The organism is Ruegeria sp. BF10 (genome assembly GCF_056538725.1).
Genome location: NZ_JBQFTR010000005.1, coordinates 1 through 53,857, shown reverse-complemented (window position 1 = coordinate 53,857; position 53,857 = coordinate 1). Strand labels below are relative to the sequence as shown.

The following is a 53,857-nucleotide window of genomic DNA, read 5'->3' as shown; positions in this document are numbered from 1 at the left end:
CGATCTGGCGACGGACCCCGATAACAGGAACAGGTTTGTCTTTTTCTGGACTGGGTCAGGCCGGCGGCTTGCGCCTTCTTGCACTGGCTTTGGTAAACAGCCTTCCGGTTGCCATCACTTCAACCCTGTTTCTTTTTTTTGTGGAAGACCGGCTGCAACTGCCGGGCAAGGCGGGTCCCTTGTTGATCCTGTTCTTCCTGAGTGCAGGCGCGAGCGTCCCGCTCTGGGCAAAGCTCAGCAACAGGATTGGCCCGAAACAGACCCTGATAATCGCCATGCCGCTCTCGATCGCTGGCTTTATCGGCGCGGCCACACTGAGTGCAGGAAACCTTACCGGGTTCGCCGTCATCTGTCTCGCCTCGGGCGCGGCCCTTGGCGCGGATATGGTCGTGTTGCCCGCCATGTTCTCGGTCGTGCTGACCCGGGCCGGGCTGAACGCATCAGCCGCGTTTGGCATCTGGTCCTTCGCTGGCAAACTGGGCCTCGCCCTGGCTGCCTTTTTCACTCTGCCACTGCTGGAACGCAGCGGTTTCACCCCCGGTCAAACCAATTCCGCACAGGCACTGACCACACTCAATCTTGCCTATGCGGTGCTGCCCTGCATCCTGAAAGTCGGAGCGTTCGGGATGGTGTTGACCCTGCCTACCGAGGTCACAAGAAAATGAACGCTTTCACCATCATCCTTCTGGTCCTTCTGACCGCTGTCTTCATCCGCACAAGGCTGCTGAGTTTTCGCGCGCAATCGCCGTCCGATTACAGCGGCACCGGGCCAGGTTTTTCGCTGAAAAAACACCTGAACGGAGAGATCTTGTCCGAGGGCCTGATCTATGGCCCCAACGGCAAAATGTCGAACAGCTTTGTCGCGCGCATGTCCGGTGAATGGCAAGGCAACGCGGGCACGCTAACCGAGTACTTCACGTATTCCAACGGAAAACAGATGACCCGCAAATGGTACCTGACGCTGGGAACCGGAGACACATTCACGGCAATGGCGGATGATATCGTGGGCGAAGGTCGGGGTGTCATCTCGGGGTCAACCGTGAAACTCACCTATCGCATCATCCTGCCCGAGGACGCTGGCGGGCATACTCTGGATGTCACCGACTGGATGTACCTGACAGAAACCGGCGTCATCATGAACCGGTCCGAGATGCGCAAATTCGGCATCAAGGTCGCGGAACTGGTCGCCACGATGCGTGCAAACCCGAAATCAAAACCGATCCACGCGATTGGTTCGAACGGGTATGACGCGACTTCGGAAGGGAAGCCGTTGCAATGATCACCTTTCGCTCTTTCATCGCCTGCGTCGCCATCACGAGTCTCGCGCTTCTGGCGGCCTGCTCCAGCAAACCCAAAGTACCAAAAACATTTCTGTCGGACCGACAGTTGAACCTCGAGGAATTCTTCGACGGTAAAACCGTGGCCTACGGTCAGTTTCAGGATGTTCTGGGAAATATCCCCCGCAGATTCACAGTTGATATCGACGGGACATGGGACGGCGAAACCCTGACCCTGATCGAAGACTTCGTCTACGATGATGGCGCGACGGAACAACGCATCTGGACATTGACCAAAACCGGAGAGGATACATGGACCGGTACGGCGCCTGGCGTACTGGGCACCGCCAGCGGGATTGAACGCGGGGATACGTTCAACTGGAAATACAAGATCGACCTGCCGATCAAGAACGGGACCATGCGTGTCAAGTTCGACGACTGGATGTGGCTGCTGGATGACGACCGTCTGCTGAACCGCGCGTATGTCTCACGCTATGGCGTCCGTCTGGGTGAAGTCATCCTGTTCTTCGAGAAGAAATAGGGCCGCCAGGCCCGGTTTCATCACAACAGTCAGTAGAAAATAAACTCGTCCACCAATGCGGTCGTCGATCCCTTGACCTCTCCGGCCGTGTTCGCCCTTGGCCCGTCCGAGGCTGCGCCCTCGGCGCGTTCGCCGCATTCGATTTTCAAACGCGCGCGTTCTATCTGCCCCCAGAGGAAAAACAGACCATCCCGTTTTCCCATGAGGCGCGCAGGAACCCTTGCCCGCAAAACACCTGTTTTCGGTTTTGGCATCTGCTCTCTTACTGCCTCCGGTGTTTTCCACCATTGTCGGAAAACGTAATGGTTTTTCCGAAAAAAGACAATTTTTTATGGACAAAATGAGGTTTTCTACCATCCGTTGACAGGATGGGCTGGCAACTCTCGCATGACGGATATTCGCCGTCTTTACCTGCCTCATGGCAAGCCAGCACCATCCCGCACGGATCAACGTCACCCAAACGGGCATTGCTGCAAACCGCTTTCCTTTGGCCTGACACTCTCTTTCCCAGCCAAGGTCAGGCGACGCGCAACGTTTCGTTTCTGATCACAGCGACCAGGCCGTCGCCGTCGCGGTTGGGGGTCAGTTTGACGGCGTGGATGTCAGACGTGGCCGCATACACCGCAAGGCCATTGGACCCGCAGAACGCCGTGCTTGCGGGCCTGCCACGCCCCTCAGCCAAGGACCGTGATCCCGGTGCTGTCCACTTTGCCGGAATGTTTCCATGTCTGTTTTGAAACCGGAAATGCCGCCAGCATTTCAGCGCCCAAGCGGGTAAAAAGTACGCTGCCATCGTGAGGTGCCGCTGTTTGATTCTCAGGCAGCGGAGAATTGGGAAGCCGGTGGAATTCCGGCACTGCCCCCGCAACGGTAAGGAAGGTCAGGTTCGACAATCAACCACTGGGACGAGGATCCCGGGAAGGTGTCGCAACCGGGTGCAAGCCCCTTTCAAGTCCGGAAACCAGCCTTGCAGATATGTCAAACCGCGGGTGGCGGTGGGGGCACGGGTTTCGGACGTGGTCCTCGCCCTTGAGGCCGTCCAGCACGATCCTGGTCTTCTCTTCGGCCGAATACTGTTTGCGTGTGGCACGGCGGATGTCATTGACAACCTTCTCGCCGTGGCTCTTGCGTGTTCCGGGTTTCTGTCTCATCTCCACTCCTTGGTGGGTACGATGTGCCAGAAACCCTCTCTTATCAAATCGACTTAAACTGTCCCATTGGCGCTGACGTCACACAAGCAGGGTGGAAAAACCGGAAAAGGACGCAGGAAACCAGTTCAAAGTCGTCGTCACTCCGGGCGAGTTCTTTGACAAGCACGGGAGCCCGATTTCGACCGAAAACGGCTGCCCCCCCAATCTAAAAGAGGACGTTCATCGTGCCATAGTGAGCGTTTCGGATTCAGAGGAAGCTGTCACTTTGCAACGGAGACAAGACGAGTCGGGCGCTGAGTTCATGCGTCGCTTCGACCAGACAGGCATCGAGATAGGTAAGAAGGTTGGCACGACCCTTTGCCTGCCCTGGGATGCCAAGTGGACTTAATTGCATGTTTGAGCTTCGAGCCAGCCGGAGTCTGAGCGTGAAATGACTGAGTAGGATCATATTGACCAGCGCTGGGCCTACCAAGACAGGTACTGCCGCTCAGGTTCTAGCCCAAGGATTACTATTCGTGACAATCTCCTCTGGCTTGTGTCTCTTCGTTGCCATGCTGATCTTCGGTTTTCCCAAGCATAATGGCGGACCACTTCATTGGGAGAGGATCAGGCCAACTCATTTTGGCGTTTCAGTCGCGGCAATCATTTTAGCGACCCAGCCCGATGACCGCACCTCCGTTGCTCAAACCCCTAATTTTGTCTGAAGAGTGCTGGCTTCAGGCATCTGGGGTCAACAGTCAAGGTTACTCTGCCGCGATCGCTTTTTCTCGCTGAGTCTTTTCGCCTTCAATCAACAGAGTGCGGGTCGGAAACGGAATATTGATATCCGCTTCGTCCAACGCCTCTTTGACTTTGCGCTTCATGTCTGCCTGGTATTGGAAGTAGTCCGAAGACTTGCACCAGACGCGGACAAGAAAATCGACGCTGCTGCTGCCAAGATTGTTCACCTGGATGAACGGTTCGGGGTCAGCCAGCGAACGGGCGTCCGACATGATCGTCTCGCGAATGACGCGCTCGGCCTCCGCCAAGTTGACGCCGTATCCAACGCCAAACGTCCACTCGGCACGACGGGTCTCGTAGACGGAATAGTTCTTGATGGTGTTTCCCCACACCTCGGCGTTGGGAACGATAACCTTGACGTTCCCCATATCCGCAATTTCGGTGTAGTTCAGGGTGATATCTTTTACAGTTCCGAGCACCCCATTCACGTCGACGAAATCGCCGATCTTGAGCGGCCGGAACAGGATGATCATCACGCCGGCTGCAACGTTGGACAATGTGCCTTGCAACGCAAGACCAATGGCCAAACCGGCGGCACCGATCAGCGCGATGATCGACGTCGTCTGCACCCCGAACGTGTTCAGAATGAACAGCCCGGTAAACGCCAGGATCGTATAGCGCGCCAGATTGCCAAGAAAGTTGAACAACGTATCGTCCAGGCGTTCCGATTTTTCACCGACGCCCCGGATCTTCCGGCTGACATATCTTGAAATCACAAGCCCAAGCACCAACAGGATCAGCGCGGCGATCGTGTTCGCGACAAGGCCAAGAAGGGCCTCGAGCGTCAGCAGGTCGCTCAGCGATTTCCCGTCATACAGCTCGGTATTCAGAACTTGCGACAGTTCGGCCCAAACGGTGTTCGTCACGTTCTCTGCGGTCTGTGCAATCTCGTTTTCCATGGTGTTCCTCGTGTTTCATCGCCTGAGTTTTTTCTTGCAGCGCGGTCCTGCCGGGTCAGACCTCGATCACGGCGCTAGAGGCAAAGAACATGGCCTGGCTGACGGCCGATTTGACCTGTTCTTCGGTGTAGGGTTTGGAAATCAGAAAGGCGGGTTCGGGGCCTTTGCCTGTCAGAAGGCGCTCGGGGAATGCGGTGATGAAAATGACGGGGCAATCGCCGTGCTGGGCAATGATGCGGTTCACCGCATCGATTCCGCTAGATTTGTCCGCCAGCTGAATGTCCGACAGGATCAGGTCGAACGGCTCGCGCTTGGCCAGGTCAATGGCGGCGGTCTCGGTGCGTGCGACCCCGATGACCTGGTGGCCCAGGTCGGCCACCATCGTCTCAAGATCCATCGCGATGATTGCTTCGTCTTCGATGATCAAAATGCGGCCAGAAGTGTGGCGAGCCATTTCCTCGTAGGCGATATCGATCAGCTTCTGAGCCTCGGCGGGTTCTATCTGCATAATTGCGGCGATATCGCTGACCGAGAACTCTTCGACCGTCCGTAGCAGCAAGGCCTCGCGCGTGTTCGGCGTCAGGCGTGCCAGCTGGGCGTGGGCGCGCGATTGGATGTCAAAACTGCCGCCATCAGCGTCAACGGGCATTCCCGACGTTGACCATATACCGTGAAAAACACGAAACAACGCGACCCGCGGCGCGAGATCGGCATCGAACTGGGCGGGATCTGCCAATATCGCCTCAAGCGATGCTGCGGCGTAGGCGTCGCCACTGTCCTGTGAACCGGTGAGGGCACGGGCATAACGGCGCAGAAACGGCAAGAGCGGGCCAATTTGATCTGCGACGGAAACTCCGGTCAGCTCGGTCATCTATGTTTTCCTCATTTTTTTCACTAAACTCGGGAACCAAACGCACACTGGGGCGTTATGGTTCCAGCAAAAGTGAAAATTTCTGATGATGCCATGACAAAACCACAGCCCAGCCGAGAACATCGGCAAGAAATAGAAAAGCGGATCGACGAAAACCTCAAGCGGGCTTTCGATGAGGTAGCCAACGAACCGGTTCCGGATCGGTTCGTCGATCTTCTCGAAAAACTGCGCAACCAGACCAGTGTTCCCAAAACGGGTGACGCGGGAGGCTCGGATGGTTGATCCCAGAGAAGAGCTTGTCGAACATATCGGCGCGATGCGTGCCTTTGCGATCAGCCTGTGCCGCAACGGTTCTGTTGCCGATGACATCGTGCAGGATGCGCTGATCAAGGCGTGGAGCAACATCGACTCGTTTCAGGAAGGCACCAACATGCGGGCGTGGTTGTTCACCATCGTCCGGAACACCTATTTTTCCCTGCGCCGCAAGCGCAAGCGCGAGGTCGAGGATGTGGATGGCGCGATGGCCGAAAGCCTGTCGCAAAAGCCCGACCATGACGGACGCTTGGCCTTGAAGGATTTTGCTGTTGCATTTGACCAACTGACGGATGAACAGCGCGAAGCCCTGGTGCTGGTCGGTGCACAAGGGTTTTCCTATGAGGAAGCAGCCGAGATGTGCGGCGTCGCTCTTGGAACGATCAAAAGCCGGGTGAACCGGGCCCGCGCGCAACTGGCCGAACTTATGGATCTGGATGACGACGAACCCATCGAATTGACCGATGCCGTCACGGCGTCAATCGTCCAGTCGCAACCGGCGGCCTGACGATTCATGGATGCGAAGCCGCGCAGCCTGACCGTTTATCTTGCCGCGCTGGTCACCTTGGCGCTTCTGCCTTCGGGGCTGATTGCGGTATTGCAGACACGCGCCGTGATTACCGAGGCCGACGAAAGATCGCGGGCCTCGGTTCTGGCGCGCACCATCGAAGCTGCCAGTCGGGAGCGGGAGCTACTGCAAAAAGCTGTTGGTGCAAGTTCGGGACTTACCGCCGCGCTTTCGACTGGAGGTATGGACAAAGCCGCTTGCTCGGGCCTTATGCGCCGGTTCGTCGAACGCCAGCCCGAGTTTGTATTTGCCGGATTTATCCAGCCAAACGGGGTCATGGCTTGCTCAACCGTCGAGAAGGACATCGATTTGTCGGACGCGCCCGGTTTCGGGCAGATCTCGGAAAATCCGCAGCTTACGTTTTCTGTCAATCGTGCCGGCGCGGCGACCGGGCAATCGGTGATCATCGTGACCCAACCGGTCCTGAACAGGACCGAGCTTGTGGGGTTCGTTTCCATCTCGATACCTCATGCGCTGGCGCGGACTCCCTTGGGTGTTGGCAATACTGGAAGTGACGTAGTCGTTGCCATTTTCGACGCGACCGGAGAAGTGCTGTCATCAAATGTAGGATTGGATGAGGTCAAACCATTCCTACCGCCCGCGAAAGAAAACCTGTTGGTTCTGTCCAGTTCCGGCAAAACATTTTCGGCTAAAACGGCCGACGGAGAGGATCGGGTTTTTGCAGTTGCCAGCATCATTCCGGGCGAAGTCGCCGTGATTGGCAGTTGGCCACGCGAGGCGGCGCTGGCCTCTGTCGGTGCAGGCAGCACTGCCCTGACCATTGCTTTTCCGATCCTGATGTGGGTGACCGGTCTGGGAGTTGCCTTGTGGGGCCTGCATCGATTGGTGATCCGGCATCTCGACAGCTTGCGTTCAGCCTTGCGTCGTTTCGCGTTGGGCGAGCGCGACCCAATTGAAAGCCTCGCAGGCGCCCCGCAGGAGTTTCAGCAGATCCAGACTGCATTCAACCGCATGGTCTTGTTGATCCGTGAGGCGGAGGCGCAACACGACCGGGACCTTGTCGAGAAAACGCTGCTGTTGCGCGAGGTGCACCATCGCGTCAAAAACAACCTGCAACTGATCGCTTCGATCATGAACATGCATTTGCGCAAGGCCGAAACCCCCGAGGCCCGGCGCTTGCTGGAACAGTTGCAGCGTCGGGTTCGCGGCTTGGCCATGGTGCACCAGACCCTGAACCAGAACTCGCAGATGACGACGATCAACACCGAGGCTCTGATCGGGCATTTGGTCGCCGAACTGGCGCATCGACCGCCAATTCTGGGTCAGGTGGTCGAGGTTGACTGCCGGATCGCGCCTGTCGAACTGGGGCAGGACCAGGCCGTCACGCTGTCGATGCTGGTGGCCGAGGCACTGACGAACGCGGTCAAATACGTAGGCGTTCCGCAGGACGGACCGCCGACAATTTCGGTGGAATTGACCCGACCCGACGAGAGCACCCTGCACCTGAAAATCTCCAACACGCGCGGGCAGTCGGACGACGGTGCGGATCTGTTCCACAGCGGCGGGATCGGTCAACGGCTGATGCAGGCCTTCCTCCGCCAATTGGACGGTTCCGAAACCATAACCGAGACGTCATCGCATTATGTGTATGAGGTGACCTTCGAAATCTCCGAAGTAGAAGGCGATAGCGAACCTCAGACCATTGCGGATGAGAGAGGCGGTGATGCCCGTGCCGCAGCAGAATGACTTTGAGGTCCTGATTACGGCCGCGCAAGCCTGGCCCGCCTTGGAAAACGCGGTTCTTGAGGCCCGGCACCAGATCAAGGCAAGTTTTCGGATATTCGATTTCATGACACGGCTGCGCAGCGACGAGGCGCGCCAGATCGGCGATACCTGGTTTGACCTGATCGAGCATGTCATCCGCAAGGGTGTCTCGTTTCAATTGGTCATCAGCGATTTCGATCCGATCTTCGCGACCGAGTTGCACGAGCTGAGCTGGCGCACGAAACGGCAGGCGGTTGCGCTGGCGGAAATCCTGGGTCCAGAGATCGCCTCGCGCTTGACCGTTCGCGTGTCCATGCACCCGGCACAGGCTGGCGCATTGCCGTGGGCCGCGCTGTTGCCGGCGGTTCTTCGGAAAAAGGCGCAGCGGATTCAGGAGCTGTCCCGCGAACGACGCGAACGGCAGGCAGTACGGCTGGGGTCGGACACGTTACCCCGGCTTCACACCGTGTCGCACCATCAGAAAGTCGCCGTGATCGACAATGAGATCTGCTACCTCGGCGGATTGGACTTGAACGAAAGGCGCTTTGACACACCGGATCACGATCGTCTGGCCAAAAACACCTGGTCAGACGTTCAATTGCTGGTCCGCGGACCCGAGGCCGCCGAGGCCGCGCGCCATATCGACCGGTTCGAACATGAAATCGCAACCGGACAAACGGCCCCACAGGCAACCCACCTGCGCCGCACCCTGTCCAGCCCGCGCCGGTTTGCATTCTGGCGGCTGTCGCCAAAGACCATCGCGCATGAGATCGAGGATGAGCACATAGCCGCCTTTCAAGCCGCGCGGCAACTTCTGCACATCGAGACCCAGTATTTCAGATCAACCCGGCTGGCCGAGGCCTTGGCTGAGGCGGGCCATTCCAAGCAGGATCTGAAACTGGTACTTGTTTTACCAGCCTTGCCCGAGGAAGTGGCCTTTGGCGGCCATGACGGATTGGACGCGCAATACGGGTTGGACCTGCAGGCCAAATGCCTGGAGATCATTCAGCAGGGGTTCCAAGACCGGGTTTCGGTGTCGACCCCGGTCCAACCGATTTCGGCCAGTGGGGCCGATGCCAGCGCTGAAGTTCTGAGCGGGTCTCCGATCATTCACGTTCACAACAAAGTTCTGGTGGTGGATGACCATCATGCTTTGGTCGGGTCCGCCAACCTGAACGGACGGTCTTTGCGGTGGGACACAGAAGTCGCCCTTCGGGTCACCGACCGGCAGCGGGTCGCGGTTCTGCGGCAGGCCCTGGTGGACCATTGGTGGTTCTCGGATGATCTGAGCAAACCGATCGAGCCCGATGCCATGTTCGCGTGGTGGGGGCGAGAGGTACAGGCCAACGGCGTGCGGCGCCCCGAAGCGCGCAGCGGCTTCCTGGTCCCGCATGACGCCGACGTTGCGCGCGACATGCGGCAACCGCTTCCGGGGGTCACTGAAAACATCGTTTAGGTGGGCGCGACCGGGCTCATGACCTTGGGGTTCATCAACACGCCGAACCACAGCAGGATCGGGAGTGCGACGATTGCGCCGACCGGCCCCCACAGCCAAAGCCCAAAGATGATGGCGATGAACACGACCAACGGGTTCACCTGCAGACGTTGGCCGACGAAGGCGGGTGTTACGAATTGTGCTTCAGAAAGATTGATCGCCAGGAAAACCAGGGGGGGCAACAGGGCCGCGGCTCCACCGAACTGGGTTAAACCGGCGATCAGAAGGCCGGTCAGGATCATCAGCGGGCCGAGATACGGCACAAAATTCAGAAGGCCGGCGGCCACCCCCCAGACCACGGCGTCATTGATGCCGATCAGCCCCAAGGCCACAGCCGTTACCGTCCCGAGGCCGATATTGACCAACGTCACGGCAGCGAAATAGCGATAGACCGCGCGGTCAGCCAGATACAGCCGCTCTTTCAGGGGACCGGCTGCGGCATAGAGCTCGGGCCGGGTCAAAACGAAAAAGAACAGCGTGCCGATGAAAATCAGGATCTTTGATCCGAAATTGGGCGCCAGCCACAAGGCATCCATCACCGACGGAAGGGCGGATTCCGTTTCCGCTGCCCCATCGGCGCCGACGGTTTCCTCGATCTCGCGTCCAAGCGTTTCGATACCCCGAATGAATTCGGACATCGCGGCGACCCAAGAGCGCAACTCGCGTTTGATGGCAGGCAACTGTTCGACCAGCGTGGACAGCAATGGTTCGAGCAGAAGGAACGCCGCGACAATGACGGTGCTGGTCACGAACAACAGTGCCGAGGCGGATATCACACGTGGGCAACCGACCTTCTCAAGCTTGTCGGCAAGCGGGGCGACCACGACCCCCAAAACCAACGCAAAGGTGATCGGAGCGACGATGGACCGGGCCAGGTACAAAGCGGTGATGATGGCGATCCCGGTCAGGATCGCCAGCATTGCACGCAAGGCCGATGGAGAGCTGAAGACAGTTGGCATGGGCGCGCTTCACTGACTGCGCAAAGCGTCAGAGGCCCGATCAGCCGCGTCATCCAGCCGTGCATTGGCCGCGGCATGCAGCTTGTCCAGTTCTTCGTTGAAAACCTTTTGGGCGTGACGCATCAGCTGATCGCGCCGATGGCCCAGCAGCTTGTCCTCCTTGCGAGTGTTGGGCAGCAGAGCGCCAGCCAGAATACCTACGCCCAGCGCCAATGCGCCGGCTGCCAGCGGCTGATCATGGACGAAGGTCTGCGAGGCCTTCGCCGCCTTCCGCGCACGCTTCTCGACCGCTTGCTGCGCACCGATTGCGGCCTTGCGCGCTTCGATCACACGGGCACGGGCCTGGGGTGAGAGCTTGTCCAGACCACGATCCAAGGCGGCGGACAGCACGCTGGCAGATTGGCTGTGTTCAGTCATTCCGGTCATCTCCTGTTTCATACGGCTGTCAGCGTTGGCGACACGCCGGTCAAACCCGTCGAAGGCCTGCTGCGGGGGTACGGCCTGGCGCGGGGATTGGGTGCTTTTTGAGCCAGACCCGGGACCCGCAACCAAAAGGGCTGCTCCTGCACCGAACAGAGCAAAGGCGGCCGGGTTTTTTCGAGCCGCGGACCAGAGTTGCGCACCGATCTGCCCGCCATAGGTTTCGAGCGTCGATTTCGCCTCGTCTGCCAGGCGCTGCGGTGCCAGCGTATCCGACAGAGCATTCAGCGAGCGTGCAAGAGCGCTGCGTTCGTATGCGATCTGCGTTTCAAGAGGTGTCAGGTCAGACATGGGTCGACTCCTTCATCGCTTCGATGTCGCGCTGCAGGTTTTTCATGGCTTGCTCGGGGACCAGCGCGGTAGCGGACAGGCGGGACCGGCCAAAAAGCGCCAGGCACCCAGCAACCAGTGCCAAGCCCGCGCCAACGAGCAACGAGGCCATACCCACCGAAAAACCATTGGCGGCGATATATGCGACCAGGGATGTCGCCATGAGGTTCAGTGCGATCATCAAAAGGATCAGAGCAATGCCAAGGCAGGCCAGCCCTAAGCCCGCTCGCGTCAGGTTTCGGGACAACTCCTCCTTGGCAAGCTTTACCTCAGCCTGAAGCAAACCCGACAGATGTTTGAGCGCGTTTGCCAAAAGCCCCGGTGCAGATCGCAGATCGTTGGGGTTATGCATCGCGGCCACCATTCATTCGCGCCAACGCGCTGGTGTGGCCCGAGGTATCGACCGAGGTCCCATGCGGCAGCGACGGATCAATATCCCAAGGATCTGCACCAAAAGATGCGGATTGGGCCGCGCCCGTATTGCGCGCGCTCAGGAAACGGGCCGCGGCAAACCCGGCCAGGGCAGCCGATCCGACGAACAACAGCGGGTTTTCGCGGGCGAAATCAGACACCTTTCGGCTCATACTGGCCAAGTCGGCAGAGCGGACTTGCCCAGCCACAGCTTCCATGTTGTCCGCAATCCTCGACAAGACCTGATGCTGCACCGATTGGTCGGGAAATGCATCGGCAGCTGCGTCGGCTGCATGAGCGGCGCTCTCAACCTCCTGCGCTGCGCTGTCCTTCAGTGATTCGGCCCGGGCCGAGGCTTCAGCGGTCACGGTGTCCTTGACCTTGCCGGCCAGATCCTGGGCATGGGCTTTTGCTTTCTCCGTGGTCTCGGTTCGACGTGGCATGGTTCGATCTCCTGTGTTGAGGTCTCGGTCCTCCAACGCATGGAAGGCGAGATTGTTCCCAAGACCAGTTCGAACGCCACTGAGGACACAGTTCGGTATCTGCCCGAACCCTCATTTTTCGGGCCAACGCAGAAATATCGCCGGTGCCCGGAACCAGTTCGAGTTTGATGCGTTTCACTGACAGCGACGAAGCAATCGAAAGGAATTTACGATGAACTGGGACCAAATTCTTGGACGCTGGACCGAATTCAAAGGCAAGCTGATCGAGCGTTTCGGCGATTTGACCGATGATGAGATCGAGCAAGCCCGCGGCGATCGCGAGCAACTGGAAGGCATCATCCAAAAAAAATACGGAGATTCGAAAGAAGACGTTCGGGAAATCGTGGATCGCCTGATCAAGGACATGTAGCCCGAAGGTGGATGCGCACATCGCGCGGGGCGGCATCAAGTCAATGGCGCCCCACAGACTCCCAAGATCGGCCCCAACAGGTAATCACGAGCGCCATGAAACTGTCTTCCCTCATCAACACGCCCGTTGTCCCAGCTGGAACCGACCACGCAATTGGTCGCATTTCCGATATCGCCATTCGCGCTGGGCAGACCGAGTTGGAGTACGTCTTGGTCAATTTGAGCGTGGCCGGAGGGAATGACCCGGTGGCTTTGACCGCCGATACGCTCGAACTTGGTGCAAGCGAGGTAGTGTGCGCGTTATCCCAACACCAAGTGAATCATCTTCGACAACGCGAAGGAGGCGAAGATCCCCTTGCAGTGGACATTGAAGGCCTGCCGCCCCTGGTCGTAGGGCCGTTCGGCAACGCGATTGCTCCGGTTGTGTTGGGGGCGGTCCTGAATGACGCTCTCCGCCAACGCCCGCAACCCACGCCACCCGGTAGCAACTTCCGATGGTTTACGAAGTTGCAGGGCAACCCAGTGTTTGACGCGACTGGTGAGTTGGGCAGATTCAAGGAGATTGAGTTCGACCCTGACACCAAGGCACTGCGGTTTCTTCTGATCGACGGGCGACCCGATATCCTAAGTGTTCCGTTCGCTGAGTTACGCAATATTCCCGACGACGAACACTACATGGTTCTATCCAGGTCTTCCGACCCGCTGCACCCGGTCTGAAGGTCTGGACACGGCTTGTAAAACCGCGCAGTTGCGCGGTTTTATTATTTCAAAACAAATATTTCTGAAATTTTTTGGGAACAAGTCGGGCCGTCATTCGTTTGTTCAACAAGACCGCGGGAAATGCGGTCAGAACAGACCAAAGGAGTGAGCTATGAAACGTTTTCTGACCACAACTTCGATCGTTCTGGTGATGTCGGCATCGGCCTACGCAGAAAGCTCGAATGTCGAAGAAGTCGGCAAGAACCTGGAAGAGGCAGCCGAGGCAGCCGGTGATGCGCTGTCGAATACCGCGCAGGACATCAAGAACGCTGCGCAGAACACGGCGGAAGACGTCGACCAGGCAGCCGAAGCAACCGGTCAGTACATCAGCGAAAAAGCCGGACAGATGGCTGATGCGGTCGATCCCACCACCATCGACATCGAAGGTTATGTCCCCGTTGCCCAAGGCACCATCCCGGCCGAAGATCTGACCGGCATGCGCGTCTATGACGTTTCGCAAGAGTGGATCGGTGAGATTGAAGAGGTCGTCGTCGACATGGACGGATCGGTCGAAGGGGCCGTGATCGGCGTCGGCGGGTTCCTCGGCCTGGGGGAAAAGGATGTTCTGATCGATTTCTCGCGCGTGTCGCTGATGCGTGAAGTCGATGGTGACACCACCCATGCATTTGTTCACGCGGACAAAGAGATGCTGAAGGATATGCCGGCCTACGAAGGGTCGTAAACCGGCTCCTCAGTCGCAAAACTCGTGATCAAGCCGCCGGCCGATTTTTCGGTCGGCGGTTCTTCAATTCCTGTCCATCCGCCGCGATTAGATCAGCGGGCGCGAAACGGCTTCGGTGATTTCGACCAAGCCAAGCTCGGCCAGACCCTCAAGGTCTTTAATCAGCAGCACATTGTTGACCCACTCGGCCAGGCCGAGATCCTTCAGTCGGCGCAGGGTCTTGTTCGTGTGAACCAGCGACAAGCCCAACGCATCCGCAAGATCCTGCTGCCGGTAAGGCAGCGGACACCGCAAGCCTTTGGCCAATCCGACAGCCTGCGACCGTATGTAGAAACGGTGCAGGCTCCACGCGATCTTCTCGATCGCACCGCGCTGGCCAACGGTTGTCAGGGCATCGCCCAGGAAATGCTCTTCGACGGCGGCCAGGAATGTCAGGTCAAAGGCCCGATCAGGCTGATTCTGATATAACTCGAATAACCGCGAGCGATTGAACACACACAGCCGCATCGCGGTTGTCGCTTCGACCGAATGCCGCATCTCGCCCATGACGCCAGCCTGCAGCCCGACCAGATCGCCAGGAAGAACAAAGCCGATGACCTGCCTGCGACCGTTTTCGAGCGTTTTGTAACGAACGCCCATCCCGCTCAGAACCGTGAACAGATGCGCGGATTTCGCGCCCTCGATGAACAGTTGTGTTCCGGGTTCGGCCTGCATCTCACCGGTTTTGAAACCCTGCATGAATCGCAGGTCGTCTTCCGAGAACGGCAGGAAGACGTCCATCTGCCTCAGCGGACAGTCCCTACATGCGATCAGAGAATTTTTTCGTTGCTGTGTCATAGTTTATTGCGGCGCTGTGGGACTGCCCTAGGGTGGCATCGAACAGATTTCAGGATGGTATTTATGGAAGCCTCTTCCCGCAGCGTAGCAGATGTTTTGATTGTTACGGAAAACTTTATCGAAGCAGCGGACATCAGTGACGCCATCCCCGCAGTTCCAACCGATCGCATTGTCCATATCCGCGAGCTGCACGCGGGCGGGCATTTCTGGCAGGATCCCAAATTCGCCCCGGCCTTGAGCGTTCTGAGCTATCGCAGAAGTGAGACGTCATTTGACGCCGTCGCGCGGCTGTTGGCCGAGCGCGGCAGTACACTGTTGCTGTTGGACCCGTCCCCCGAGGTGCAAGCGCAATTTGAATGTGCGGCACTGATACGGCCTTTTTCTGCCGCAGATCTTGCACGCAAGATCGCAGCCATTGATTTCAGTGGGAACGGCTTGAAGATCGGCGCTGATCCTGGGTGAACTGGCACAAGGCCCATTTTACCATCTATACAGTTGACTCAAAAAAGCGCGGCCGATGCCGCGCTTTTTTGTACCGACAATTTCCGCGCTGATCAGATCGCGCTGCGCGCGGCCTTCGGGCCAAAGATCAGCCAGCAGATGAATCCGATGACCGGAAGCAACAGAACGAAAAGGACCCACAGAATTTTCGCACCGGTCGTCGCAGACGAGCCGATGATCGAAATAATGGCCCAGATCGACAAAACCAGGACGATCAGACCGCCAATGCCATATACTTCCACCATACCGAAGTTCCTTTCGAATTACGTGTCGTTGTTCCTACAAGGACACAACGCGATAGGTGGCTAAAAGTTCCCGACAAAGATCTGGGCGTGATCCCAGTTCTCGCACGAGGCTTGAGGATTTTTGCGCCTGATGGAACCAAAACGACCGGCAGAACGTTGGGTTTGAAGGTCGATACAAGGGGTCAAAATGTCCGATACACACAACGCGCTGCGAGACGATCTTGTCGAGAAAGAGAGTGAGCGCGAAGCGGTCGAAGAAGCGTCCGGGCTGTCTCCGCGCCTGATATTCGAGACCATCCGCCAAAACGGTGAGGAGGAACTGGACCGCCCGACCAAAGCGTTGTTCTGGTCCGGGATTGCCGCTGGAGTGCTGATCAGCTTTTCGGTGCTGGGCGAAGCGATCTTGCGGGCACATCTGCCCGAAACCAGCGGGCGCTTTCTGATCGAGAACCTGGGTTATTCCCTCGGCTTTGTCTTAGTCATCCTGGGGCGGATGCAGCTATTCACCGAGAACACGATTACGACCGTCGTTCCAGCCATGATAAATCCGTCCGTCGCGTGCTTCACCAAAACCGCGAGGCTGTGGGCAATCGTTCTGGGTGCCAATGTGCTGGGGGCGTTTGCGATATCTGCCTTCCTGATCTATACGCCGGTGTTGTCGCCCCAACTCGTCGCGGTCATCAACGACCTGAGCCACCACGCCACCGGCATGGGCGCCTGGGTTGGCTTTCTGCGCGGGATACCGGCGGGGATCCTGATTGCGGCGATCGTTTGGATGCTGCCTTCGGCACAGAACAACGAGGTGCTGGTCATCGTAATCTTCACCTGGATGATTGCGGCCGGTGACTTTACCCACGTCGTTGCCGGATCGGTGGAAATGGCGGTTCTGATGCTTCAGGGGCAGTTGCCACCAGACGCAGCCGTTTTCAGCTTTTTCCTGCCCGTTCTGGCCGGCAACATCATCGGAGGAACCGCTGTCTTCACGATGCTGGCCTATGCCCAGATCAAACCCGAAATAGAAGAAGACCCAAAGCGCGGCTGAGGCGCTTTGGGTCTTTGGGATGGCGGGTTGGTTGGCATGGCAGTGACGAATAGCGCTGTCAACGATTCCTGATGAAGAACCAGATCAGTAGACCGGCCAAACCCAAGCCGAGCATGGCCGGCAATACGTACTCGATGCCCATATCGGTCGCAAAGTATCGCGTGTTCTAACCGCGGTCCGCTTTGCGCAACGCGAGGCCCAGCAGGACACCCGCGCCCAACGCTCCGACCATAGCCAGACCCGGGTTCTCGCGCACGAATGCGGCGCCCTTCTCGGATGTCTGTGTCAGCTGCTTTTGCGCCTCGTCGCGCGCCGTCTTCAACGTGTCACGCGTTGCGGTTACGCCATCTTCCAACGCTGATTTGGCCTCCTTGGCCACTTCGTCGATCCGCGCCGCCATCTCTGCATGCGGAGTGTCCTGAGGGGTCTTCTTCGCCGTTTTCTGTGTCATGTCAGATCTCCTTTCATCAACCCAACGCGGGCGGTCGCCAATGGTTCCACCAAAATAACCCGGAACCAATCCGGGGTTCCAAGCGTTGACCCATCAGCAATCACAGAAATGAAAGGAAATCCCATGTTGTCTTGGGCGCTGATCTTTTTCGCACTTGCTATCGTTGCTGGCATCTTCGGGTTTGGCGGCATCGCGTCGGCCTCGGCCGGTATCGCGCAGATCCTTTTCGTGATCTTTCTGGTCCTGTTCATCGGTTCGCTGATCTTGCGGCTGATCCGTGGGTAAGCCCCCGCGCATCCGCAATCCCTGAAACAGTACCCCGAGGTTCAAAGCCCCATGAAAGATGCCATACATACCCAAACCGCCGCCGAATTGCTGGTTGCCTGCCTGGAAGCCAACGGCGTGACCTGTGCATTCGGTGTTCCGGGTGAGGAAACAACCGATCTGATCGCCGCAATCGACCAGTCGAGCATCGACTTCGTCCTGTGCCGGCACGAGCAATCGGCGGCGTTCATGGCATCGGTTCACGGTCGATTGACGGGGAACCCGGCGGTATGCCTCTCGACACTTGGACCTGGTGCGACCAACCTTGTCACCGGTGTGGCTGACGCCACGCTTGACCATGTGCCGCTGATCGCCCTCACGGGACAGGGTGCGCGGTCCAGGCTGGGCCGCGAAAGCCATCAGATCATCGATATCGAAGCACTCTTCGCGCCGGTCACCAAGTCGAGCCGAACGCTGATGGTCGCGGATGAAATCCCCCAAGTCGTGGCCGAGGCCGTGCGATTGAGCAAGCTCGACAAACCCGGAGCCGTCCATCTTTCCCTGCCCGAGGATCTGGCCGAGGTCCTGATTCTGGCCGAACCTTTCGTGGCGCCGCCCCCGGCCGAGGTGCGACCGGCGGCCGATGCGGTCATCCGTTCCGCGCGCCTGCTGGCCGAGGCGAAAAAGCCTTTGATTCTTGCAGGGCACGGGGTGATCCGATCTGGCACCGCAAGCGACGTTCGGGCACTTGCAGACAGCCTTTCTGCCCCGGTCGTCACGACATTCATGGGCAAAGGCGTTTTGCCTCCGGGGCACCCGCTCTCGCTGCATTCGATCGGTCAACCGGGCAAGGAGTTGGCGTCTGAAGCCTTCGACCTGTGCGACCTGATCATTGCCATCGGGTTTGACCCGGTTGAATATCCACCCTCGAACATCTCTATGGGCGGTAAGAAGCCGGTTCTCGAGATCTCGGATGTGGCCTCGACTGTTGATGTGGACTGGCCGGTAAAGGCCGCTCTGACCGGGGACCTTCCGCACTGCATCGACGTTCTGGCGAAGGCCTCGGCCGAACGTCCCGCACAAAGCTGGTTCAAAGGTCTCCAGCGGAAGATTGACGCCTCGCTGGAAGGTGGAGCAACAGCTTCCGATGCCGCCTGCGTCGCGCCGTCGGACATTTGTCAGGCGATTTCCGAAACGCTTCGCGAAAGCGACGTTCTGTTGTCTGGCGTGGGCCTGCACAAACTTTGGGTCGCCAGCAAAGTTCAAGCACGCCGAGCGGGTCAGATCATCATTCCGAACGGCCTGGCCGGTATGGGCCTTGCGCTGCCCGGAGCGATCGAGGCGGCCCGTCTGTTGGACGAGGGTCGGGTGATCGCCGTTTGCGGTGATGGGGATTTCCTGATGAACGTTCAGGAGATGGAGACGGCGGCCCGTTTGTGCGTGCCCGTTACTGTTCTGGTCTGGGAAGACAACGGCTATAGTCTGATCGACGAAAAACAGCCTGGTGCGCGCGAGTTTTCCTTCGGCAATCCCGATTGGGAGTCGCTGGCCCGATCCTTTGGCTGGGTCTACCACGACATCGAAAGCCGCAGCAAACTTGCTCCTGCGCTGCAGGCTGCGGCCGACGTCGCCGTTCCAACCCTGCTGCGGGTTTCGGTCGACTATTCCGCTGATGGCGGGATGCCCACTGTCACCTGATTTTTTTCGTCGAAAGTGGAACAACGCCAGGCTTTGGGCGTTTCTTCCCCAGTAGAAAAAAGGAGTTGTCATGACCGACGCATTGAACGTTGTCCCGAACGAAAACCCCGTTTCCACTGGCGTGCGCGACACCGCACCCTTGGCCAAGGGTCTGGCTGATGTTCTGGCCGACACCTACCGGCTGACCTTCAAGACACATGCGTATCACTGGAACGTGGAAGGCCCGCTGTTCTATTCGATCCACAAGCTGACCGAAGAACAGTACGAAAACATGTTCGCCGCCGCTGATGAGATCGCGGAACGCATCCGCGCGCTGGGACATCTGGCGCCCTCGCGCATGTCCGACATCCTGGATTTCTCGGCCATCAAGGATCGCGAAGGGGACCTGTCCGCCGCCGACATGATCGAAGATCTGGCTGCTGATCACGAGCGGGTGGCGCACCGCCTGCACGCCCTGACCGAGCTTGCAGGAAGCCGCAAAGACGTCGTGACCGAAGATCTGGCGACCGAACGTTCGGCATTTCATGAGCAGGCAGCTTGGATGCTGCGGGCGATCTCGAAATCAAGCTGACGCAGTGACCGGGCGCGTGTGTCGTTTTGCGACCCAACTGTGCGCGTTTAAGGTCTTGGGCAGGCTTGCCGAAAAACCGGCAAGCCTGCACATTCCGATCTAGTGACTAGTCCAAAGGGCGGCAATGTCTGAAAAAAACACGAAAAGCCAAAACTTGGCCGAGGAGCGGACCGACTGGGCCGAAGACCGCACTATATTGGCAAATGAGCGTACGTTTGCTGGCTGGATGAGAACCGGAATGGCATGCGTGGCCATTGCCCTTGGCCTCAAGGCCGTATTTTCCGCCGTCGAACCCGAGTGGCTGGCGAAGGCTGCAGCCACTCTTTTTGTGTTGATCTCGCTGCTGATCTATTGGGGAGCGTGGATGAACGCCCGCCGCGTGTATTCCCGATTGGAAGCGCACAGCGCCCAACCGGCATCTCGCTTCCACTTGCAATTGGTTGTTGGAAGCCTGTCCCTCGGATCAATCGCATGTTGCCTTGTGTTGTGGCTTGTCTAAGCGGGCTTGCGCGGACATAGCCTTCGTGCCAGTCAAGACCGGACTCCTGAATCTCGTGGCGATCGCGGTCTAGGCGTCTTATAAGGCTCCGAGCTGTCGTTCCAACGACATGACGCTTGTTGACTTGTGTGTCGAGGCCTGGAACGAGGCCATCATTGCACATAACCCGCCCGCGCAAATCAATAAACACTCGCCGATGAAAGCTGGTCAGCGTTTTTGACGAAAGATGATGCAGACGCACTTCCTTTGAAGGAATGCTTAAAAAAACCTGACATCAGCTAGGCTGGCTACGGGTTTGAACTAGGGTTAGAAATCAGCGGCTTTTGTCCCCCATTCAAAGCGACTGTTCTTGCTGAGCAAGTAGCAACACAATCTCTACAGCGCATAACACATTATTCTAACTTAGAAAAAAGTGGTGAGCCGTGCAGGATTCGAACCTGCGACCCACTGATTAAAAGTCAGTTGCTCTACCAACTGAGCTAACGGCCCACTCTTTTGTTGGATCTGTTGATCCGTGGCGCTCTTTACGGCAATTCCCCAACCAGGTTCAAGCCCTTAATTTGCGCCTCGTTTCGCCGTAACAACGCGTGTTTCTGGCAACCCGATAGGCGGCCTAATTAGGCAGGTGGCGCTGGAGGGTCAACCCCTTTTTTGAGGAATTTTCGCGACAGGGTGGATTCATGTTCCGACCAACGATATATGCCCGCCATGCAACAGAGACTCGACACCGGATTGCCCTTCATCAAGATGCACGGGCTGGGCAATGACTTTGTCATCGTTGACGCACGCGCGCAGGATGCTCCGATCACACCGGCGCTGGCCAAAGGAATCGGGCATCGGCAATTTGGGGTGGGATTCGATCAGTTGGCCGTTATCGAAAATGGTGAAGCCGACGCGCATCTGGTGTTCTACAATTCCGATGGATCAACCTCTGCTGCCTGCGGCAACGCCACCCGCTGTATTGCGCGATTGCTTATGGATGAGACGGGTCGCTCTGCGCTGACGCTCACCACCGAACGCGGAACCCTTCATGCGCAGGATGCTGGCGATGGGCTTACTGCGGTCAACATGGGGCACCCGCAGCTGGACTGGCGCGAAATTCCTCTGGCAGAAGAGATGGACACGCTGGAATTGCCAATCGAAGGCACCCCAACGGCGACGGGAATGGGCAACCCGCATTGCACGTTCTTCGTTGAGAACGCCGAAGCGATCCCGTTGGCAGAGTTCGGTGCGCGTTACGAATACCACCCGCTTTATCCCGAACGCACAAATGTCCAGGTGGCCCAGGTCATTGGCCCGGATCACATCCGTATGCGCGTATGGGAGCGCGGAGTTGGCATCACTCTGGCCTCCGGGTCGTCGTCCTGTGCAACGGCCGTAGCCGCCGCGCGACGGGGGCTGACCGGGCGCAAAGTACAGATCGATCTGGATGGCGGCACGCTCTGGGTTGACTGGCGCGACGATGGTGTCTGGATGACCGGGCCGACGTGTCACGTTTTCTCTGGCACTCTGACGCCTGAATTTCTGAGGTCGCTGGGATGAACCCGCCCAAGTTCACCACATTGGGCTGCCGCCTGAACGCCTATGAAACCGAGGCGATGAAAGAGCTGTCGCAACAGGCCGGTCTGACGGACGCTGTGGTGGTGAACACATGCGCCGTGACGGCTGAGGCCGTGCGCAAGGCCCGGCAGGAGATCCGCAAGCTGCGCCGCGAAAACCCCGATGCGCGCCTGATCGTCACCGGCTGCGCGGCGCAGACCGAACCCCAGACTTTTGCCGAAATGGCCGAGGTCGATGCGGTGATCGGCAACACCGAAAAAATGCGCCCCGAGACATGGAAGGGCATGGCCGCCGATTTCATCGGCGAGACCGAGGCCGTGCAGGTCGATGACATCATGTCGGTCACCGAAACCGCAGGCCACCTGATCGACGGGTTCGGCACCCGCTCGCGCGCCTATGTGCAGGTTCAGAACGGCTGTGACCACCGCTGTACCTTCTGCATCATTCCCTATGGGCGCGGCAACTCGCGCAGCGTGCCGGCCGGTGTGGTGGTGGATCAGATCAAGCGGCTTGTCGACAAGGGCTATAACGAGGTCGTTCTGACCGGCGTCGATCTGACATCCTGGGGCGCCGACCTGCCCGCAAGCCCCAAGCTGGGCGATCTGGTGATGCGCATCCTCAAGCTGGTGCCGGATTTGCCACGCCTGCGGATCAGTTCGATCGATTCGATCGAGGTTGATGAGAATCTGATGCAGGCCATCGCGACCGAACCGCGCCTGATGCCGCACCTGCACCTGTCGCTTCAGCATGGCGACGATCTGATTCTGAAGCGCATGAAACGCCGCCATCTGCGCGACGACGCCATCCGCTTTACCGAGGACGCACGCAAGCTGCGCCCCGACATGACCTTCGGCGCGGATATCATCGCAGGCTTCCCGACCGAGACGGAAGCGCATTTCGAAAACTCGCTGAAGCTAATCACCGACTGCGACCTGACCTGGCTGCATGTCTTCCCCTATTCCAAACGAGAAGGCACCCCGGCAGCCCGCATACCGCAACAGGTGAATGGAACGGTCATCAAGGATCGCGCTGCCCGCTTGCGTGCGGCAGGCGACGCTCAGGTCTCAAAGCACCTTTCGAAGCAAGTCGGCAAGACCCATCACATCCTGATGGAAAACCCCCATATGGGCCGGACCGAGCAATTCACCGAAGTGTCTTTTTCGGCCCCCCGGACCGAGGGTGAGATCGTCACGGCGGCAATCACCGGTCACACTCAAACCCAGCTGATCGCGTGATGGCGTCGACGGCCGACGGCATTCATTGCCCGGCCACGTCAGCAAGGGCGGCCGTGTCGTAGAATTCCTGATATTCGCAGACCCGGTCGCCGCGGAATCTGCAAATGACAACGACCGGCGTTTCGACCGTCTGGCCGCTGGCTTTGTGTGTCCATGCCGTGACACCCACCCCGACGACCCGGTCGTCCTGGGCTATGGTGTCCTTCAACGTCCAGTGGACCATTTCGAAGGCATCCGTCAATTCCTTCAGATATTGATGCATCTGATCACGCCCGTTGCGGGCGCAACTGAAATCCAGCCCGTTTTTCCCGTCGCCAAGAGACCGAATGCAGAGATCCTCGGTCGTGTAGTCGTCCCACATGCTCGGATCCGAACCCTTGGATTCGTTCCATCTGGCAAAGGCCTCGCGCAGTTTCGCGGCATTCGACAAAGCGTTCATGACAATTCACTCCAAAATGACTTCTACAATGCAACCAGCGTCGTGCTGCACGGGGTTCGCGTCAAGGAACAAGTTGTCGAGCGGTTTCAAAGAAAAAGCCCCGCGCGACGCACGGGGCCTTTTGAATTTCCTTAATCCTACCCTGACGGATCAGGCGGATTTCTTGCCCTTATGCGGAGCCCACAGGCGCTTGTTGACCAGATAGAGAAGCACCGACAGAACGGTCAGGAAGATCACGCCAACAAAGCCGGCGTTCTTGCGCTCCATCATCTTCGGCTCGGCCGCCCACATCAGGAACGCCGCGACGTCCTCGGACATGTGTTCGACCGAATTCGAATGCCCGTCAGCAAACTCGACCTGTTCATCCGCCAGCGGCGGCGCCATCGAGATCCAGCCTCCGGGGAAGGCTTTGTTCTCGTAGAGGACAGTGCCTGCCTCTTCCTTCTCTTCACCGGTGTAACCGTCCAGCAGAGAGGCGATGTATTCCGCGCCACCCATGCCTTTGACCAGCTGATTGATGCCCAGACCGTAAGGTCCGTGGAAGCCCGCGCGCGCTTTGGCCATCAGGCTCAGGTCCGGTGCGCCGACACCGTTGTTGGCCGGGAAGTGGTCTGTCGGGATGGCCGGGCGGAAATCGTCCAGCTCGGGGTCGAACACTTCGAAGTTGCCCGCTGCATAAGCGATCACTTCTTCTTCCGAATAGCCCAGCGCTTCGAGATCGCGCAGGGGCACATATCTCAGGCCGTGGCAGGCCGCGCAGACCTCGGTATAGATCTGAAGGCCGCGTTGCAGCTGGTGCTTGTCCCAGGTGCCGAAGGGCCCCTCGAACGAGAACGCGAAATCTTCGATATGCTGCTCACCGCCACCTGCCGCGAAGGTCGAGGCGGGCGCAAGGGCCAGAGCAAACGCGGCGCCGATTGCAAGTTTCTTGAACATGTTTCCGGTCCCTCTTCTTACTCGGCCGGCGTGGCGTCGGCGTCAGCCTTGCCATAATGCGCGTTGAAGTCTTCTTCGATGGTCTCGGGCTGGGCCAGAGGCTTCTCGATCACACCGAGGATCGGCAGGATCACGAAGAAATAGGCGAACCAGTAGGCGGACGCGATCAGCGAGAAGGTCGCATAGGGCTCTTCCGCAGGCATCGCACCCAGCCACATCAGGGCAAAGAAGTCGATGACCAGCAAGTAGAACCACCATTTGAACATCGGACGGTACTTGCCCGAACGTACGTTCGAGGTGTCCAGCCAGGGCGCCAGCGCCATGGCCAGGATCGCACCGAACATCGCCAGAACACCGAAGAACTTGGCATCGATGATGCCGCCGGTGATGAAGCTGGCGAACTGAACGACCCAGACCTCACCGGTGAAGGCGCGCAGGATCGCGTAGAACGGCAGGAAGTACCATTCGGGAACGATGTGTGCAGGTGTCACCAGCGGGTTGGCTTCGATGTAGTTGTCCGGGTGGCCCAGATAGTTCGGCATGTAGCCGACGATGGCCCAGAACACGACCAGGATCACGGCCAGTGCAAACAGGTCCTTGATCACGAAATACGGCCAGAACGGCAGCGTGTCTTTCTCGGCCTCGGCTTTCGATCCACGGCGCACTTCAACACCTGTGGGGTTGTTGTTGCCGGTGGTGTGGAAGGCCCAGATATGAACGATGACCAGCGCCGCGATGATGAACGGCAGCAGGTAGTGCAGCGAGAAGAAGCGGTTCAGCGTGGCGTTGTCCACGGCAGGTCCGCCCAGCAACCAGGTTTGCAGCGCGTCACCGACAAACGGGATCGCACCAAACAGGCCGGTGATCACGGTCGCACCCCAGAAGGACATCTGACCCCAGGGCAGAACATAGCCCATGAAGGCGGTACCCATCATCATCAGATAGATCAGCATACCGATGATCCATGTGATTTCGCGCGGGGCTTTGTACGAGCCGTAGAACAGGCCGCGGAACATGTGGATGTAAACCGCCACAAAGAACAGCGACGCGCCGTTCATGTGCAGATAGCGGATAAAGTGACCGCCATTCACGTTGCGCATGATGTGTTCGATGCTGGCAAAGGCCAGATCGACATGCGGGGTATAGTGCATCACCAGTACGATGCCGGTGACGATTTGCAGCGCCAGGCAGAACGCCAGAACGATGCCCCAGATCCACCACCAGTTCAGGTTCTTGGGGGTCGGGATCATGAGCGTGTCGTAAAGCAGGCCGACAATCGGCAGACGGCTGTTCAGCCATTTCTCGCCGTTTGTCTTCGGCTCGTAATGATCGTGGGGAATTCCGGACATAAGTTTGGGTCTCCCTTAGCCGAGTTTGATTGTGCTGTTGTCCACCCATTCTGCGGGCGGGACAGGCAGGTTCTCAGGCGCGGGGCCTTTACGGATACGACCGGCGAGGTCGTAGTGCGAGCCGTGGCACGGGCAGAACCAGCCACCGAAGTCGCCGGCATCCCCCAGAGGCACACAGCCCAGGTGCGTACATACGCCCATCTGCACGATCCAGGCACCCGGTGCTTCGCCCTCCGGAGACGGCATGACGCGGTTTGCGTCAGTCGCGGGCGCATCGGCGCTCAGGTTGAAGTTGCGCGCCAGCGGATCTGGCAGCGCATCAACGCCTTCGGCGTCCTGTTCCTGGGCTTCCTGAATCTCGGCACCGGTACGATGACGGATGAAAACAGGTTTCCCCAGCCATTTTACCGTCAGTTGCGTGCCCGGCTCGACGCCGCTCACATCCACACGGATCGAGGACAGCGCCTGAACGTCTGCCGATGGGTTCATTTGGTTGATCAGGGGCCATACGGCTGCACCCGTTGCAACGACACCTGCGCCGCCAGCGACGTAGTACAGGAAATCTCTGCGGGTGCCTTCGTGGTCTTCTGCGTGGGACACGAGGTTATCTCCGATTATCTGGCGCCCGCGGACGGGCAAATAGCTCGCGCACCGCACGAATGCGGTGTCTTAACCGCGCTTACTATCGGGGAGAATAGTGTTCGTCCAGCGTTCATAAATGCGCAATACGCCGCATGTGTCCCTTCATGCACATGACGAGGGGCTTTTTTTGGTGAATCTTGCCCGCAACTTTGCCTGCGACTTCGAATCACCGGGGGATGATTCGAACTACGACCCCGCTTTGCAGCCGCAATCCGGCCCGATTCTGACCACCAGACCGTCAGTCATCTGAGGGCGTATTCTGGACAATCAGCATCACAAAGCAACGATTGTTTGCCGGGAAAATCATATCCGCCAAATAGATGATTTAAATTGAAAATTGAGCGCAATATCGCAGTTGCACTTTTTGCGCGAATACCGGACAGCGCAAAAAAACGCGCGAACTCCTGCAAGGAGACCACTATGTCAAAAGTCACTTCGGCCGCTGCGATGTTCACATTGGCGTTGGCCACGCAATCCTTTGCCGCAGGCGATCCGGCGAAAGGTGAAGCCATGTATAACCGCTGCTCCTCGTGTCATGCGATCATCAAGGACGGTGAAGTCCTGGTCAAAGGCGGAATCACCGGCCCGAATCTCTATGGCGTCGTCGGACGTGTCGCCGGGTCCGAAAAAGACTATCGCTATGGCAGCGCGCGCCTGCCGGTCGGCATGTTCACTGACGATATGATCCGTGCCGGCGAAGAGGGCCTGATCTGGACCGAAGAAAACATCGCCGCCTATTCCAAAGACCCCATCGGTTTCATCAAAGAGTATCTGGATGACGAAACCGCCCGCCCTAACATGAGTGTCAAACTGAAGAAGGGTGCGGAAGATATCGCCGCCTATCTGGCAACTTTCAGTTCCGAGTAATCCTGTTTCCCGGTGCTGGTTACGCCTTGTGCATCAAGGCGGCCAGCTGACCGGTTTCACTGCCAAATCCGTTGGGCACATTATCGGCAGCAGCGATTCTTGCCTCCTCCGGCTTGTTCTGGCCCAGTTTCCAGGTGCCCTGGATATCCTCTACCTGCATCCGGCATGGAACGATCATCCGCATCATTCTGGCCAAGGCGTCATCAGACATTTTCCCGGTGACCCATGGCGCTTTGGGCAGCAGTCGATCTTCAAAGAATGCAGATTGTCGGTCCAGCAAATCACGCAGCTCGTCCTGCGGGCGCAACTCAAGCCTTCCGGTCAGGTGCACGGCAACATAGTTCCATGTCGGAACCTGATCCGCGACACCGTACCAGTCGGGCGAGACATAGCCATCAGGTCCCTGCACAGCGATCCTGACCACTTTCGGCCCGCACAGCAAACGGACAATCGGGTTTGATCGCACTAGATGAAGATCGGCCACCGCACCGTCCTCTGACAGCAGAAAGGGCACGTGACTTATCAATGGTGCGCCGTCGTCGGAAATCGCCAGAACGCCAAAAGCCCGGTCACGGGCGAATTCAATATGACGCGCACGATCCTCGGCGCGGAAGGCTGGATTTGGGTGCATGGGCGACCTCCTGCCAAATCTCTTGCAGATGGGGTTGGTTCTTGGCAAGGTCTGCCTCGTTCTCAGGGCGGGGTGGAATTCCCCACCGGCGGTATGCGGGCGATGACCCGTAAGCCCGCGAGCGGCTCTGCCGTGACCACGATCCGAAAGGCAGAAGCCGGCATTCGGACAAAGCGTGGAACCACGAACGAGTGTCAGCAGATCTGGTGAGAGGCCAGAGCCGACGGTCAAAGTCCGGATGGAAGAGAACGTGCAAGTCGTGCCGGTGAACCGGCGCGCCTGCTCGTGATCGCCTTGGGTGACGTGTCATGCCGGGCTGGCAGCGAAACCGTTCGCAACCGCCAGCAGGCCACCAAACTGAAAGGAGACCACGATGACACACACCCGCTATGCTTTTGTCAAAGCCAACTGGCATTCCGACATCGTCGACCGCGCGCTTGACGGATTTCTTGAATTGATCCCGGCCGATCAGGTCGATGTTTTTGACGTACCCGGCGCGTTCGAGATGCCGCTGCTGGCCCGCGATCTGGCCCAAACCGGCCGCTACGCCGCTGTCGCCTGCGCCGCATTTGTCGTGGATGGCGGCATTTACCGGCACGACTTCGTGGCCCAGGCCGTCGTGGACGGTTTGATGCGCGCCGGCATGGATACAGGCGTGCCGGTCCTGTCCGTTTCCCTGACGCCGCACCAATACCAGGAGACGGATCACCACAACGCCATCTACCGTGCGCATTTTGTCGAGAAAGGCCGCGAAGCCGCACAAGCCGCGCTGAAAATCACAGCGACCCGAGCGGTGCTGACGCAGGCCGCCTGATCTTCATCTTTTCAAAAATACTCATTCGCGCCACCGCAAGGTGGCGCCCACCAATTCGCAAATCCGCTTGAGGCCAAGGGCCTTGCCCGCTAATCACGACGCTCAAAGGAGCACGCCCCATGTCGATGAACAGTTTTGGCCATCTATTCCGTGTCACCACCTGGGGTGAAAGCCATGGACCCGCTTTGGGCGCCACTGTTGACGGCTGCCCGCCGGGTGTCACGATCGACGAGGGCATGATTCAGCACTGGCTGGACAAGCGCAAACCGGGGCAGAACAAGTTTACCACCCAGCGGCGCGAACCCGATCAGGTGAAAATCCTGTCCGGCGTGTTCGAAGGGCAAACCACCGGAACGCCTGTGCAGCTGATGATCGAGAACACCGATCAGCGCTCGAAAGACTATGGCGATATCATCGACAAGTTCCGTCCGGGGCACGCCGATATCACCTATTGGCAGAAATACGGAATCCGGGATTATCGCGGCGGCGGGCGCAGTTCTGCACGGGAAACAGCATCACGTGTTGCAGCAGGTGGACTGGCGCGTGAAGCGATCAAGCAAATCGCGCCCAATGTCCAGATCACCGGCTACATGACCCAGATCGGGCCGCATAAGATCGACCGCGCCAACTTCGACTGGTCCCAGATCGAACAGAATCCGTTCTGGACACCCGATGCAACCGCCGCAGAAGACTGGGCCGCGTACCTGGATGATCTGCGCAAGTCCGGCAACTCGGTCGGGGCCGTGGTCGAAGTCGTTGCGCGCGGTGTCCCCGCCGGGATCGGGGCGCCGGTTTATGCTAAGTTAGACACTGATCTGGCCGCAGCGATGATGTCGATCAATGCCGTCAAAGGCGTCGAGATCGGCGAGGGCATGGCCGCGGCTGAACTGACGGGCGAGGCCAACGCCGACGAAATCTTCATGGGGCAGAACGGTCCGCAATACAGCTCGAACCATGCGGGCGGGATTCTGGGCGGTATCTCGACCGGGCAGGACATCGTCGTGCGCTTTGCGGTCAAGCCGACCTCGTCGATTCTGACCACGCGCAAAACCATCACCAAATCAGGCGAAGAGACCGAGATCATCACCAAGGGCCGTCACGACCCCTGCGTCGGGATCCGCGCTGTTCCAGTGGGTGAGGCGATGATGGCCTGCGTGATCCTCGACCACCTTCTGCTGCATCGCGGCCAGATCGGAGAGAACCGTGGACGGATCGGCTGATCTGCGCACCCGCCTGCGTGCTGTGGTCGCACATCGCATGGAAACGGATCCGGCCCATGATCTGGCCCATCTTGATCGTGTTTGGACCAACGCCCGGGCCATCGCAGATGATCAAGCCGATATGTCCGTGCTGCTGGCGGCAAGTTATCTGCACGATCTTGTAAATCTACCCAAGGACGATCCCGACCGGCATCTTGCCTCGCGCAGATCCGCAACGGAATCAGAGCCTATTCTTGAGGAAATCGGGTTTGAAGCCGATCAGATCCGCGCGATCCAGCACGCGATCGAAGCCCATAGTTTTTCGGCCAATATCCCCCCTGAAACGATCGAGGCGCGCATTCTGCGCGATGCGGACCGGCTTGACGCTTTGGGCGCCATCGGCATCGCCCGCAACTTTTCCGTTTCCGGAGCCTTGGGGCGCACTCTTTATGACCCGGCAGATCCTTTTGCCCAAGTCCGGCCACTGGACGACCTTCATTTCTCGCTCGACCATTGGAAGGTGAAGCTGCTGCGGCTGCCGGGTGACATGCTAACCGAAACCGGCCGACTGATTGCCGAGCAACGCACCGCGCGCATGATCCGCTTTCTTGAAGAATTCGCCGAAGAGATCGGCTGCTCCTTGCCGCAATCCTGGGTGAATTGCTGAACCCACCCGTTGATCTTTGCCCGGCAAAGGCGCAGGTTCGCGCCGATGACAAAACCCTTAACTTCGCATCGACCTCTGCTTGCGGTAACGCTGAAGCTGTGCGCCTTGTTCCTGTTCACGTCGATGTCCGCGCTGGTCAAAGCACTGTCGGATGAGTTCCCACCGGGCCAATTGGTGTTTTTTCGGTCCCTTTTCGCAATCCCCGTGATCATTCTTTGGCTCATCGCGCGAGGGGAGTTGTCGAAAGGCTTTGTGGTCAAGAAACCCATGGGCCATTTCTGGCGTGGCGTTCTGGGGACCAGCGCCATGGGTCTTACCTTTACCGGCCTCAGCCTGCTGCCGCTGCCCGAAGTCACCGCAATCGGCTATGCGACGCCGATCTTCACCCTGATTCTGGCCGCCGTCATGCTGGGCGAACGCATTCGGCTTATCCGTATCGGCGCTGTGGCTTTGGGTCTGCTGGGCGTCCTGATCATGATCTGGCCACGTCTTGGCACCACCGAGATGGAACTCGCCGCCACCATCGGCGCGTTATGCGTGTTGGGCGCAACCCTCGCCCGTGCCTTCGTTCAGATCCATATCCGGCAATTGGTCAAGGTCGATCACCCTGCGGCCATCGTGTTCTATTTCTCGATGACCGCGACGCTTCTGTCCGCTCTGACAGCGTTCTGGGGATGGACGATGCCCACGTGGAATCAGGCGCTGATCATGGTCATGATGGGCCTGATCGGCGGCGTTGCGCAGATTTTGGTCACATCCTCCTATCGGTTTGGCCAGGCCTCGATGCTGGCACCTTATGACTATGCAACCATGCTGTTTGCGATCGTGATCGGCTATGTCTGGTTCGACGAACTGCCAACGCTTGCAATCCTGATCGGGGCCGCACTGGTGATCGCAGGCAATGTTGTCGTCATCTGGCGCGAACACCAGTTGGGGCTGGAGCGCGGCAAGGTCCGGTCGGTTACGGACCCCAAAGCATGACTTTACCTTTTGCAATCTTCCCCTAGGTTGGGCCGAACAGTCAAAGAGGTTCCCAAATGAACGACGCGCAGGATCACAAGGAAAAGATGCAGAAGGTGCAGGCCCAGCACCGCAAGAAAGTGTCCGAGGCCGTGGATCCTGGCCGTGGTCTGGTCTTGATCAATACCGGCAAGGGCAAAGGCAAGTCCTCGGCCGCGTTCGGCGTGGTCATTCGCGCTTTGGGTTGGGGCCAGAAGGTTGGCGTGGTGCAGTTCATCAAGGGCAAGTGGAAAACCGGCGAGCGCCGTTTCTTCGAAGAGCGTGATCTGGTGACATGGCATACGATGGGCGAAGGTTTTACCTGGGACACGCAGGATCGTGAGCGCGATATTGCTGCTGCCAATGCCGCCTTCGACAAGGCATGTGCCCTGATGTCCAGTGGCGAATACGATCTGGTTGTGCTGGACGAGATCAACATCGCCTTGCGCTACGAATACCTGACGGTCGAACAGGTCATCGCGGGTTTGAACGCACGCTCGGACAAGACCAGCGTATTCCTGACCGGGCGTGATGCACCGCAAGCGCTGCGTGACTATGCCGACCTGGTCACGGAAATGACCGAGGAGAAACACCCGTTCCAGGCGGGTATCAAAGCCCAGCGCGGCGTGGATTTCTGAAGCTACGTGAGGTGTGATTCTGGCGGTGCGCAGCCGCCAGATATGACAGTCGTTCTGCTGCGTTGACCAATCCTATCGTGTCGCAGGTTCCGGAAAACGCTGGCGTGTTCGGTTGGCGAAAGCCACAAGCGACAGCATCACCGGCACTTCGACCAGGACCCCCACAACCGTCGCCAGTGCCGCGCCTGACTGAAGACCGAACAAGCTGATTGCGACGGCAACGGCCAGTTCGAAGAAGTTAGATGTCCCGATCATGGCGCAGGGCGCTGCGATGCGGTGGGGAACCTTCAGCGCAAAAGCCGCGCCATAGGCAATGGCAAAAATACCGTAGCTTTGGATCAGAATGGGAACGGCGATCAACACGATGACCGTGGGTTTCGCCAGAATGGTCTGACCTTGCAGGCCGAACAGGATAACCACGGTTGCGATCAATCCCATGACGGACCACGGTTTCACCCGCGCCGAAAAGGCTTCTATCGCCTGTTTAGAGCCTAATCTGCGGCGGGTGATCAAGCCGGCGATTAGCGGCAGCACCACATAAAGGACCGTGGCCAAAACCAAAGTCTGCCATGGCACTTCGATGTCAGTGACCCCCAGCAAAAAGGCCACGATCGGCGCAAATGCCACGACCATGATCAGATCATTGACCGAGACCTGAACCAGGGTGTAGGTCGCGTCGCCTTTGGTCAGTTGCGACCACACGAACACCATGGCGGTACAAGGGGCGGCCCCCAGCAGGATCAGACCGGCGGTGTATTGCGCAGCATCTTCGGGCGCGATCCAGGGCGCGAAGACATAGTCGAAAAACAGAACGGCCAGCAGCGCCATGGTGAAAGGCTTTATCAGCCAGTTCACCACCAGCGTCACAATCAGACCACGCGGCTGGCGGGCAACCCCGGCGACTGCACCGAAATCGACGTTGACCATCATCGGATAGACCATTGCCCAGATCAGCACCGCCACCACCAGGTTGACGCTGGCAACTTCGGCGCTTGCCACCAGTTGCACCAGCCCCGGCGCGGCCAGTCCGATCAGGACACCACCGATCATCGCAAGTGCAACCCAGATCGTGAGATACCGTTCAAAAATGCTCATGATAACGCCTCGGAAGTTTGATCCATAAGTTTGCCGGACGTCAGCGCAGCAAGGCCAACCATCACGGCCGCCGTGCCCAGCACCAGGGGCAGCCCCCCGACCTGATAGGTCAGGCCGGACAAAACGGTTCCGGCCAACCGCCCCGTCGCATTTGCCATATAGTAAAAGCCGACATCCATCGTCACACGCTCGGACCGGGTGAAGGCAAGGATCAGATAGGAATGCAGCGATGAGTTGACCGCGAAGATCGCACCAAAGACCAAAAGCCCAGCGACAAGCGTCAGGGTCAGCCAGGTCTCGGGCCCATTTGACAGCAAAACAGCCAGTGTCAGAGCCGCAGGAACACAAAACAGGATCGCCGCCCATCTGCGTGCGGCGCGGATCAGATCACCTTCGGTTCGATCTGACGCACGAAGAATCCTTGGCGCGTTGGCTTGCACGGCGCCATAGAGGATGATCCACACCGCCATGAATGTTCCGATCATGAAGAACGCGGCCCGATTGCCCTCTTCGGTGCCATCTGAAAGAACAGCATAGAAATAGATCGGGATGCCGACCACGAACCAGACGTCCCGCGCACCGAACAGGAAGACACGTGCCGCGGACAACCAGTTCACATTCGCGGATTTTGAAAAAACCTCAGAGAATTTTGCACCCTTGCGCCCCTTCGGCAGGCCCTCTGGCATGAACAGCATCACTGCGACCAGAATCACCGCCAGAACGGCGGCCATGGCAAGCACTGCCGGTAGGAAGCCCAGCGTTGCAAGCATGGCTGCACCCAACAGGAATCCCAGCCCTTTGACCGCGTTTTTCGAACCCGTCAGAACCGCAACCCACCGAAACAACGCGCCTCCTTCGGATGGAGCCAGCAATTTGACCGCCGATTTCGAAGACATCTTGGCCAGATCCTTGGCCACTCCGCTGGCCCCTTGCACGATCATCACAAAAGTGACCGAAGCGGCGACGGTCCAGTTCGGGTCAAGCTGCGTCATGGCGAGCAACGCGACAATCTGCACCCCCAGCCCCGCATAGAGGGTCGAGGTCAGCCCGAACCGCGCGGCGATCCAACCGGCAGACAGGTTGGTGACTATCCCGGCGATTTCATAGAGCACAAACAGATAGGCAAGCTGAACCGGCGAGAAACCCAGGGTGTGAAAGTGCAACAGCACCAGCATCCTGAGCGCCCCGTCGGTCAGCATGAAGGCCCAATAGGCAGCCGTGACCGCGATATAGGCCGACAGTCCTGCGGGCCGTTGCCTCACAATGATGCCCCGACCATCAATGCGACATCCACCAGCCGGTGCGCATAGCCCATCTCGTTGTCGTACCACGCATAGATTTTCACCTGCGTCCCGTTCACAACCATGGTCGAGGGCGCATCGACGATCGAAGAGCGTTCGTCATTGGTATAATCGGTGGACACCAGCGGGCGTGTCTCATATCCCAGAATGCCCTTCAGTTCACCCTCGGCAGCGGCTTTGAAGAAGGCGTTGACCTCTTCAACCGTGGTTTCACGCTCAACCTCGAACACGCAATCGGTCAGCGAGGCGTTCAGCAATGGCACCCGAACCGCGTGGCCGTTCAAACGACCTTTGAGTTCCGGATAGATCAGCGTGATGGCCGTGGCCGAGCCGGTCGTGGTCGGGATCAGAGAGTTCAGGGCCGAGCGTGCGCGCCTGAGGTCCTTGGCAGGCCGGTCCACGATTGTCTGCGTATTGGTTACGTCGTGAATCGTCGTCATCGATCCATGGCGGATGCCCAGGTTTTCGTGAATGACCTTTACGACAGGCGCAAGACAGTTTGTCGTGCACGAGGCCGCCGTCACGATCCTATGCGCCGCGGGGTCGTAAGTTTCGTCATTTACACCCATGACGATATTGGCCGTCGGCCCGTCCTTGACCGGAGCAGAGACAACAACCTTCTTTACCCCAGCGTCAAAATACGGTGCCAGCTTCGCTTCGGTCTTGAACACGCCGGTACAGTCGATCACCACGTCAACACCGTCCAGCGGCAACGCGCTCAGGTCTTTGGTGCCAATGAACGGCAGACGGGTTCCGTTGACTGTGATGCTGTCTGCGTCATGGTCGAATTCCGCGTCCCAGCGCCCATGCACGGTGTCGAATTCCAGCAGATGCGCATGCATCTCGGGATCACCGACGGCATCGTTGATCCAGGCAATCTTTGCGCCTTTTTCAAGCAAGGGCTTCAGGGCCAGTTTTCCCATACGGCCAAGGCCGTTCAGTGCGTAGGTGGTCATTTCGTTTCCTCGGTAGGAGTACGCCCGATTTCATCGACGGCGGATTGCAATGCGATCCGGTCAAGGCTTTCGACCGGCAATGATGAAAAGGCCTGAATCCGGCGCTTCAGTGCGCCATAGGCGGTTTGAAAGGCCAGGCTTTTCTCGGCGTCGGTGCCTTCGGCCCTGACCGGGTCTTCCACGCCCCAATGGCCACTTATCGGTTGGCCCTCCCAAGCCGGGCATTCCTCGTTGGCGGCCTGATTGCAGACAGTAAAGACAAAATCCATGGCAGGCGCATCCGGCGCCGAAAACTCGGACAAAGTCTTCGGCCGCAGGGCCGAGATATCGTGCCCCTTGTCGCGCAGAACCTGCACCGCAAAGGGATTGAGTTCTGAACTGGGCCGTGTCCCGGCCGAATAGACGTTGAACCGGTCGCCGCCGATCTCTCGCAGCAAGGATTCGGCAAAAATCGAACGTGCGGAGTTTCCGGAACAGATGAACAGCACATTGAACTTTCGGTTCGTCGCGGTGTCTTTGGGAAAGGGCATGCAGATATCCGGGCGGCCACGGCAGCAATCCACGATCAGGAAATCGAGCATTTGCTGCACGTTTTTCATTTCAATCGAATAGAGCAGAGACGTCCCGGATCGTTCCTGTTTCACCAATCCCGACCGCTGCAAAGCATTCAGGTAGTTCGACATGGTGCTGGGTTTGATATCCAGCTCCGCCGCCAGCTCGCCCGCGGGAATCCTGTCAGGAAACCGTCGCATCAACATGCGAAACACGGTGATGCGCTGCGGGTGGCCAAGAATGGTCAATTGATCGGTTATCTGTTCTATCATATTTCATGAATTATTGAAATATAGAGAATGAGTCAATTTCATTCCGCGTCGTCACAAAAAATTCACGGACCAGAGCGCCAATTTGAAAGGTTGGCCGCAGGCGTTCGGCTCACAACTTGAGGCCCGACCGTGCTGAACAAGGCCGAAACGGTTACAACCGGGCTTGCAGGCGCCAGACTGACGGTTTAAACGAAGCTTCGCATCCGGTCATAATCAATTCCGTATGACCTACGGTGCCGCTGTAGCTCAGCTGGTAGAGCACGTCATTCGTAATGATGGGGTCGGGGGTTCGAGTCCCTTCAGCGGCACCAGAAAAATCCAGGTCAAACGAAATTCGGCCCTCCCAAAGCCTGCGGCCCTGCCGACAGGCACGCTAAGCGCGTTTCTCTCCGATCGAGGCGACGCCCAGAACATCCAGAACTTTCGCTTCGATATGCTCGGCATTCATACCGGCCACCGCATACATGTCCGCGGGGCTGGCTTGATCGATGAAGATATCAGGCAAAACCATCGAGCGGTATTTCAGCCCCCGATCAAACACACCTTCATCCGCCAAAAGCTGAGCGACATGGCTGCCAAAACCGCCAACGGCCCCTTCTTCGATGGTGATCAACGCCTCGTGGCGGGACGCGAGATCCAGGATCAGGTCGCGATCAAGAGGTTTGGCAAAACGAGCATCGGCAATCGTGGGCGTTATGCCTTTGCCTGCAAGGGATTCCGCCGCCTTCTGAACCTCTGCCAGACGTGTACCGAATGAAAGCAGAGCCACCCGCGCACCTTCCCGGATAACGCGGCCCTTGCCGATTTCCAGAACCTCGCCGCGTTCGGGCAAGTCGACCCCGACACCTTCGCCGCGCGGATAGCGGAACGCAATGGGGCCTTCGTCATGCGCGGCGGCGGTCGCCACCATATGCATCAGCTCGGCCTCGTCAGCCGCAGCCATGACAACCATACCGGGCAGGTTGGCCAAATAGGCAATATCGAACGACCCAGCATGGGTGGCGCCGTCAGCCCCGACCAAACCTGCTCTGTCGATTGCAAAACGTACGGGCAGGCGCTGAATCGCCACGTCATGTACCACCTGGTCGTAACCACGCTGGAGAAAGGTCGAATACATTGCGCAGAACGGCTTCATTCCTCCTGCGGCAAGCGCAGCCGAAAACGTCACGCCGTGCTGTTCGGCAATCGCCACATCAAAGCAACGTGACGGATAGCGCTCGGCAAACAGGTTCAGGCCAGTTCCGTCGGGCATGGCAGCGGTCACGGCAACGATCTTGTCGTCACGCGCGGCCTCATCCACCAGCGCCTTGCCAAATACAGACGTATAAGAGGGCGCGTTTGAAGGTGCCTTCTTCTGTTCTCCAGTCACCACATCGAACTTGGCCGTGGCATGACCTTTGTCGCGGGCCTGCTCGGCAGGGGCATAGCCCTTGCCTTTTTTCGTCAATACATGGATCAGAATCGGCCCGGTTGCCCGTGATTTGACCGTACGCAGAACCGGCAGCAGCTGGTCCATGTCATGGCCATCTATCGGGCCGAGATAGGAAAACCCAAGCTCTTCGAACAGCGTGCCGCCCACCGCCATGCCTTTCAACATCTCCTTGGCGCGCTTGGCGCCCTCCCGGAATGGCTCGGGCAGCAAGGAGACAGCGCCTTTGGCAGCAGCTTTCAGATCGTGAAACGGTTCTTCGCTATAAATACGCGACAAATAGCTGGACAACGCACCAACTGGTGGCGCGATGCTCATCTCGTTGTCATTCAGAATGACGATCAGACGCTTTTTCAGGTGGCCTGCATTGTTCATCGCCTCAAAAGCCATGCCCGCAGACATCGAGCCATCGCCGATCACCGCAATTGCGTCGCCCAACCCTTCGGGCGTTACACCCCCCAGATCCCGTGCGACAGCAAAACCCAAAGCAGCGCTGATCGACGTGCTGGAATGCGCCGCGCCAAATGGGTCATAGGGGCTTTCGCTGCGCTTGGTGAAGCCGCTGAGGCCATCCTTCATGCGCAATGTGCGGATGCGATCACGTCGTTCGGTCAGGATTTTGTGCGGATAACACTGATGACCCACATCCCAGATGATCTTGTCTCGGGGCGTATCAAATACGGCGTGCAAGGCGGTGGTCAGTTCGACAACTCCCAAGCCAGCCCCAAGATGCCCGCCGGTCACGGCAACCGCCGAAATGGTTTCGGCCCGCAACTCCTGTGCGACCTGGTGCAGTTGTGCGTCCGAGAACTGCTTGAGATCCGCAGGGCGGTTCACAAGATCCAGCAGGGGCGTATTGGGGCGGTCAGACATGTGGCGCGTTCCTGGCTTAGCTGTCCCGGGCAATAACGAAGCGGGCGGCTTCCTTCAAGGTTTCCGCCCTCGGGCCAAACCCGTCCAAAGCGGCGCAGGCCTGATCCACCAGCTCACTTGCGCGGGCTTTGGCAGCAGGCAGACCCAAAAGCGAAACAAAAGTGGCTTTCCCTGCCTCGGTATCCTTTTGCAATCGCTTGCCCGCCTTTTGGGCATCGCCTTCGATATCAAGGATGTCATCAGCAATCTGAAAAGCAAGACCCATCGCCCGGGCATATCGGCGCAACGGGTCAGGATCGGATCGGGCCATAACGGCGCCAACGCAGGCAGACCATTCGATCAGGGCGCCTGTCTTGCCGGCCTGAAGACGCGTGATTTCGTCCAGCGACAGCGGTTCGGCGGCCGTTTCCGCCGCAATGTCCAACGCCTGTCCCAGCACCATACCTTGTGCACCGCTGGCTTTGGCAAGGGTCAGGGCAAGGTCTGCGCGAATGTCTGCGGCCCCAACCTGCGAGCAGGTGCAAAGTTCAAAAGCAAGCGTCTGAAGGGCATCTCCGGCCAGAACAGCCGTGCCTTCATCCCACTCTACGTGAACGGTGGGCCGCCCGCGGCGCAGGTCATCGTCATCCATGCAGGGCAGGTCGTCATGCACAAGGGAATAAGCGTGCAGCGCCTCTATGGCGGTGGCCGGCCAGATCGCCCGGTCTTCTTCAACATCATGCAGTCGGGCACTTTCCAATGCCAGAAACCCGCGCAGCCGCTTTCCGCCTCGGGTGGCATATGCCATGGCCCGGGTGACATCCACGTCTGCAAAAGCGCCAAAAACCAAATCAAAATGGCTTTGAATGCTGGCAGCATCCTGCGCAAGTCTTTCGGGGAACATTCACATACCTTCGACAGGCGTCGTACCGGTCGGCTGCCCACTGGCGTCCAGAGTGATCGCTGCGACTTTTTCTTCCGCGCGCTTCAACTCGTCCTCGCACCGCTTTTTCAGCGCCGCGCCGCGCTCGTACAGCGCAATTGATTGATCCAGCGCAACGTCGCCACGTTCCAGCTGGCCGACTACGGCTTCAAGTTCTTTCATCGCCTGTTCGAATGTCATCTGGTCTACGGGGATCTCGGTCATCGGGCTGCCTTTATCAATTCTTCCACATGGGCGCGTGTGGCCTGGGCCAGTGCGTTCAGATCATACCCGCCTTCCAGAGTCGAGACGATACGACCGCCGCAAACCTCGTCGGCAATTCTGCACAGCTCTGCGGTGATCCAGGCAAAATCATCAGTAGCCCAGTTCAGATTGGCAAGCGGGTCGTCCTGATGGGCATCGAACCCGGCGGAAATGATAATCAGTTCCGGCCTGAAGGCCCGCAAGCGCGGAAAGGCCTTTGTTTCATAGGCGGCACGCATCTCGGCGCCGCCACTGCCGGGCGCCAGTGGAATGTTGAGCACCGTATCATGAACACCCGTTTCCTCGGGCCGGCCCGATCCGGGCCACAAAGGCATCTGCTGGCTGGTTATCACCAAGGCCCGTGCTTCATCCCACAACAGGTTCTGGGTTCCATTGCCATGATGGACGTCGAAATCGACCACGGCCACGCGTTTCAAACCGTGATGGTCCAGCGCATGTTTCGCCGCCAATGCTGCATTTCCAAACAGGCAGAAGCCCATGGCCGTTTCGGATTCCGCATGATGCCCCGGCGGGCGAATGGCACAGAACGCGTTCGAGGCTTCACCGCTCAAAACCAGATCAACGGCCCGCACCACCGCACCCGCCGCGCGGTAAGCTGCGTCCACCGATCCCGGAGACAGGAACGTATCCCCGTCGATCTGTGCGAACCCGTCCGCAGGGCGCGCGGCCCGAATGTCGCGAACATAGCTCTCGGGGTGAATGCGCAGAAGATCGTCATCCGCAGCCATCGGAGCCGTCACCCGCTTCAGCTCCAGCGCTTCCAATGCATGCAGAATATGCTCCAACCGCGCCACCCGCTCCGGGTGCCCGTCAGGTGTCACATGGCCCAGACAATCGGCGTGGGTCAAAAGGGCGGTTGTCATTGGGATCCCATCTTCATCTGGCTACAAATATCCTCGCCGAAGGCCAAAAAAAACGCCGCGCAGCGGCATCTCAATCCGGCGCAAGCATATACCCCGCGCCCCGCACAGTCTGCAAATAGCGTGGCTGCTTGGGGTCCTGTTCGATTTTGCGCCGAAGGCGCGTGATCTGTACATCCACCGCGCGCTCCTGCGCCTGACCCTTGTCGCGCCCCAAATCCTCGACCAGCTTGGCGCGGCTGATCGGCTCTCCGGGCTGGGCCGAGAATATCTTCATCAACTGGCTTTCGGTTGCGGTCAGACGGACCGGGTCTTCGCCCTGCCACATCTCACCGCGTTCAATGTCATAGCGGATGGGCCCGAGATACAGGATCTTCGCCGTGGTTTCTTCTGCCGGTGTTTCCGGCATCCGACGCAGGATCGCATTGATCCGCAACAGCAGCTCTTTCGGCTCGAACGGTTTTGCCAGGTAATCATCCGCCCCGGCCTCGAGGCCCGCGATCCGGTGTTCCGTCTCACCCTTTGCGGTCAGCAGCAGTATCGGTGTCGTATGCGTTTCCCGCAAAGCACGGGTCAGACTGACACCATCCTCGCCCGGCATCATCACATCCATGACGATCATGTCGAAATCCAACCCCGACAATACGCGCCGCGCGTGGGCTGCATCCCGTGCCGCCGTAACCAGAAACCCATTGCGCATCAGAAACTTCTTGAGCAGATCGCGAATGCGCTCGTCATCATCGACAATCAGAAGATGGGCATCCATTTCGCTCATGAGGTCGTATCCCGAAGTTTCGTATAGGCATGACGCATATCAGCATCCATCATTGCTTCAAGCACTTTGCGAAAACCAGCCACGGCTTCGGGACCGGCATCCTTATAGGCGGCGCGCATTCTGGCCCGCTGAGCATCCGACAACGTGGTTTCCAGCGACTGCCCCTTTTCTGTCAGAAATAGGTGGCGTTCACGTTTGTCCACTGTTCCCACGCGACTTTCCACCAAACCATCCTCGATCAAGGTTCGCAAAACCCTGTTCAGAGACTGTTTTGTTACGCCAAGAATGGCCAACAAGTTGTTGACAGTCGTGCCCGGCGCGCGGTTGATGAAGTGGATTGCCCGGTGGTGAGCGCGGCCATAGGCCATCTCCGCAAGGATGCGGTCGGGATCAGCGGTAAAGCCGCGATAGGCGAAGAACATGGCCTCGATCCCCTGCCGCAATTGCTCATCGGTCAAAAACAAAAGGCTCTCGCCCCCATAACGCGGGGCCGGGCGGATGTCGGACATATCATGCCTCATTCGTTACTACCGGGCCGAGTTTATGTCAGCGTTATTGACATTCCAAGAGGAGAGCGGTATCGAATCGCAGTTTTTGCGCAATATTGTATCCGTATCGGACCTAAATCGCGCAATAATCGAAAAATTCAACCCGGTTCAGGAGGTTTCGCATGGCGGGGTATGATGATCGTGATGGCACCATTTGGATGGATGGCAAACTGGTGCCCTGGCGTGAGGCCAACGTGCACATTCTGACCCACGCAATGCACTATGCGTCATCGGTATTCGAAGGCGAGCGCGCATATAACGGCAAGATCTTCAAAAGCCGCGACCATTCCCGGCGCCTGATCGCCTCGGCCGAGGCGCTGGACATGCCGATGCCTTATTCGGTTGATGAAATCGAAGCCGCCAAGGAAGAAGCGCTGAAAGCCAGCGGTTTGCAGGACGCGTATGTGCGGGCGCTGGTCTGGCGTGGCTCGGGCGAGGATATGGGCGTCGCCTCGGCCCGCAATCCGGTACGCATGGCCATCGCGGTCTGGCCCTGGGGTGCCTATTATGGCGATGCCAAGATGCAGGGTGCCAAGCTGGACATTGCCGAGTGGAAACGCCCCAGCCCGGAAACCATCCCCGTCCATGCCAAGGCAGCGGGCCTTTACATGATCTGCACCATTTCCAAGCACAAGGCCGAAACCAAAGGATGCTCGGACGCTTTGTTCATGGACTGGCGCGGATACGTGGCCGAGGCCACTGGCGCGAACGTATTTTTCGTCAAGGATGGCGAGGTGCATACCCCGCTGGCAGACTGCTTCCTGAACGGCATCACCCGCCAGACGGTGATCCAGATGCTGAAAGACAAGGGCATCACCGTGCATGAACGCCGCATCAAGCCCGAAGAAATGGCTGACTTCGAACAGTGTTGGCTAACCGGCACCGCGGCCGAGGTCACGCCTGTCGGGCAGATCGGCGAATACACATTCGAGGTCGGCGACCTGACCCGCCAAATCGCCGAGGACTACGAGAAACTGGTGCGCTCGTAAGCTTTTGCCCCCGCTTTGTCGGGGGCTTTTTGTTGCCAAACGTGCAATTTATCGTGCAATCCGTTCGGCCATCTGGACGGATTGCACAGATTGCGTATCTTCAGCACATGTTGGACCTTCTCAGCGATATTCTCACCCGCCTTTCCCTGCGCGGCACATTTTATTTCCGCACGTCGTTCACGCCGCCCTTCGGAATTCAGGTGCCAGGGTTCGAAAACGTGGCCCGGTTTCATTTTGTGCAGCGTGGTGAGCTCAAGGTTCATGTCTCGACCACGGGGGAAACCCTGCGGTTGAGGCAGGGGGATCTGATCCTGATACCCCACGGGGCACCGCACGCATTGCTCTGTGCCGAGGTCAAGCCGTTGGATGCACTGCCCCTGGAGCAGGTGCTGGAGCGTGCGGGCTACACGGGCGAGGGCGTTTTGGTCTATGGCGGTGATGACGAGGAACGGGATACGCAGCTGATCTGCGGTCACTTCTCTTTTACCGGCCCGGCCGGCCGAAACGGCACCGGGCATATGCTGATCGACCGCCTGCCGCCCTATATCCTGATCGAGAATTATGGCGAAGAGGCGGGATCGTGGATGGAATCCACCCTGCGCATGATCGGCTCTGAAGTTTCAGGCGCGAGGATCGGTGGCGACCTGATCGCGCTGAAACTGTCCGAGGTCCTGTTTGCACAGGCGATCCGGGCCTATCTGGAACGTCAGAGCCCGCAGGATTCCGCGTTGGCAGGATTTGCTGATCAGCGCATCTCGCGGGCGTTGACCGCGTTCCACCAGGCCCCGGCCAATGACTGGAGCGTTGCGTCATTGGCACGTGTGGCGGGTATGTCGCGCACTGCCTTCGCTCAGCTTTTTGCTGAAAAGATGGGCACAACGCCGATGCAGTACCTTACGGATTGGCGGATGCAGATCGCATGCCATGGTCTGACCGAGGCACGATGGAACGTGGCAGATGCAGCCGCCGAGGTCGGGTATGCCTCCGAGGCAGCTTTCTCGCGTGTGTTCAAGAAACAGGTTGGGCTATCGCCGGCTGCGTACCGGGCGATGCATTGATCCTCCACGTTTTCTGAACGATCTGCATGGTATCATAGACGATCAGAAATTCAGCGTTCAACTTCGGCACCTTACCTTCCCTTTATCAATGATTGAAAAAAGGAAGATCTCATGTCCCTGCGTTTCGTTACCCGCTCTGTCCATGCTTACCTCGACTACCCTGTTGCCATTGCCCTCATGACGTTGCCGTTCCTGTTGGGATTGGGTCAGTCAAACCCACTGGCCCTGTGGTTGTCGGTTGTCACCGGTGTTGCTGCGTTTGTTCTGACGGTTCTGACCGATCATCATCTTGGGATTTGGCGGGTCCTTCCTTACAAGTTTCATCTGGCCGTAGACTTGATCGTCGGGATCACCTTCCTGTTTGCACCCAGCGTTCTGGGGTTCTCAGGACTGGATGCGGTGTTTTACTGGCTGAACGGTGCGGCTGTGGTGCTTGTCATCTCGCTCAGCGCGCCCGAGCAGGAAGTCACCGCCTGAAACCGCTGACCACGGTTGTCCCAGTTTCACTGTAAAGCACCAAGGTCCGAGCCGCCGGGTTCTTCAGCCGGCGGCTCGTTTTTGAAAATGTGGCCTGGCTTCGAGCGCGTGCTCTCACTGTCGCAACGGGCCATCCGGCTGCGGGCCGCAAGTGCCCCCGTGTGATCCGTTGTTTCAACTGACCCAGATTCGCCCCCTTCCGGTCGCTGAATGAACCCGCACTGACCTCGGGACGTTTCACCGAGAAGATGAGGTTTTCAACCTTTGATAAACTGCTCGGACGCGCGTGAAATCGCAGGTTCGTCGTGGACTTTCCCCAACCAATAGGGTTGGATTTCGCCATATCCCTTGATGTTGATAACCTCTCGTCTGTCACAGTCCACATGTTCGGCTATCTCATCTCTTACCTCGGGTGAGATTTGAACGCGCCCCGGCTCTCCGGAGCTTTCCATTCTTGAGGCGATGTTGACTGTATCACCCCAAACGTCAAAAAACGGTTTGTCGCCGCCGATTACACCTGCGATCACCGGACCTTTGTGAATTCCGACCCGCAGGGACACCTTTGGATGCAGTTTGTCTGACACCCGCTCGACCGTCGCAATCATATCAATCGCCAACGCTGCCATGCGAACCGAATCCGGTTGCCGTTCCTTGACAGAGGGGTCCAGACCACCTGCAACCATATAGCTGTCTCCGATGGTTTTGATTTTCTCCAGCTTGTAGCTCAGAACCAGTTCATCGAATGCCGAAAATACGGAGCCCAGCAATTTGACCGTCGCTCTGGCCCCATTGGCGGCCGCGAATTCAGAAAATCCAGACAAATCAGAAAACAGAATTGTAGCGTCATCAATTCTTTCAGCAATTAGCCTGTCCGGGTGCGCTTTGATGCGCTTGGCAATACGTGAAGGCAAAAGAACATTTATCAGCCGCTCGGAAACAGCGAACTCCTTTTCCAACGCTTCTTCGTATCGATCTATTGCGGCGTTTGCAGAATAGGACGTGAAAAAAAGCGCCGAGACGATTCCCAAAATCAGCACGATGAAAATAACATCTTGAGGGTGCCTAACAAATCCGTCTTGATATGATTGCGTAACAATATCCCAAATCGTTTCGCCGGGCGGTATGTGCAAAGGAACGACAAGCGATATGTAAATAAACAAAGCTGCGCTGAGGATCGTTATCAAAGTGATCCAACGCCAATATGCGGCCCCCAGAAAATAAAAAAGCAAGGGCGGGCCGACAAGCAAGACCAGGTGATCTTCACCGTTTTTGCCGACGCTGATGTCATGAGCCAGGAACAGGAACAACCATACTGTAAAATAAGCGACTTTGACCTCAAGGCCGAAGCGATCCAGCGTCATCGTCAACAGCGCCGCGAAGCCAAGCCCAAAGTTCACCCATGCAAGATATCTCCAGTCTGGTCCAAGTTGGAACTGGTAGAAGGCTGTGAAACCAAACCCAAGCGACGCAATAAAGGCTGCAACGTTAACAACCTGCATCTTTCGTCTTATTTTTCCATCGTCGATGGGTTTTTCAGAGTCCACAATGTGTTCAAGCAAAGCATCGCCCCCGCGCCAGCTCTATGCAAAATATCCCTCAAATCTGCTTCTTAGTCGATAAGCCCCAGGTTGTTTGTTCAGAAGTCTCTTTCGCGTCACGGCGCCAACACAGGCTGAACCGCTTTTGGCCTCGTGCCCGCAAACGGGTGCCGTACTGCCTTGAAAGCCGACCGATGGATCAAGTTGGCAACAGCAATTCAGGTGGTGCAGTTTTCAGGGCCTCCAGTTTGCTTTGAATGATATTCGGCGATTTCTGTTCCAGATAGTAAGCAATGGTTTCCACGCGAATTCGAACAGAGCCGGCGGGTTTCGTCTCATCGAGATCCTGAAACACGAAGAAAAGCGTTCCAAGCGCTTCGATGATTTCCTGGACTGGCGAATAAGTCGGCTGATCCATTCCGCATTCATAGCTGGAAAACCGGATCGAACAGGTTATCCATGGCATAATGGATCCATAGCGGGCGGCCCACAGAAGTTCATTCGTGTTTGCGCTGTGGGATGTTTTCCAAATATCCGAAATGTCAAAAGGGCTTTGAATTCGGCCGGCTTTGATCAGATCGCCGTACAACCAGTCCAGTATCTCTGCGTCCAATGGCAGATATTGACCCCAGAGGATCGGATAACCAAAGGCCTGCAACTCGCTTTCAATGGCGTGGCCAATTCCGGTGTCCATGTGGTACGGGCGACCCAAGGCCAGGATGCAAGGTCGATTTTGCGTGGCGCATTCGGACAGTACCGCCAGACTTTGCCGCCGCAGACTCTGATCGAACTCTTGAAGGGCATCGTAAGCCGTGGCAACAGCCGCGCGCAGTTCAGTCATGCGCAAGTCGGTGATTACGCCCTTCAGGGCATCGTACAACTGCCGGGTCGCAATTTGTGGGTCTGCCAAGGATACGGCCGGCGAAAGATAGTGTACGCCCATTTCCTTGAACACGTCCTTTTCCCGCCGAAAGCCGGCCCGAGTACTTTCGGGGCCGGCAATGACGCGCGGGCAGGCCATGTTTTCCCGGACATGACCCCGCAAAAAGGATGGGACAGTCAGGATTATGGGAACGAACAGGATATCAATGGGGCGCTTTTGCCCGTTCAGCAATTCGCCATAATGGCCAGACATGCATTTGACAGGATAGCAGCAGTCAACAGCACCGCGCCCTTTTCCGAATTTCAGCTGCTGTGCTTCTGATGTGTCCGACGAATAGACGATACTGCGGCGATTGATTCCCAGTTCAACGAACAACGTCGTCCAAAACCTGTGCGTCGACCACTGGTTCAGGACCCGAGGGATACCGATCCGAAAATCCCGCTTGGGCGGTTTGGACTTAGCGAAAGGCGCCTTCGCGAACGCTTTCTGCAATATTTGGATTGGCATTCGCTTCCTCGTCGATTTGCTTTTTTCGCGCTTTCATCTCGGCTGCGTCTTCAATCAATCCTTTCGAGCAGGAATTGCCGGTAATCACCCGCTCCCACCCTTCCGCCAGAGGAACCTTGCTGTTTGCCCGGCCGCGACCGTCGGGAATCTGAACATCCACAAAGGCCCGGCTACAGTTCATCGCACACCACTTGCAGGTGGTTTTGCTGTTGGTAGTGCTGACATATTCCAATTCTTCGACGCGGTCGTGCCCAACGAACCGGGACTTTTGCCCGGTGTTCACGTGTTCAAGCGCAAGAAGGGCGGCGCCCAACGCGCCAGCCTCGCCAGCATGAGGGTGCACGGTAATTTCCGCGTCAGGAATTTTGCCCCTGATGAAATCGATCTGGGCTTTGACGACTGCCAGGTTTCGATGTGTCCCTCCTTGCAGGACGAACTTCCTGCCGATGGCTTTGAGGTTCTGAAACTGCCCGGCATAGACCCAAACGTTCAGAGGCAGGACCGCGGCAAGGCTTGCCATAATCTCTTCTGCCGCCCACCCTTTGCGTTGCTGGTTCACGATGTCGGACTGAAGGAACACGCCGCACCCCATCATCAGTTTCGGCATCCGCTTGGCGCTGAAGGCTTTTTCGGCATAGTCCTCAAGCCGGACATCATAGCGTTCGGCAACGCCTTGAAGAAACGCCCCGTTGCCGGAAGAGCATTGGGAATTGAGCCGAAAATCGACGACCGCTTTCTGCCGCAACAGCATGATTTTGACATCGGTCCCACCAACGTCGCATATCGCGTCTGCGTCGGGATGTATGTGCATGGCAGCCGCCGCATGTGCGACCGTCTCGACCACCGGAACGTCCGCCCCCAAAATATCCTTCAGCAGATCTTTCCCATACCCCGTCAGCCCAAGAGCGCCGATATTCTCGATCCCTGCATCACGCAACTTGCGGAAAACGGACTTGGCATCTTCGATCGGGTTTCCCTGACTGTGCTGATAGACCGAAGCCTTGATTTCCGCGTCGCGGTCCAACGCCACCGCCTTGACCGTGGTGCTGCCGAAATCGCACCCGACATAAAATGTCTCGGCCGCAACAGGCTGGGGCATCTGGATCACGGGTTGCGTAAAATCCTTCAGGAACCGGACGAGTTCACCGTTCCGGGCCAAGGCCTCTTGCCCGGTTTTGGCCTTTTCACCGTGCTGGCCTGTTTCAACCCACCACTTCAGGCCATCCGTGCCGGAATAGGCCCCGGATACGTTTTGTTCCCGGCGAGAAATCTCGACGCAGCCGAGGCTCGCATAGTACAAGGCGTCGCCGGGGACCAGGATAGCATCAGTGACGCTCTGTCCTGTTTCCAATACGACATTGCGCTCGTCCCACAGCGCGGCCAAATGGCTTGCCCATGCCTGCTGAAGACCTTGAAAGAACATGTTCGGTCCGCCCAGCAAAAGCACTGATGGTGTGGGGGTGTTGCCTTTTGTCAAAGTCGCCAGGTTCTGCCGCACGACTGCGTCAAACAAGCTTGCGATGATTTCGGTCTTGGGAACTCCGGCCTTGACCAGACTGTTTGCGTCAGTCTCAGCAAAGATCCCACATTTGGCACTGATCCGATGAAGAGTTTGACCATCGAATGGCAGAGTGGTCAGTTCGTCCGGAGAAATATTCAGCTTTCGTGCTGACTTTTCGATAAAGGTGCCCGTACCGCCACTGCACGCTGATTGCATATAGACCTGCTTGGCCTTGCCTGCGGAGGTTGGCGTGAAGAACAACGTCTTCATGTCTTCCCCGCCAATTTCAGACACGAAATGCACATCCGGATGCAACGCTTCGACTGCGGCTGCGACGGCGACAACTTCCTGGATTTGCCGCGCGTTCACATGATCTGCCAGTGTCCCAGCCCCGGATCCCGTAAACGTGACGACATCGCGACCGGCGGTCAGGCCGGCCTCCAGCTCCATTTGCGACAACAGTTCAAGGGTTTTCTCGGCCTGGCGTGTTTTGTGACGACCATAGGCTTTCCAGATGACTTCGCCATCTTCTACCACGACGCCTTTAACAGTTGTCGATCCGATATCTATCCCCGCGTATTTCACAACGTGGCATTTCCCAGCTCAAGCACGACATTGGATGCGGTGCCCACGGCGCCACGATGGGGAACTTTCCAAAACGGCGTGTTGACCTTGGGATGCTCTTTGGCGCGCTTTCTGGCCTCGTCCGCAGTCAACCCGGCAGCGGCAAGAGCAGATTCAAATTCCTCCTGCGCGCGGATCTTGGCGTCTGCCAGCACCATCTGGCACCGCGACAAAGCGTGTACGTCACTGTCCCCTTTTACCTCGATTGGGGCATACAGCATATCGGGATACCGGCCCTGTACGGCCGCCATTGCGCCGATGCTCATTGTGTTGGGAAGGCATCCATAGGGCGACAGCTCGCAAATCATATGTGCTTTTCGCTGGGTATGCGCCCAGATCGCCTTGGCGATCAGCAAATCACCCTCACCCCCGTTGATCATGTTGTCAAAAAACGGAGCCGCCAATTTGCCCAGCTTGTCCTGATCGGGCATCGGACGCGGAACACTCCCCAGCATCCGGCGCATCTGATCGTATTTGAACCTGAAAAAGCGCTGCCCAAGTTTCAGCAGAACATAATTCTGACGCGCTTTTTCTTTTATCCCGAAACCCAGCTTCAGCTTTTGTCCGCCATACCGCATCAGGTAGTCGAACCATACGACCATCGGTGCCGGCTGAACTTCGGCGCCTTCGCCTTCAAGCCATTTGTGCATATTGTAGTTCTGCACCCCTTCGGCGGTGGCCAGATAGAACTCGCCGGTGATCTTGACCATGGGCTTGACCCTCAATCGATCAAGCTGGATGTCTTCAAAGTGGTCGCGTGCACGCCTCATGGCCTTCAGAAAGCGTCTGGTCGTCGAATGCCACAGGACCGATCCCCATTTCGGCATTTGCTTCGGCCTACTCAACATGGCGTCGTATATCTCGGAAACCGCCTTCTGCGCCGCCTGGTTGGTCGCGCCTTGCTCTAGCTCATAGGGCCGCAGCTGGTATTCCAGATCCTGAATGGCATCCGCTGCCATCATGCCCAAGGCCGTGCTCAGCAGCAGGTGAATATCAGTCTGCAAACCGGCGTCTTTGCCTTTCGACTGATCGATTTCATGCTGCTGAACCAGAAACATCCTGAACGCCTCGAGCCCCAGATTCTTCAGCGCAAGCTCATAGCTTTGGTGATATTGACCGAAACGGCAGGCCCCGCAGGCCCCGGCGGTCACATAAACATATTTTTCGGCCACTTCGTCAGCACCGATAGCCTCGGCTTCGTTTCTGAGAAAACTCGACAAGTTGCCCGTTGTGAAGGCGGTGGGGCAGCACTGTCCGACATCCGCCAGTTCACGTCCCAGGTACAAGTCTTCAACTGTCACATCAGGCAGGCGCTGCGCATTGTAACCCGCACTTTTGAACAGGCCTTCCAGCAGTTTTTCGGCGCGCCATGTGACCCCACCAAACAACAAGGTGACATCCTTGCGCTGATCCGCAGTAAAAGGACGAGGTTCGTAAGCCCTATAGGACTCTTCCAAAATACGACTCATAAAAATACCCCCCAACCAACATAACATGTATTTACAATGCACAATATAATATTCCTGAATCGCCCCCTGCACCGGGAATCCGCTTGAAACAGGGCCATCGGAAATTCAGGTTGTCTTGGGCGCCGGTCAGGCAATCTCAGCCTGAAAACCCATCAAATACCCAAGAATTTTTTTGCATTCCCTTCAAAAAAGTTAGGTGCACAAGGACTGATCTGTGGATCGCTGAAGAACTTGTCAAATTCGATCAGGTATTCACGGGTTCTGCCGACCATCAGGGGCATCGCCCAATCCGTTCCAAAACACACTTTGTCCCGAAAATGGTGCGGTGCGCCTTGGGTTCTCTTGTCCACTAGTACTGATTTTAATCGCTGAAATATCTTTGGTTTGAGCTTTGTGTCCAGAATTCCCAAAATATGACCCAAGCCAAGATAGACATTGTCGAATTCCTCAACCAAGCGAATAGCACGATAGGCAAATGTTTGCTTGAAATGGGTGTTATCTGCTGCCCAACCCATCCAATCTACTTCTTTTGCGCCGCCACCATGAGCCAGGAACAACCAAAGGTTCCGGGCATTGTGGGTCTCCATCGAGTGCTTCCATAACTCTGGATCGGAATAGACGCCGTATCCTTTCTCCACCTCAAATCCCATCGGGTTGCAATGGGCAAACAAACGCAGGTTGTGGCTGGAGAAATGGCGAATGATGTCACCCATCTTGGCCTGTGCCATCGGGTAGGGCGCAGGGTTCTGCGCTTTTTCTTTGTACTTGTCCAGACTTCGCCCAGGGGCGACCGGGGTCTGGTAGCCGCGCATATCGATCGGCCGGATCCCCAAGGGCGGATAGATTTTGTATCCCGTTATCCCTAGTGCAACGCCTGAATCGACAATCTGTTTCCAGTTCCCGCCTCGAAACGGGTCAACTGCCCCAAAATTGATCAATTCATTCGGGTTCTCAGCTGCGAGTGACTGCATCCGGTCCATTTGTTCGGTGAAGTCAAAATACGGCGGTAGGAATCCGGGCATCCAAAATTCCTTGAGCTTGTCGAAGGCACGGCGCATATCCAGCAGGATACCCACGAAAAGGCTGGCTTCCGGGTCGCTCGGCTGACCATTCTTCTTGAAATCCCTCTTGAGCGCTTTGAACCGGTTTCGCTCGGACAAGGTCATGATGACAAAGAATTCAAGAAACTGAAAGATAATGCCGATTTGACCGATTGGAATGTCGACGGCACGAAAGCCGGCATCAGATCCAGGTTTGTACACCTCACCCGACGGCAAGTGTGCAGCTTCATGAAAGAAATCGCTTTCTACCGCTTTTTGACCAGCGACCCGGAAGGCCTCGGCCAGAAACCGATCCAGCAAATCAGCGTCCGTGCCACTGTCGGCAAAGACGGACCTTTCAGAAATTCTGTCGCCGCCCACAAGCTGGACACCTATCGGGAGGTCGCCGGCCCGTGAATAGTTGATATCATGGTCAATATCGTTCAGGGCTCGGATCAGCTCCTCTATGTCCTTCCAATCCTGGTGGCTGGGGTTGGGTGTCGATTGATACTCTCTGATCTTCTCACGAACGGGAAGTGCAATGGCCCGCATAAGCCGGTCCACATCGTGATCGAGCAGCGCGTTGATCAAATCGTCCTGGTCAGGTTCTTCCGTCGCGGGTCTGCTGAAGTCACTCATGCGGGTCAAACGAAGCGCCAGAAAGGCCAACCCAAGCGAAAACAAATACAGTGAAGTGAACGAGTAGAAGATACTGTGCAACGGCAGATATCGCGCCGTGAACAGGTGGGTGTGCATGTCAATAAAGGTGTTTTTTTCAGTCATATTTATGGCTCCACGAAATCAATTTCGGCCGGAAATTCTGTGTTTTCGTATGACTTTGCCGTCAAAAACCGGAAATGGCTTTTGGCTTTAATCTGCTGAGTTTAAGGTTTTTCGAATAAATTTGCAAATTTCGGGACCGGCAAACCGCCTCGCCAAATTCGAATTGAGCAGGGCTTTTTGCTGTCAAACGATGTGAGATGTCAGCAGAGTTTTCAACACCGAAAGCCGAATGGAACTAAACCCGTCACCTGGATTGCGGTTGCCACTCATTGGAAAGGTCCGAACAGCAATTGACACTTCGATACCAGATAATGGGCCAGCATTCGCTGAGGTGAAGCTCGGCGCTGATTTTCGATCAGTTGCCGCGCCCGGCCCCGCGATTTTCGGCGGTTTTGATCTGGTCTTGGTTGCTGCTTTTCTGTTTTCAATTTCACACGTCTTTTTTCGTTGATAAAGGAGTTCTATAAATCATGACTTGTAAGACGTTGCCCCATGCGGGATCGCTTTCCTGCGCTGACGGAAGACAGTAACAGCTTTCACTTGCTAGCGCGAAAGCAATCGCAGTTGGGTTGCCGAATTAGAGCAGGCCTGTCTAAGACAAAACAGGCGCAATCCATACGCCCTGTGATGGTCTATTTGGGCTCTGATCCGACACTCGCGGTTTTAGCTGACGGTGCTGACAGCACTGACGGTGGACGCGCGTTAGTTTTCTTTGTTTGGTAAGGTTCGGCGTCAGCGACTGTCGGTGTCGCTACGTTGAGGTATTTGAAGTTTGCCCCACAGCGTAGCACCGTTGTAGCACCGAGGCCAAACGTCCCAAACGCCAAGAGCGCCCTTTGGGGCGCTAAGAGTTTGATATTTGGTTGTATTTTTTGGTTGCGGGAGTAGGATTTGAACCTACGACCTTCAGGTTATGAGCCTGACGAGCTACCGGGCTGCTCCATCCCGCGACACTTTGGTGGTCTA

59 protein-coding genes, 3 tRNA genes, 1 pseudogene and 2 riboswitches (1 of these 65 cut by a window edge) are annotated in these 53,857 nt (G+C 57.6%); of the genes and pseudogenes, 30 read left to right on the top strand and 33 right to left on the bottom strand.

From position 1 onward, the window contains the following. The 3 genes in view from ACR0DJ_RS17120 to ACR0DJ_RS17110 are tightly spaced (each overlapping or abutting the next) and all read left to right on the top strand, a layout consistent with a single transcriptional unit that may run on beyond the window. Positions 1–665, top strand: the 3' portion of a protein-coding gene (locus tag ACR0DJ_RS17120; protein WP_480685782.1) for an MFS transporter. Its footprint begins 559 nt before the window's first position; only the last 665 of its 1,224 coding nucleotides appear in the window; its start codon lies off the left edge, out of view; it ends in the stop codon at positions 663–665. Further along, entirely contained in the window at positions 662–1,279 is a 618-nt protein-coding gene (locus ACR0DJ_RS17115) for a DUF3833 domain-containing protein (protein WP_480685780.1), read from the top strand. The genes ACR0DJ_RS17120 and ACR0DJ_RS17115 overlap by 4 nt, the downstream gene beginning before the upstream one ends. Next, on the top strand, positions 1,276–1,818 hold the full coding sequence (locus ACR0DJ_RS17110) for a DUF3833 family protein (RefSeq protein ID WP_480685779.1): 543 nt from the start codon (positions 1,276–1,278) through the stop codon (positions 1,816–1,818). The genes ACR0DJ_RS17115 and ACR0DJ_RS17110 overlap by 4 nt, the downstream gene beginning before the upstream one ends. Before the next feature lie 29 nt (positions 1,819–1,847). Here the strand turns inward: ACR0DJ_RS17110 and ACR0DJ_RS17105 are convergent, their stop codons facing one another. Continuing rightward, positions 1,848–2,072 (bottom strand): hypothetical protein, encoded by a 225-nt coding sequence (locus tag ACR0DJ_RS17105; RefSeq protein ID WP_170346793.1) that lies wholly within the window; start codon positions 2,070–2,072, stop codon positions 1,848–1,850. Between the two features lie 114 nt (positions 2,073–2,186). Here ACR0DJ_RS17105 and ACR0DJ_RS17100 point away from each other — a divergent pair, with 114 nt between their 5' ends. Next, positions 2,187–2,555 carry a hypothetical protein gene (locus tag ACR0DJ_RS17100; RefSeq protein ID WP_480686303.1) on the top strand — a complete coding sequence of 123 codons (369 nt, stop codon included), beginning with the start codon at positions 2,187–2,189 and terminating at the stop codon, positions 2,553–2,555. Between the two features lie 43 nt (positions 2,556–2,598). Further along, a riboswitch (cobalamin riboswitch) is annotated at positions 2,599–2,802 on the top strand. A 17-nt stretch (positions 2,803–2,819) separates the two neighbouring features. Here ACR0DJ_RS17100 and ACR0DJ_RS17095 read toward each other — a convergent pair. Continuing rightward, positions 2,820–2,969 (bottom strand): annotated as a pseudogene (locus ACR0DJ_RS17095) (IS3 family transposase); the annotation flags it as partial. 91 nt (positions 2,970–3,060) lie between these two features. On the opposite strand from ACR0DJ_RS17095, the gene ACR0DJ_RS17090 reads away from it, so the two are divergent. Beyond that, on the top strand, positions 3,061–3,357 hold the full coding sequence (locus ACR0DJ_RS17090; protein WP_480686302.1) for a hypothetical protein: 297 nt from the start codon (positions 3,061–3,063) through the stop codon (positions 3,355–3,357). 355 nt (positions 3,358–3,712) lie between these two features. Here the strand turns inward: ACR0DJ_RS17090 and ACR0DJ_RS17085 are convergent, their stop codons facing one another. Together ACR0DJ_RS17085 and ACR0DJ_RS17080 are read right to left on the bottom strand one after the other, a co-directional pair. After that, a complete protein-coding gene (locus ACR0DJ_RS17085) occupies positions 3,713–4,648 on the bottom strand; it encodes a mechanosensitive ion channel family protein (protein WP_171172690.1) in 936 nt (311 codons plus the stop codon). A 55-nt stretch (positions 4,649–4,703) separates the two neighbouring features. Beyond that, the gene (locus tag ACR0DJ_RS17080; RefSeq protein ID WP_480685778.1) at positions 4,704–5,519 is read right to left on the bottom strand and encodes a response regulator; all 816 of its coding nucleotides are present in this window, start codon (positions 5,517–5,519) and stop codon (positions 4,704–4,706) included. A 93-nt stretch (positions 5,520–5,612) separates the two neighbouring features. Between ACR0DJ_RS17080 and ACR0DJ_RS17075 the strand changes: the two genes are divergently transcribed. From ACR0DJ_RS17075 to ACR0DJ_RS17060, 4 genes are read left to right on the top strand one after another with little or no spacing between them, the layout of a single operon-like run. After that, on the top strand, positions 5,613–5,801 hold the full coding sequence (locus tag ACR0DJ_RS17075; RefSeq protein ID WP_480685776.1) for a NepR family anti-sigma factor: 189 nt from the start codon (positions 5,613–5,615) through the stop codon (positions 5,799–5,801). After that, positions 5,794–6,339: an RNA polymerase sigma factor gene (locus tag ACR0DJ_RS17070; protein ID WP_480685774.1), complete on the top strand. Its 546-nt coding sequence runs from the start codon at positions 5,794–5,796 to the stop codon at positions 6,337–6,339. The genes ACR0DJ_RS17075 and ACR0DJ_RS17070 overlap by 8 nt, the downstream gene beginning before the upstream one ends. 6 nt (positions 6,340–6,345) lie before the next feature. Then, positions 6,346–8,106 (top strand): sensor histidine kinase, encoded by a 1,761-nt coding sequence (locus tag ACR0DJ_RS17065; RefSeq protein ID WP_480685773.1) that lies wholly within the window; start codon positions 6,346–6,348, stop codon positions 8,104–8,106. Then, complete coding sequence (locus ACR0DJ_RS17060; RefSeq protein ID WP_480685771.1) at positions 8,084–9,580, top strand: phospholipase D family protein; 1,497 nt, start codon at positions 8,084–8,086, stop codon at positions 9,578–9,580. The genes ACR0DJ_RS17065 and ACR0DJ_RS17060 overlap by 23 nt, the downstream gene beginning before the upstream one ends. Here ACR0DJ_RS17060 and ACR0DJ_RS17055 read toward each other — a convergent pair. Genes ACR0DJ_RS17055 through ACR0DJ_RS17040 form a run of 4 tightly spaced genes read right to left on the bottom strand, consistent with a single transcriptional unit; the run spans position 9,577 to position 12,242 of the window. Further along, positions 9,577–10,578, bottom strand: coding sequence for an AI-2E family transporter (locus ACR0DJ_RS17055; protein ID WP_480685770.1), 1,002 nt, complete (start codon positions 10,576–10,578; stop codon positions 9,577–9,579). The genes ACR0DJ_RS17060 and ACR0DJ_RS17055 overlap by 4 nt on opposite strands. Before the next feature lie 9 nt (positions 10,579–10,587). Continuing rightward, the gene (locus ACR0DJ_RS17050; RefSeq protein ID WP_425079910.1) at positions 10,588–11,349 is read right to left on the bottom strand and encodes a hypothetical protein; all 762 of its coding nucleotides are present in this window, start codon (positions 11,347–11,349) and stop codon (positions 10,588–10,590) included. Next, positions 11,342–11,740, bottom strand: a complete 399-nt coding sequence (locus ACR0DJ_RS17045) for a phage holin family protein (RefSeq protein ID WP_171172682.1) — start codon at positions 11,738–11,740, stop codon at positions 11,342–11,344. Before ACR0DJ_RS17045 ends, ACR0DJ_RS17050 begins: the two co-directional genes overlap by 8 nt. Continuing rightward, on the bottom strand, positions 11,733–12,242 hold the full coding sequence (locus tag ACR0DJ_RS17040; RefSeq protein ID WP_480685768.1) for a hypothetical protein: 510 nt from the start codon (positions 12,240–12,242) through the stop codon (positions 11,733–11,735). Before ACR0DJ_RS17040 ends, ACR0DJ_RS17045 begins: the two co-directional genes overlap by 8 nt. A gap of 211 nt (positions 12,243–12,453) precedes the next feature. On the opposite strand from ACR0DJ_RS17040, the gene ACR0DJ_RS17035 reads away from it, so the two are divergent. From ACR0DJ_RS17035 to ACR0DJ_RS17025, 3 genes are all read left to right on the top strand, one after another. Beyond that, on the top strand, positions 12,454–12,651 hold the full coding sequence (locus ACR0DJ_RS17035) for a CsbD family protein (protein ID WP_171116905.1): 198 nt from the start codon (positions 12,454–12,456) through the stop codon (positions 12,649–12,651). Positions 12,652–12,746: 95 nt separating this feature from the next. Beyond that, complete coding sequence (locus tag ACR0DJ_RS17030; RefSeq protein ID WP_480685766.1) at positions 12,747–13,367, top strand: PRC-barrel domain-containing protein; 621 nt, start codon at positions 12,747–12,749, stop codon at positions 13,365–13,367. Between the two features lie 154 nt (positions 13,368–13,521). After that, positions 13,522–14,091, top strand: a complete 570-nt coding sequence (locus ACR0DJ_RS17025; RefSeq protein WP_425079907.1) for a PRC-barrel domain-containing protein — start codon at positions 13,522–13,524, stop codon at positions 14,089–14,091. Between the two features lie 87 nt (positions 14,092–14,178). Here the strand turns inward: ACR0DJ_RS17025 and ACR0DJ_RS17020 are convergent, their stop codons facing one another. After that, positions 14,179–14,928, bottom strand: a complete 750-nt coding sequence (locus ACR0DJ_RS17020) for a Crp/Fnr family transcriptional regulator (protein ID WP_480685765.1) — start codon at positions 14,926–14,928, stop codon at positions 14,179–14,181. Positions 14,929–14,991: 63 nt separating this feature from the next. Between ACR0DJ_RS17020 and ACR0DJ_RS17015 the strand changes: the two genes are divergently transcribed. Further along, on the top strand, positions 14,992–15,390 hold the full coding sequence (locus tag ACR0DJ_RS17015; RefSeq protein WP_480685764.1) for a hypothetical protein: 399 nt from the start codon (positions 14,992–14,994) through the stop codon (positions 15,388–15,390). A gap of 92 nt (positions 15,391–15,482) precedes the next feature. On the opposite strand, the gene ACR0DJ_RS17010 is transcribed toward ACR0DJ_RS17015, so the two are convergent. After that, positions 15,483–15,674 carry a PLD nuclease N-terminal domain-containing protein gene (locus tag ACR0DJ_RS17010; RefSeq protein ID WP_093961670.1) on the bottom strand — a complete coding sequence of 64 codons (192 nt, stop codon included), beginning with the start codon at positions 15,672–15,674 and terminating at the stop codon, positions 15,483–15,485. A 187-nt stretch (positions 15,675–15,861) separates the two neighbouring features. Here ACR0DJ_RS17010 and ACR0DJ_RS17005 point away from each other — a divergent pair, with 187 nt between their 5' ends. Continuing rightward, complete coding sequence (locus ACR0DJ_RS17005; RefSeq protein ID WP_480685763.1) at positions 15,862–16,716, top strand: formate/nitrite transporter family protein; 855 nt, start codon at positions 15,862–15,864, stop codon at positions 16,714–16,716. A gap of 166 nt (positions 16,717–16,882) precedes the next feature. Here the strand turns inward: ACR0DJ_RS17005 and ACR0DJ_RS17000 are convergent, their stop codons facing one another. Then, positions 16,883–17,167, bottom strand: coding sequence for a hypothetical protein (locus ACR0DJ_RS17000; RefSeq protein ID WP_425079904.1), 285 nt, complete (start codon positions 17,165–17,167; stop codon positions 16,883–16,885). Between the two features lie 123 nt (positions 17,168–17,290). Between ACR0DJ_RS17000 and ACR0DJ_RS16995 the strand changes: the two genes are divergently transcribed. From ACR0DJ_RS16995 to ACR0DJ_RS16980, 4 genes are all read left to right on the top strand, one after another. Next, positions 17,291–17,452 (top strand): DUF1328 domain-containing protein, encoded by a 162-nt coding sequence (locus ACR0DJ_RS16995; protein ID WP_093961673.1) that lies wholly within the window; start codon positions 17,291–17,293, stop codon positions 17,450–17,452. A gap of 51 nt (positions 17,453–17,503) precedes the next feature. Then, complete coding sequence (locus ACR0DJ_RS16990; protein ID WP_480685761.1) at positions 17,504–19,129, top strand: acetolactate synthase large subunit; 1,626 nt, start codon at positions 17,504–17,506, stop codon at positions 19,127–19,129. A 70-nt stretch (positions 19,130–19,199) separates the two neighbouring features. Further along, the gene (locus ACR0DJ_RS16985; protein ID WP_170360286.1) at positions 19,200–19,700 is read left to right on the top strand and encodes a Dps family protein; all 501 of its coding nucleotides are present in this window, start codon (positions 19,200–19,202) and stop codon (positions 19,698–19,700) included. A gap of 124 nt (positions 19,701–19,824) precedes the next feature. Beyond that, entirely contained in the window at positions 19,825–20,199 is a 375-nt protein-coding gene (locus ACR0DJ_RS16980; RefSeq protein WP_171116923.1) for a YidH family protein, read from the top strand. Between the two features lie 413 nt (positions 20,200–20,612). Here the strand turns inward: ACR0DJ_RS16980 and ACR0DJ_RS16975 are convergent. After that, a tRNA-Lys gene (locus ACR0DJ_RS16975) sits at positions 20,613–20,688 on the bottom strand. 210 nt (positions 20,689–20,898) lie between these two features. Here ACR0DJ_RS16975 and dapF point away from each other — a divergent pair. Beyond that, the gene (dapF, locus tag ACR0DJ_RS16970; protein ID WP_425079895.1) at positions 20,899–21,741 is read left to right on the top strand and encodes a diaminopimelate epimerase; all 843 of its coding nucleotides are present in this window, start codon (positions 20,899–20,901) and stop codon (positions 21,739–21,741) included. Continuing rightward, positions 21,738–22,994, top strand: coding sequence for a tRNA (N(6)-L-threonylcarbamoyladenosine(37)-C(2))-methylthiotransferase MtaB (mtaB, locus tag ACR0DJ_RS16965; protein ID WP_425079894.1), 1,257 nt, complete (start codon positions 21,738–21,740; stop codon positions 22,992–22,994). Before dapF ends, mtaB begins: the two co-directional genes overlap by 4 nt. Positions 22,995–23,016: 22 nt before the next feature. On the opposite strand, the gene ACR0DJ_RS16960 is transcribed toward mtaB, so the two are convergent. From ACR0DJ_RS16960 to petA, 4 genes are all read right to left on the bottom strand, one after another. Next, positions 23,017–23,433 carry a nuclear transport factor 2 family protein gene (locus tag ACR0DJ_RS16960; protein WP_170347479.1) on the bottom strand — a complete coding sequence of 139 codons (417 nt, stop codon included), beginning with the start codon at positions 23,431–23,433 and terminating at the stop codon, positions 23,017–23,019. A gap of 150 nt (positions 23,434–23,583) precedes the next feature. Further along, on the bottom strand, positions 23,584–24,369 hold the full coding sequence (locus ACR0DJ_RS16955) for a cytochrome c1 (protein ID WP_480685759.1): 786 nt from the start codon (positions 24,367–24,369) through the stop codon (positions 23,584–23,586). A gap of 17 nt (positions 24,370–24,386) precedes the next feature. Continuing rightward, positions 24,387–25,718 carry a cytochrome b gene (gene petB / locus ACR0DJ_RS16950; protein ID WP_170347481.1) on the bottom strand — a complete coding sequence of 444 codons (1,332 nt, stop codon included), beginning with the start codon at positions 25,716–25,718 and terminating at the stop codon, positions 24,387–24,389. Between the two features lie 15 nt (positions 25,719–25,733). Further along, positions 25,734–26,318, bottom strand: a complete 585-nt coding sequence (gene petA, locus ACR0DJ_RS16945; protein WP_170347482.1) for a ubiquinol-cytochrome c reductase iron-sulfur subunit — start codon at positions 26,316–26,318, stop codon at positions 25,734–25,736. A 462-nt stretch (positions 26,319–26,780) separates the two neighbouring features. On the opposite strand from petA, the gene ACR0DJ_RS16940 reads away from it, so the two are divergent. After that, entirely contained in the window at positions 26,781–27,227 is a 447-nt protein-coding gene (locus ACR0DJ_RS16940) for a c-type cytochrome (protein ID WP_425079893.1), read from the top strand. Positions 27,228–27,246: 19 nt separating this feature from the next. On the opposite strand, the gene ACR0DJ_RS16935 is transcribed toward ACR0DJ_RS16940, so the two are convergent. Beyond that, entirely contained in the window at positions 27,247–27,858 is a 612-nt protein-coding gene (locus ACR0DJ_RS16935) for an FMN-binding negative transcriptional regulator (protein WP_170347484.1), read from the bottom strand. A gap of 54 nt (positions 27,859–27,912) precedes the next feature. Beyond that, a riboswitch (FMN riboswitch) is annotated at positions 27,913–28,112 on the top strand. Between the two features lie 119 nt (positions 28,113–28,231). Between ACR0DJ_RS16935 and ACR0DJ_RS16930 the strand changes: the two genes are divergently transcribed. The 5 genes from ACR0DJ_RS16930 to cobO all read left to right on the top strand — a co-directional run bounded on the left by ACR0DJ_RS16930 (position 28,232) and on the right by cobO (position 32,175). Further along, entirely contained in the window at positions 28,232–28,672 is a 441-nt protein-coding gene (locus ACR0DJ_RS16930) for a 6,7-dimethyl-8-ribityllumazine synthase (RefSeq protein WP_170347485.1), read from the top strand. Between the two features lie 119 nt (positions 28,673–28,791). Then, positions 28,792–29,892 (top strand): chorismate synthase, encoded by a 1,101-nt coding sequence (aroC, locus tag ACR0DJ_RS16925; protein WP_425079892.1) that lies wholly within the window; start codon positions 28,792–28,794, stop codon positions 29,890–29,892. After that, complete coding sequence (locus tag ACR0DJ_RS16920) at positions 29,876–30,538, top strand: HD domain-containing protein (protein ID WP_480685755.1); 663 nt, start codon at positions 29,876–29,878, stop codon at positions 30,536–30,538. Before aroC ends, ACR0DJ_RS16920 begins: the two co-directional genes overlap by 17 nt. A 45-nt stretch (positions 30,539–30,583) precedes the next feature. After that, the gene (locus ACR0DJ_RS16915; protein WP_480685754.1) at positions 30,584–31,519 is read left to right on the top strand and encodes a DMT family transporter; all 936 of its coding nucleotides are present in this window, start codon (positions 30,584–30,586) and stop codon (positions 31,517–31,519) included. A 56-nt stretch (positions 31,520–31,575) separates the two neighbouring features. Then, complete coding sequence (gene cobO, locus ACR0DJ_RS16910) at positions 31,576–32,175, top strand: cob(I)yrinic acid a,c-diamide adenosyltransferase (RefSeq protein ID WP_425079891.1); 600 nt, start codon at positions 31,576–31,578, stop codon at positions 32,173–32,175. Positions 32,176–32,247: 72 nt separating this feature from the next. On the opposite strand, the gene arsB is transcribed toward cobO, so the two are convergent. From arsB to ACR0DJ_RS16890, 4 genes are read right to left on the bottom strand one after another with little or no spacing between them, the layout of a single operon-like run. Continuing rightward, a complete protein-coding gene (gene arsB / locus ACR0DJ_RS16905) occupies positions 32,248–33,270 on the bottom strand; it encodes an ACR3 family arsenite efflux transporter (protein ID WP_425079890.1) in 1,023 nt (340 codons plus the stop codon). Continuing rightward, positions 33,267–34,532: an organoarsenical effux MFS transporter ArsJ gene (arsJ, locus tag ACR0DJ_RS16900; protein WP_480685752.1), complete on the bottom strand. Its 1,266-nt coding sequence runs from the start codon at positions 34,530–34,532 to the stop codon at positions 33,267–33,269. The genes arsB and arsJ overlap by 4 nt, the downstream gene beginning before the upstream one ends. Continuing rightward, positions 34,529–35,527, bottom strand: a complete 999-nt coding sequence (locus ACR0DJ_RS16895; protein ID WP_171638438.1) for an ArsJ-associated glyceraldehyde-3-phosphate dehydrogenase — start codon at positions 35,525–35,527, stop codon at positions 34,529–34,531. The genes arsJ and ACR0DJ_RS16895 overlap by 4 nt, the downstream gene beginning before the upstream one ends. After that, a complete protein-coding gene (locus ACR0DJ_RS16890) occupies positions 35,524–36,351 on the bottom strand; it encodes an arsenate reductase/protein-tyrosine-phosphatase family protein (RefSeq protein ID WP_480685750.1) in 828 nt (275 codons plus the stop codon). The genes ACR0DJ_RS16895 and ACR0DJ_RS16890 overlap by 4 nt, the downstream gene beginning before the upstream one ends. A 235-nt stretch (positions 36,352–36,586) precedes the next feature. Between ACR0DJ_RS16890 and ACR0DJ_RS16885 the strand changes: the two genes are divergently transcribed. Beyond that, positions 36,587–36,662, top strand: a tRNA-Thr gene (locus ACR0DJ_RS16885). 62 nt (positions 36,663–36,724) lie between these two features. Here ACR0DJ_RS16885 and dxs read toward each other — a convergent pair. From dxs to ACR0DJ_RS16855, 6 genes are all read right to left on the bottom strand, one after another. Continuing rightward, a complete protein-coding gene (gene dxs / locus ACR0DJ_RS16880) occupies positions 36,725–38,653 on the bottom strand; it encodes a 1-deoxy-D-xylulose-5-phosphate synthase (protein WP_480685748.1) in 1,929 nt (642 codons plus the stop codon). 16 nt (positions 38,654–38,669) lie between these two features. Then, positions 38,670–39,536 carry a polyprenyl synthetase family protein gene (locus ACR0DJ_RS16875; protein ID WP_170347570.1) on the bottom strand — a complete coding sequence of 289 codons (867 nt, stop codon included), beginning with the start codon at positions 39,534–39,536 and terminating at the stop codon, positions 38,670–38,672. Next, entirely contained in the window at positions 39,537–39,779 is a 243-nt protein-coding gene (locus ACR0DJ_RS16870) for an exodeoxyribonuclease VII small subunit (protein WP_170347569.1), read from the bottom strand. It lies immediately after the preceding gene. Next, positions 39,776–40,702, bottom strand: a complete 927-nt coding sequence (locus ACR0DJ_RS16865) for a histone deacetylase family protein (RefSeq protein ID WP_480685747.1) — start codon at positions 40,700–40,702, stop codon at positions 39,776–39,778. The genes ACR0DJ_RS16870 and ACR0DJ_RS16865 overlap by 4 nt, the downstream gene beginning before the upstream one ends. 70 nt (positions 40,703–40,772) lie before the next feature. Beyond that, positions 40,773–41,474, bottom strand: a complete 702-nt coding sequence (locus tag ACR0DJ_RS16860) for a response regulator (RefSeq protein WP_170347567.1) — start codon at positions 41,472–41,474, stop codon at positions 40,773–40,775. Continuing rightward, positions 41,471–41,983 carry a MarR family winged helix-turn-helix transcriptional regulator gene (locus ACR0DJ_RS16855; protein WP_170347566.1) on the bottom strand — a complete coding sequence of 171 codons (513 nt, stop codon included), beginning with the start codon at positions 41,981–41,983 and terminating at the stop codon, positions 41,471–41,473. Before ACR0DJ_RS16855 ends, ACR0DJ_RS16860 begins: the two co-directional genes overlap by 4 nt. Before the next feature lie 161 nt (positions 41,984–42,144). Between ACR0DJ_RS16855 and ACR0DJ_RS16850 the strand changes: the two genes are divergently transcribed. The 3 genes from ACR0DJ_RS16850 to ACR0DJ_RS16840 all read left to right on the top strand — a co-directional run bounded on the left by ACR0DJ_RS16850 (position 42,145) and on the right by ACR0DJ_RS16840 (position 44,546). Further along, the gene (locus tag ACR0DJ_RS16850; protein WP_480685745.1) at positions 42,145–43,011 is read left to right on the top strand and encodes a branched-chain amino acid aminotransferase; all 867 of its coding nucleotides are present in this window, start codon (positions 42,145–42,147) and stop codon (positions 43,009–43,011) included. 107 nt (positions 43,012–43,118) lie between these two features. Then, positions 43,119–44,069 (top strand): AraC family transcriptional regulator, encoded by a 951-nt coding sequence (locus ACR0DJ_RS16845; protein WP_257599624.1) that lies wholly within the window; start codon positions 43,119–43,121, stop codon positions 44,067–44,069. Between the two features lie 111 nt (positions 44,070–44,180). After that, positions 44,181–44,546, top strand: a complete 366-nt coding sequence (locus ACR0DJ_RS16840; RefSeq protein WP_171726878.1) for an SPW repeat domain-containing protein — start codon at positions 44,181–44,183, stop codon at positions 44,544–44,546. Between the two features lie 257 nt (positions 44,547–44,803). On the opposite strand, the gene ACR0DJ_RS16835 is transcribed toward ACR0DJ_RS16840, so the two are convergent. The 6 genes from ACR0DJ_RS16835 to ACR0DJ_RS16810 all read right to left on the bottom strand — a co-directional run bounded on the left by ACR0DJ_RS16835 (position 44,804) and on the right by ACR0DJ_RS16810 (position 53,841). Further along, positions 44,804–46,105 (bottom strand): adenylate/guanylate cyclase domain-containing protein, encoded by a 1,302-nt coding sequence (locus tag ACR0DJ_RS16835; protein WP_425079883.1) that lies wholly within the window; start codon positions 46,103–46,105, stop codon positions 44,804–44,806. 178 nt (positions 46,106–46,283) lie between these two features. Beyond that, positions 46,284–47,474, bottom strand: coding sequence for an acyl-CoA dehydratase activase-related protein (locus ACR0DJ_RS16830; RefSeq protein ID WP_480685742.1), 1,191 nt, complete (start codon positions 47,472–47,474; stop codon positions 46,284–46,286). Then, positions 47,425–49,560, bottom strand: coding sequence for a BadF/BadG/BcrA/BcrD ATPase family protein (locus ACR0DJ_RS16825; RefSeq protein WP_480685741.1), 2,136 nt, complete (start codon positions 49,558–49,560; stop codon positions 47,425–47,427). The genes ACR0DJ_RS16830 and ACR0DJ_RS16825 overlap by 50 nt, the downstream gene beginning before the upstream one ends. Continuing rightward, the gene (locus ACR0DJ_RS16820; protein WP_480685740.1) at positions 49,557–51,068 is read right to left on the bottom strand and encodes a hypothetical protein; all 1,512 of its coding nucleotides are present in this window, start codon (positions 51,066–51,068) and stop codon (positions 49,557–49,559) included. The genes ACR0DJ_RS16825 and ACR0DJ_RS16820 overlap by 4 nt, the downstream gene beginning before the upstream one ends. A gap of 152 nt (positions 51,069–51,220) precedes the next feature. Beyond that, positions 51,221–52,891: an amidohydrolase family protein gene (locus tag ACR0DJ_RS16815; RefSeq protein ID WP_480685739.1), complete on the bottom strand. Its 1,671-nt coding sequence runs from the start codon at positions 52,889–52,891 to the stop codon at positions 51,221–51,223. Positions 52,892–53,764: 873 nt separating this feature from the next. Then, positions 53,765–53,841, bottom strand: a tRNA-Met gene (locus tag ACR0DJ_RS16810). Positions 53,842–53,857: the final 16 nt, after the last annotated feature.

What these genes read in the sequence shown, in the direction of transcription:
- ACR0DJ_RS17100 (WP_480686303.1), top strand. Translation starts at nt 2,187, where the DNA reads ATGGGCTGGCAACTCTCGCATGACGGATATTCGCCGTCTTTACCTGCC.
- ACR0DJ_RS16895 (WP_171638438.1), bottom strand. Translation starts at nt 35,527, where the DNA reads ATGACCACCTACGCACTGAACGGCCTTGGCCGTATGGGAAAACTGGCC.
- ACR0DJ_RS17115 (WP_480685780.1), top strand. Translation starts at nt 662, where the DNA reads ATGAACGCTTTCACCATCATCCTTCTGGTCCTTCTGACCGCTGTCTTC.
- ACR0DJ_RS17025 (WP_425079907.1), top strand. Translation starts at nt 13,522, where the DNA reads ATGAAACGTTTTCTGACCACAACTTCGATCGTTCTGGTGATGTCGGCA.
- ACR0DJ_RS16960 (WP_170347479.1), bottom strand. Translation starts at nt 23,433, where the DNA reads ATGAACGCTTTGTCGAATGCCGCGAAACTGCGCGAGGCCTTTGCCAGA.
- ACR0DJ_RS16990 (WP_480685761.1), top strand. Translation starts at nt 17,504, where the DNA reads ATGAAAGATGCCATACATACCCAAACCGCCGCCGAATTGCTGGTTGCC.
- ACR0DJ_RS16815 (WP_480685739.1), bottom strand. Translation starts at nt 52,891, where the DNA reads ATGACTGAAAAAAACACCTTTATTGACATGCACACCCACCTGTTCACG.
- ACR0DJ_RS16995 (WP_093961673.1), top strand. Translation starts at nt 17,291, where the DNA reads ATGTTGTCTTGGGCGCTGATCTTTTTCGCACTTGCTATCGTTGCTGGC.
- ACR0DJ_RS17085 (WP_171172690.1), bottom strand. Translation starts at nt 4,648, where the DNA reads ATGGAAAACGAGATTGCACAGACCGCAGAGAACGTGACGAACACCGTT.
- ACR0DJ_RS17105 (WP_170346793.1), bottom strand. Translation starts at nt 2,072, where the DNA reads ATGCCAAAACCGAAAACAGGTGTTTTGCGGGCAAGGGTTCCTGCGCGC.
- ACR0DJ_RS16940 (WP_425079893.1), top strand. Translation starts at nt 26,781, where the DNA reads ATGTCAAAAGTCACTTCGGCCGCTGCGATGTTCACATTGGCGTTGGCC.
- ACR0DJ_RS16935 (WP_170347484.1), bottom strand. Translation starts at nt 27,858, where the DNA reads ATGCACCCAAATCCAGCCTTCCGCGCCGAGGATCGTGCGCGTCATATT.
- ACR0DJ_RS17060 (WP_480685771.1), top strand. Translation starts at nt 8,084, where the DNA reads ATGCCCGTGCCGCAGCAGAATGACTTTGAGGTCCTGATTACGGCCGCG.
- ACR0DJ_RS17015 (WP_480685764.1), top strand. Translation starts at nt 14,992, where the DNA reads ATGGAAGCCTCTTCCCGCAGCGTAGCAGATGTTTTGATTGTTACGGAA.
- ACR0DJ_RS16955 (WP_480685759.1), bottom strand. Translation starts at nt 24,369, where the DNA reads ATGTTCAAGAAACTTGCAATCGGCGCCGCGTTTGCTCTGGCCCTTGCG.
- ACR0DJ_RS17035 (WP_171116905.1), top strand. Translation starts at nt 12,454, where the DNA reads ATGAACTGGGACCAAATTCTTGGACGCTGGACCGAATTCAAAGGCAAG.
- ACR0DJ_RS16830 (WP_480685742.1), bottom strand. Translation starts at nt 47,474, where the DNA reads ATGCCAATCCAAATATTGCAGAAAGCGTTCGCGAAGGCGCCTTTCGCT.
- ACR0DJ_RS16890 (WP_480685750.1), bottom strand. Translation starts at nt 36,351, where the DNA reads ATGATAGAACAGATAACCGATCAATTGACCATTCTTGGCCACCCGCAG.
- arsB (WP_425079890.1), bottom strand. Translation starts at nt 33,270, where the DNA reads ATGAGCATTTTTGAACGGTATCTCACGATCTGGGTTGCACTTGCGATG.
- ACR0DJ_RS17070 (WP_480685774.1), top strand. Translation starts at nt 5,794, where the DNA reads ATGGTTGATCCCAGAGAAGAGCTTGTCGAACATATCGGCGCGATGCGT.
- ACR0DJ_RS17010 (WP_093961670.1), bottom strand. Translation starts at nt 15,674, where the DNA reads ATGGTGGAAGTATATGGCATTGGCGGTCTGATCGTCCTGGTTTTGTCG.
- ACR0DJ_RS17075 (WP_480685776.1), top strand. Translation starts at nt 5,613, where the DNA reads ATGACAAAACCACAGCCCAGCCGAGAACATCGGCAAGAAATAGAAAAG.
- ACR0DJ_RS16870 (WP_170347569.1), bottom strand. Translation starts at nt 39,779, where the DNA reads ATGACCGAGATCCCCGTAGACCAGATGACATTCGAACAGGCGATGAAA.
- dxs (WP_480685748.1), bottom strand. Translation starts at nt 38,653, where the DNA reads ATGTCTGACCGCCCCAATACGCCCCTGCTGGATCTTGTGAACCGCCCT.
- ACR0DJ_RS17005 (WP_480685763.1), top strand. Translation starts at nt 15,862, where the DNA reads ATGTCCGATACACACAACGCGCTGCGAGACGATCTTGTCGAGAAAGAG.
- ACR0DJ_RS16930 (WP_170347485.1), top strand. Translation starts at nt 28,232, where the DNA reads ATGACACACACCCGCTATGCTTTTGTCAAAGCCAACTGGCATTCCGAC.
- ACR0DJ_RS16980 (WP_171116923.1), top strand. Translation starts at nt 19,825, where the DNA reads ATGTCTGAAAAAAACACGAAAAGCCAAAACTTGGCCGAGGAGCGGACC.
- ACR0DJ_RS16875 (WP_170347570.1), bottom strand. Translation starts at nt 39,536, where the DNA reads ATGTTCCCCGAAAGACTTGCGCAGGATGCTGCCAGCATTCAAAGCCAT.
- ACR0DJ_RS16855 (WP_170347566.1), bottom strand. Translation starts at nt 41,983, where the DNA reads ATGTCCGACATCCGCCCGGCCCCGCGTTATGGGGGCGAGAGCCTTTTG.
- dapF (WP_425079895.1), top strand. Translation starts at nt 20,899, where the DNA reads ATGCCCGCCATGCAACAGAGACTCGACACCGGATTGCCCTTCATCAAG.
- ACR0DJ_RS17065 (WP_480685773.1), top strand. Translation starts at nt 6,346, where the DNA reads ATGGATGCGAAGCCGCGCAGCCTGACCGTTTATCTTGCCGCGCTGGTC.
- ACR0DJ_RS17050 (WP_425079910.1), bottom strand. Translation starts at nt 11,349, where the DNA reads ATGTCTGACCTGACACCTCTTGAAACGCAGATCGCATACGAACGCAGC.
- ACR0DJ_RS17040 (WP_480685768.1), bottom strand. Translation starts at nt 12,242, where the DNA reads ATGCCACGTCGAACCGAGACCACGGAGAAAGCAAAAGCCCATGCCCAG.
- ACR0DJ_RS17055 (WP_480685770.1), bottom strand. Translation starts at nt 10,578, where the DNA reads ATGCCAACTGTCTTCAGCTCTCCATCGGCCTTGCGTGCAATGCTGGCG.
- mtaB (WP_425079894.1), top strand. Translation starts at nt 21,738, where the DNA reads ATGAACCCGCCCAAGTTCACCACATTGGGCTGCCGCCTGAACGCCTAT.
- ACR0DJ_RS16840 (WP_171726878.1), top strand. Translation starts at nt 44,181, where the DNA reads ATGTCCCTGCGTTTCGTTACCCGCTCTGTCCATGCTTACCTCGACTAC.
- ACR0DJ_RS16850 (WP_480685745.1), top strand. Translation starts at nt 42,145, where the DNA reads ATGGCGGGGTATGATGATCGTGATGGCACCATTTGGATGGATGGCAAA.
- ACR0DJ_RS16820 (WP_480685740.1), bottom strand. Translation starts at nt 51,068, where the DNA reads ATGAGTCGTATTTTGGAAGAGTCCTATAGGGCTTACGAACCTCGTCCT.
- ACR0DJ_RS17000 (WP_425079904.1), bottom strand. Translation starts at nt 17,167, where the DNA reads ATGACACAGAAAACGGCGAAGAAGACCCCTCAGGACACTCCGCATGCA.
- ACR0DJ_RS17110 (WP_480685779.1), top strand. Translation starts at nt 1,276, where the DNA reads ATGATCACCTTTCGCTCTTTCATCGCCTGCGTCGCCATCACGAGTCTC.
- ACR0DJ_RS17030 (WP_480685766.1), top strand. Translation starts at nt 12,747, where the DNA reads ATGAAACTGTCTTCCCTCATCAACACGCCCGTTGTCCCAGCTGGAACC.
- ACR0DJ_RS16915 (WP_480685754.1), top strand. Translation starts at nt 30,584, where the DNA reads ATGACAAAACCCTTAACTTCGCATCGACCTCTGCTTGCGGTAACGCTG.
- ACR0DJ_RS17045 (WP_171172682.1), bottom strand. Translation starts at nt 11,740, where the DNA reads ATGCATAACCCCAACGATCTGCGATCTGCACCGGGGCTTTTGGCAAAC.
- ACR0DJ_RS17080 (WP_480685778.1), bottom strand. Translation starts at nt 5,519, where the DNA reads ATGACCGAGCTGACCGGAGTTTCCGTCGCAGATCAAATTGGCCCGCTC.
- ACR0DJ_RS17020 (WP_480685765.1), bottom strand. Translation starts at nt 14,928, where the DNA reads ATGACACAGCAACGAAAAAATTCTCTGATCGCATGTAGGGACTGTCCG.
- aroC (WP_425079892.1), top strand. Translation starts at nt 28,792, where the DNA reads ATGTCGATGAACAGTTTTGGCCATCTATTCCGTGTCACCACCTGGGGT.
- petB (WP_170347481.1), bottom strand. Translation starts at nt 25,718, where the DNA reads ATGTCCGGAATTCCCCACGATCATTACGAGCCGAAGACAAACGGCGAG.
- ACR0DJ_RS16985 (WP_170360286.1), top strand. Translation starts at nt 19,200, where the DNA reads ATGACCGACGCATTGAACGTTGTCCCGAACGAAAACCCCGTTTCCACT.
- ACR0DJ_RS16860 (WP_170347567.1), bottom strand. Translation starts at nt 41,474, where the DNA reads ATGAGCGAAATGGATGCCCATCTTCTGATTGTCGATGATGACGAGCGC.
- ACR0DJ_RS16865 (WP_480685747.1), bottom strand. Translation starts at nt 40,702, where the DNA reads ATGACAACCGCCCTTTTGACCCACGCCGATTGTCTGGGCCATGTGACA.
- cobO (WP_425079891.1), top strand. Translation starts at nt 31,576, where the DNA reads ATGAACGACGCGCAGGATCACAAGGAAAAGATGCAGAAGGTGCAGGCC.
- ACR0DJ_RS16845 (WP_257599624.1), top strand. Translation starts at nt 43,119, where the DNA reads ATGTTGGACCTTCTCAGCGATATTCTCACCCGCCTTTCCCTGCGCGGC.